Source organism: Saccharothrix australiensis, assembly GCF_003634935.1.
Classification (GTDB): domain Bacteria; phylum Actinomycetota; class Actinomycetes; order Mycobacteriales; family Pseudonocardiaceae; genus Actinosynnema; species Actinosynnema australiense.
Genome location: NZ_RBXO01000001.1, coordinates 2,234,675 through 2,292,345 on the forward strand (window position 1 = coordinate 2,234,675; position 57,671 = coordinate 2,292,345).

Sequence of the window (57,671 nt, forward strand, 5' to 3'; positions counted from 1 at the left end):
GAGCCTGCATGGAGATCACCGGCCAGGCGGAGTTCGCCGACCGCCTATTCGGCACGGCCGTCGCCGAACTCGATGCTGCGGGTGTTGCCCGCGTGCGGTCGTTTCTGCAGCGCAACGTGGTAATGAGCAACACCGGGCACCGCGACCTCATAAACTTCGACCCGAGGTCGACAGCGGTGGTCAAGGTTGTCCGCCATCTCTATGAGCCCGTGCCAACTCGATTGATCTCGGCTGGTGAGATCGCCCTGTGTCCAACCTGTCGACTCCCCGCCCTGTCCGCGGACCTCCCCGAACACGGCACCATCTGGTGTGAAGCCGAAGTCTGCCCGCGTGACAAGCCGGTGACGTCCAGCCCGAGAGCAGCAGATGTCCTACTGCTCCACCGGGCACTGCGGCTGTTCCTCGCACTTCCCGGTCTGGTGGAACGAAGTTGCCTCGAACGGCTGCGGGACGCGGGCACGCCGCTGTCGCCGCGTACCCCCGGCACCTATATCGGCCGTCTCGACGGAACCGATGGCATAGTCCGCTTCTACGACCGCACGTGCGCCACCCACTTGGCCGGGCAGGTGGTCAGAGACCAGGTCACCGTCGCGGTGCTCCCGGCCACCACCCTCGATTACGGGTTCCGTCGGGCCTTCGAGAACTTCCTCCCCGACGACACGGAGATCAGCTTGCTCTCGGACGAGGAACTCGTCCTCCGGAAGACCACGAAGGAAAAGGCTGATGCGAAGCGGTAGGACCACCCTCAAGCCCTTAATCGACGAACTGAAGGAAAAGGGCGGGCTCCGGCTCAAGGACGCCGAGCGCCTGTGCGAAGTCGAACTCGGGTTGTACCTGCTCTCGAAGATCGCACCCACCGAGCCGGCCGTCAGCGCCTGGACGTTGTTCAGCGGGTACCCATACGCGGCGACGCGCGGCCTGACCACCGTCCCGGGTGCGGCGGAGGCGGTGCGGTCGGGACGGTTCGCCCTGTGGACGCTGTCCAGGCGGAGCTCCTGGCTCGAAGCCATGCAGCACTACCGCAACCTGAACGCGAACGTACGAGCGTTCAGCATCCCCTCCAACGAGACAGCCGCAATAGTGCGGTGCACGGCAGGGATCGGCGACGACCGCTGGGACCTCTACGACGAGCTTCTCGGCAACGCACCGCCGTTCGAGGGCGAAGCACCAACTTTCGCCACCGAGGGTGTGCATCGCTTTCTGGTCGGCAGGAGCAATCGCAAGGTGGTTCTGCCGGACATGTCGGCGCTCGACCGGCCAGCTGGCCACGACCTGCACCGTAAGCAGGTCAACGGAGGGGAGCCGATCCAGATCCTTTGGGAGGATCTCGAAGCCACCGCCGCGACGATGGATGACCTCGAAGAGATCCGGATCGCTGACGAGTCCAAGCGTGGCAGATGGGTGCAACGCCTCGGCGAGGTGGAGTTGTTCCTATCCTCGGGGAAGAGCTTCCGTAAGAGGAGGCCGCGCCAGAAGTTCACGATCGACCGGCTTCAGCACCTGCTCGGCATAGTCGGTGCGGGGAAGAGCACGCTCCGCGACATCCTGACCATCCACCTGGTCAACCTGGGCATGTGCGTCACAGTGGTGGTCGGCGATGTCGCCGACGTGTTGAAGCTCGTCCGGCTGTACAAGCTCCACACTGACGGCTCGGCGGCTCCCGTCCTGGGTGCGAACGGGAAGGACCGCCACGCACGGCGGCTCCACCGCAGGTCGACCGGGCGGGGCAAGCAGAACCTGCTGGCGCACGACGATCAAGGATTCGAGTACCTGAGCACTTCGTGTGCACTCAACGCCTTGCTGGACGATGACGAAGAACCACTGGCGTTTAACCAGGCTCCCTGCACCCAGCTTCAGGCGAAGGGAAAGACCGACGAGGACGCTTCGCACACCACCTGGCTGCGAGGCAAGCGCGTGTGCCCCTTTTGGGCGAGGTGTCCTCGCCACCGGAGTTCCCACGAGCTCGTGGAGGCCGCCGCGTGGGTGGCCACGCCGGCGGGGCTCGTCGATGCCCGGGTTCCGTGGCCTCAGAACGGCGAACGAGTTCGCTACCTGGAATTGGCGTGCAGGCGCAGTGACCTGGTCATCGTGGACGAAGCAGACCGGGTGCAGATGAACCTCGACGCGCTCTTCGCTCCGGCCGCGCCGCTGATCGGAGTCGGGGACAGTCGGTCGCTTTGGGATGACCTGATGAAGCACAAGACCAATCAACTCCAAGAAGGCGAGCGCACACAGCTGTCCAACTCGGACGTCGAGAAATGGACAGCTGCCGTCAACACGATCACCACCGCCACTGATCGCCTCTATGCGATGCTCGTGAGCAGCGAGGAGCTGAGGGAGTGGGTGCGGGTCGGTTACTTCAGCTCGTGGACCTTGCAGCTCCGGCTGATCGAGGAGCGCTACCCCGCGATGGTCAGGGCCGAGGGGAACCCGGTCGACCGCCTCACCCGGCTGCTCGACGAACTGCGGGACAACCCGTTCGGTGACAGGCGACGCGCCGAGGTGCCACGGCTCATCGCACTGATCGCCGAACTGCTGCACACCCAGGACGAGACCTACACCCGCGAGAAGCTGCGGGACGAGACGGTGCGGATTTTCGACCTCTCCCCCGAGGTGGAACGCCGGCGGGGACTGGACGCGGCACGTGGTCAGCAGTTGGCGCGGAAGGGGAAGCAGAAGCGGCCGAAGCAACCGCCGGACGCCGAAACCTGGATGAAGCTGATGGTGGAGCGGTTCGAGTTCACGTTGCTGTTGTGCGCGCTGGAACCCAAGTTGGCGCTGATGAACGCGATGTGGCCACGAGTCGAGTCGGTGCTCAAGCTCGACTTCAATGAGATGTATCAACGGCCGCGCGACTACGGTCCGATGGTCCCGGAGTCGCCGATGGGCAATCTGCTCGGCTTTCAGTTCATCCCGCACGGTCACGCCAGCGAGGGGGTGCAGAGCGGCGAGCTGCGGTACTTCCGGTGTAGCGGGGTCGGACGGGAGCTGCTCCGACGCATACCGGAGATCCCGGAGGCTGACGGGCACCCGCCGACCAATCTGCTGTTGATGTCCGGCAGTAGCTGGGCGGGCACCTCCAGCCGGTACCACATCCAGGTACCGGTGGGAATGATCATCAAACCTCCGGCGGCGACGGTCAAGGCAGTCGCGCGTGGCACCCACATGCGCGTAGAACTGCTCAAGGACAACAACGGCGTGCCGCTCAAGGTGTCGGGAGCAGGCGTGCTGCAACGACCCGAGGTTCTCCGCCGGATGGCGGTGAAGCTCGGTGAGGAGGATCACGGCGGTAGCAGACTCGAGCGCGAGCTCCGCTCGCTGCCCGAGAATCGGCGGCGGATCCTGCTCCTGGTTGGTTCCTACGAGGAGGCCGCGCTCGTCGCGGACACCCTGCACACCCTGACCCCTCGCTGGCGGGGGCAGGTGGTCCGCCTCGTATCCGACGACTACGAGACGACCGACGACCCCGAGGGCGACGACAATCACGCGCCTATCCTGCGCCGGGGTGACGTCGACACCCTCTTCGAAACATCGGCTCAGGTCCTCGTGGCACCACTGCTCGCCGTCGAGCGTGGGCACAACATCCTAAACGAGGATCAGGTGGCGGCGATCGGCACAGTCTATTTCCTCGCCCGGCCGAATCCACGCCCTGACGACCTGATGCTCGCGGTGCACACCGTCAACGACTGGATCCTGCGATTCGTCGCGGAGCCGACCGGCTTCGCGGAGGTGCTGCGCAACGCGACCAATCTCGCCGAGGGTGCGGCCGAGGTCCGCGCGCTGGGTCGGAAGGAGTGGTACAAGGCGCTCGCCCGACCCCTGGCCTGGAGCCGCCTCGGTGCACGACTGGACCCGGTGACCTGGGACCTGCTCGTCCTTACCTGGCAAGTCATCGGACGCCTGGTACGCGGCGGGGTGCCCGCCAAGGTGGTGTTCGTCGATGCGGCGTTCGTCCCGATGCACGCCGAGGGGCGGACGGCGGAAGAGGCACGTGAGACGAGCCTCCTGGTCAACATCCACCACGTGCTCGACCAATACCTCCGTCCAGGTAGCACCAACCGCGCCGACGAGCGCTTCATCGTCAAAGCCCTCTACCAGCCGCTGTGGGCCGCGTTGAGCAAATGCCTCGACTCCCTCACCGACTAGGACAAACCATGTACAACCAGATCAGGATCTGCGCGTTCGAGCACGATCCCTCGCGTGACCCGTGGGTCGAGCGATTTCACGTGGCGAAGTTCGCCGAGCAGTGGCAGACCGAACTGACAGACCTGTACGCCCTCGGCTGGCGTAGCGCGGAGGCCATGGTCGGTCTGCCGGTCAGGCGTCTGAACCAGGTGTTGCGCGCCGTGGCCCCCGGGGTGCTGGCGACGGGTCGCGGCGCGGCGGCCGACCCGTCGGCACCCTGGATTTACACCGACGGCGAGGTGCCCGCCGAGGTCGTGCGGGCAGCGTTCCTGACCTGGGTGATGTCACTGCGACCCGAGCCCGAGCACCAAGCCGCACTGGACCGAGTGCTCGACTCGATCAGTGGTACCGCCATCCAGTGGCTGCCGGTGGAAGTGGACCTCACCTCGGTCGACCTGTCCGAGGGGGGAACCGCGCTACCACCGAGGAGGCTGTACTCCCTGCTTCCCGAACTGGTCGCAACGCGCTTGGCGCGGCGGTCGTTCCGCGCTCGGAAGTCGGACGGTGAAACCCGGTTCCGGGTGGTCAACCGCGATCAGGGAACCGAACTCGTGGCGTGGCCTCCGAGGTTCACCCCGTTCGACGGGGGTGGGCACTTCTTCTCGGCGGTCGTCAGGATCACCTGTCACACCGTCCCGTTCACCGCCCGTCTGCGGGTGCATGTGTCCATGGGGATCCGGCGGTGGGTCGCGGGAGACCGGTTGTTCCTGCCGCACCGACGATCCGCGACCGCACTCGTGGACACCCCGTTGCCCTGGGGCGACGGCGGGTCTGCAGCTCGGACCCGATTGTCGGTCAACAACATCCGCTACGACGCGCGGCAAGGGCGGGTGGTCTGGGGCCGCAACAGCCCCGTCGGGCTGCTCAGCGACCTCGATGTCATCGGCAGCTACCCGAAGGCCGAGGAGGTGATCTCCTCTCCGACGGCATGGCTGACAGGCAGGGAGGGGAAGGCGGTGGGCATCGTGTACAGCACGGCGTTGGAGACGACCCACGCCGTCGGCACGGGACTGATGCCCGACGAGCGCGCAGAACTCGACGAGTGGGTTGCCGAAGGGTTGAAGCCCCTGCTGCGGCGGGTGCCGGATCTGGTCCGGGTTCCTCGGGTGAGGAACAAGCCCGCGCTGCTGCCGGCGGCACCGAAGATTAAACCCGAGCAGCGGGAGAAATTCGACCGGCAGGTTGAAGCGGATCGACGGCGTGGATTGCGGGCCGCGTTGACCGGTGATCCGCTGCACGTGGATGTCGTGACGATCTTTCCCGAGTCGGCGGACCGGATCCTGCGCGAGTTTGCCCGCCAGCTCGGCTGCCCCGAGGAGCAGGTCACCACTGAGGTGAGGCAGCGGTGGTTCTTCGACGGGCTGGAAGTACGGCTCACCGTGTCGTCCCTCGGTGATCTCGCCCGCAAAGTCGATGTCCCGAAGCGCGGAACACCACAGCGCCCCGCAGCCGTGCGGGAAGCTCACCGGGCTCGACGGCTGGCGGCCGGCGCGGCCTTCCCTCGGCTCGACGCCCCCGCCATCGCCTTGGTCGAACTACCCGGTGGTGACCGCTTCACCGAGCCGGACTCCGATCCGAAGTCGACACTTCGGCTCGGGTTCGCTGACAGCGGGCGCCTCACGCAGTTCATCCGCCCCCTACCTGGTTCGGGTGATGACGTCGATCAGCGAGTGCGGTCGGCATGCCTCGACGCATTCCGGCAGCTTGGCGTCTTCACCTCCGCAGAGCCGCGTACGAGATCACCGCTACCGACCGGCTTGCAATACGTCGGTCTGTGGGTCGTCCGAGGAGCGCACGGCAGGCGACTCGTAGCGGTCCGGGTCCGACCCGGTGAAGAGGTACACCAGGTCACCGCATGGGACGACAGGGTCAAGGACTGGGTTCCCTACCGGCGGTTCCTGTTGGCCTCGTCGACCGCAGATGCGTCGTTCGGCACCAAGGGCCAGCGGAACGCGAATGATGATCGGCTGGACGTGGAGCGGCGGATCAGGTCCATCCTGTACCAGTCCCGGGACCGCCCCACGTTGCTGTTGGTCAACAGTGGAAACCTCCGCGAGTCCTGGCCGTCGTTGGCCAACGGCTCTCTTATGAGGGACCACCTGGGTTTCACCGGCATCCAGGACCAGCGAGTGGGAGCATACGGCGATGAACTCAGAGTGGTCCTAGTGCGTGACCGGAACAGCCGGGAGGAAGTGCCACAGTGGTATGCACCCACCCCCGAGGGAAAGCCCGCAGGCTTCGCTAGCGGACTGTGGTACCCCGGAGATGCGGCAGGCGACAACCGGGTCTTCGCAAGCACCGCGGACCTTCCCCGCAGCTTCCCGAAGACCCCGAGAGGGCTTCGGAAGCTCGGCGACGATGTGTCGTCGCAATACGGCGCGACCGTCTCGGCGTGGAACCCGCAGTACCTCGAGATCACTTCGCTGTGTGTTGCATCGGGTGATGCACGCTCGCCGGACAGCGCGGCGGAGTGGGCATCGGTCGCCCATCAACAGCGCTTCCACGACGAGTACGACCCGCTGGCCCAGCCCTTCCCCGTACACCTGGCCAAAAAAGCAGGAGAGTACTGCTTCTCTACCGGGTCGAACGAAGACGAGGCGGAATAGTCGAGCCTGGCGGGGGCGAGCTGCCACGAGGAACCAGCTCGCCCTCGCCAGTGGCTCAAGGCGGTGCTGGCTGGTGGAAGCAGGTGCGACCCTGCCTGATGGTGCTGGTGCGAATGCTGGCTCTGCGCCGGGACTGGTGGCCACGGCGGCGCCTGCGCCGGGGCGGTCGTGGTAAACCCCACACGGCACCCAGTGAGGAATTTTCGCCAGGCCGGGCCGGTACGGCGTGGTGCCGGGTCGATGCCGGCGTCGTGCAAGATCTGCCAGACTGTCGAGCGGGCGTGTGGCCGAGTCCGGCCACCTCGCCCTGGATTCGGCGGTGACCTCATCGTGGGTTGTCCTTGGCGAGTCGCAGCACGAGCGACTTGACCGCCGCTCGTGTCGGTGGGCGTCCGATGCGTCGACGCGCGGAGTAGTCCACTTGCGGGCCACGAGTCTGCGGTGTCAGGCGAGCAGGCTGCCCGGAGTGACCCGAAAAACCTCCTACCACCAGCGGTGATCCACCAACCCGGACAGGTCGGCGAACCAGAACCGATCGGCGGGCTCGTAGCGGACCGGACCCGCGAGCTGCCGGCGCAGGATCGCGTTCTATGCCGCAATACGAGCGTTCAGCGTCCTTGTCACCTCTCTATGCAGCACTGCTGACGGGATGATCAGCAGCTTCTCGGTCAGCTTGTACAGCAGGGACACGATCACCCGAACGTGCTCTCAAAACGCTGAAGCCCTCGCTCTACCAGCGATGATGACTTTTCGAGCGGCACAAGGTGGTCGGCTGTTCACAGCATGACGGGATAGGGCGATGCGCCGTCACCGATGCAGCCGACGACGTCGCCGGACTCGTTGATGGCGAACGCTTAGGGAGGCACGACAGCAGGCGAGGGGAGCTTGCACTTCGTTGTGCTCGTTCCGGTCGTTGTACTGGCAATAGCATTAACAGCGATCATAACTTCAACAGGCCGTCTACTGGCTCGTGACGGCCGAGTGAGCTGCGGTTACTCGCGCCACCCTGATGAGGCAGGCGTGGGCAGTACTGTAGCGACGTAGCGCGCACTGAAGTGCGCACTTGCTGTTAACGGCAGCTGCCTCCTACGGTCATAGCCATTGGCGAGATGCGGCAGGGGGTGGGCACATGGTCGGGCAGCAGGCTGCCGATGGTCAACTGGTGTCGCGGGCTGAGGTGGCTCGGCTCGCGGGTGTCCGGCGGCCGGCGGTGACGAATTGGGAGCGGCGGCACGCGGACTTCCCCCGCGCGGTCCGGTCCGGGGAGAACGAGTACTTCCGGCTCGCGGAGGTTGTCGCGTGGTTGGCGGGGCGGCCGGTGCCGTCCGGCGCGCTGGCTCAGGGCGAGGCGCTGGGGACGACGTATGGGGACCGGGTTCGGCGCAAGCTCGGCGCGGCACCGGTAGGGACGGGATCCGCGCCGTCGGTCCTCGTGGAGGAAGCGAGCCAGGAGGATGTCGTCAAACTCATCGGACCGCTGGCGGCCAGGGTTCGGGGTGCCGCGCCGATGGCGGATTACCTCAGCCTGATCTTCGCGTTGCTGTTGCTCCGCTCCAACGCGGCGACTCCGCCCCCGGCAGGCGTCGACACGGCGGATGCCGTCCGGCGGTGGCTTCGGTTCGTCGGTGACGCTGCCGACAAGGAATTGCGTCAACGCGGTCTGCAACCCGGGATGCTCCTGTCGGTGATGCAGTTGCAGCCGCGCCGTGACGACCTCGCGGAGGTCGTTCGGTTGTCCAGCCGGCTCGGACCTGCCGGCTTCCGGCGGCTGCTCGACCTGTACGAGGCGGATCGCCGCATCCCGCCGAGGGCGTCGTTCACTCCGCCGGGTGTCACCCGACTGATGGCCGAGCTGGTGCTGCTCGACGCGGACGGTCCGGTCGACGTCTACGACCCGTATGTACGCGGTGGTGAACTGCTCGCCGCGGTCGTCGAGGCGAGCAGTGGCCGAGGCGGTGAGGTGCGGCCGGTCCTATTCGGGCGAGGCCGGAATGAGGAGTCACTCCGACTCGCCGGGGTAAACCTGGCCGTCCACGGCACCTCGGCGCAGCTCACGACCAGCGCCGGGGCTCCATGGTGTGACCACCGTGGTCGCGAGCGGAAGGCGCACCTGATCCTGACCAATCCGCCGTTCAACGACGATGAGACCGGGGCGGAGTGCGAGGTCGGCTGGACTTACGGCGATCCGCCGGCCGGCAACGCCAACTTCGCCTGGTTGCAGCACATCCTCGATTCCCTCGACGAGGGCGGTCGGGCCGTGGTGCTGATGCCCAACAACGCCGCCGTGTCCGAGCGCGAGCGGGTGATCCGGAAGGAGATGGTGGGGCGCAGTGTCATCGAGTGCGTCATCGCCCTGCCGCCGCAGTTGTTCACGGGCACACCCATTGCCGCGGCCCTGTGGTTGCTGAGGACTCCGGCGGCCGAGCCGCGCGAGGTGTTGTTCCTCGACGCCGGGCAGCGCGGTGTGAAGAAGGCCGGTCGACGCACCCTCACCGAGCAGGACGTGACGGACCTGGTCCGCGCAGTGCGGGCGTGGCGGTCCGACTCGGTGGTCGAGGAGGGCGTAGCGGGGTCGGCCGGCCCGGACCGGATCGAGCTGAACGGCTACTCCGTGCACCCGTCGGACTACGTGAGCACCGGGTCGGCACGTGCTCGTGCCGGTATCTCCGACGTGCACGGAAAGCTGTCCCGGCTGTACCACCTCGCGCGCGACGCCGACTCCCGGTTGGGCGAGCTGAACCTCGACCGTCTCGTCACCGGCCTGTCGAACCGCAACCCGAAGCCGTGGAAACGGGTGCCGCTCACATCGTTGTGCCAGATCCAGGCTGGGCCGTCCTATTCCCGGCTGGGTGCGCAGACGCGCACGGCGCAGGGCACGGTTCCGTTGGTGCTGCCCAAGCACATTCGTGATCGGCGCATCGTGGCCGCCGGTGACGAACTGGTCGGCGAGGAAATCGCGGTGCGGCTGCCGAGGTTCCGCCTGGCGGCCGGGGACATCGTCTGCGTGCGGACCGGTTCGACCGGTGCTTCCGCCCTCGTGACCGAGGACCAGGCCGGCTGGCTGTGCACGACCAACCTCCTGCGGTTGCACGATCTGGACAGTGAGATCGACTCCCACTACCTGCTCGCATACCTGTCCTCGCCCGAAGTCGTCGAGTGGATCAGGAACCGCTCCAAGGCCGCCTCCGCGGTCACCTCCATCAACGTCGCCACCCTGGGGCAGTTGCCTGTCGTCGTGCCCCCGGAAGAGGAGCAACGCCGTATCGGCATCGCATTGACCGTTCTCGACGAGCAGATCGCCGCGTACCGAGAGCTCGCGGACACGACGCGTCGACTGCACACCACCTTGTCGGATCACCTGCTGTCAACGCCGAACTAGGAAGGGCTGTCGTGTCAAACCCCAACTCGCGCCAGGTGCGCAACCTCTGGGTGCTGGTGTCCGTGCTCTTCTCCCTCCTGGTGGGTCTGGTGACCGGCGTGGTGAAGAACGCGACCGGTGCCGGTGTCGCCGAAGCTGTGCTGACCGGCGGATCCGCGTTCGCCGGCTCGATGGTGCTGTGCCTGGGCGTCCTCGCGTTCCTGCACCAGTTCGAGCACTGACCGGCCAGGGTCGGGGAAGCTCTACCCTTGGCCGGAGCTCCGGTCTGTCGGTTGTCCGGGATGGCCTGGGTCAGCGTTGATGTCGTTTCCCATTGGCCTGACCTGTGAGTTAGCCGCTGCGGTGCTGGCTCTTGGTCAAATCGTGTCGATGGAGGAAACGTGGTGGCCACAGCACTTCTGGTGGCGGTGACGACTCGGTCCCATTATTCCCACACGGGCGTTCGACGCTGGCCCGTCATGGGAGGAAGGTGGGAGGAAATTGGGAGAAGTCAAGGTGAAACAACAGGATCGAGCTGCGCTCAAGTGCATCTAACCGCACTGTCGCGACCTGTCAATTCGATGTCTTCGCAGGTCGGTCCATGATCTGGTCCACCCTGGGGGTCAAGGGGTCGCAGGCTCAAATCCTGTCGTCCCGACGGCCAGGAGGGTCTTCGCAGGTCAGATACTGCGAAGACCCTCTTCTTGTGATTTTGGTGAGTTCTTCGAGGTCGAGCACGTCGCTCAGCGACACCTTGACTCGGAAGGACTGCCGCGATGCCCCTGCTGGACCTGGACAAGATCACCACCGGCCTGTCGAAGACCTGGGCCGGCTACCTGCGGGACTGGGGCCGGACCCCTGCGTTCGGCCAACCACCCGGAGACGACCCGCTACAACTACCTGCTCGCCGCCGCCCAGTTGGCGCGGTACCTGGCCGAGCATTCGTCCGACGCGGATGCCGACGACGCGGCCGACAACCCGTGCGAGGTGAGCAAGGGCCACGTCGAGGCGTTCCAGGCGTGGATGATCGACACGCGCTCGGCGGCCACCGCGCTGAACCAGCACAAGGGCCTGCACAGTTCTTCAAGTGGCTCATGGTCGACGAGGAGAACACCGACCGCTCGCCGATGGAACGGGTCAAGCAGCCCAAACCGACCAAGAAGCTCATCCCGATAATCCGCGACGACGACACCAAGAAGGTCCTGGCGCCTGCAAAGCAAGGACTTCGTCCAGCTGCACGACGAGGCGATCATCCGCCTCTACTACAACACCCGGCGCGCGGCTGTCCGAAGTCGGCAACCTGACCCTGGCCGACCTGGACATGAACACCGACTCGGCGCACTACCACGGCAAGGGCAACAAGGACCGCCGCGTCCGCTTCGGCCCCAGGACCGCCCGCGCCCTGAGTCGCTACCTGTGGGCCCGCACCAGGCACAAGGGAGCCGACCTGTCCGACCTGTGGCTGGCCGACCGCGGCGTCCGCCGCCTGGCCCCCAACGGCATCAAGATCATGCTCAAGCGACGCGGCCTGGCCGCCGGACTGACCGGCGTCCACGCCCAACGCTGGCGCCACAACTTCGCCCATGAATGGAAGAAGGCCGGCGGAGACACCGGCGACCTCATGCTCCTGCTCGGCTGGACCTCCGAGGACATGCCCCGCCACTACGGAGCCGGCGCGGCAGCCGAACGGGCTCACGAAACGCAACTTCGGATGGGGATCGGTGAACGCGTCTGATACCCGAGGTCGCCTCGCATGGGTGCGCAGGTTCGAATCCCCGGCGGGAGCACCAAAGGATGGGAACAGGGTTGACCTTGGGATTCGTACTGGCAGCTTGGTTGTGGAGGCGCGCTTCGCGCTGGCGCGGCCGGATGTGTCAGGAGGCGGCGGAGGGTAGGTGCTGACCCGCTCGGCAGGACCAGTCGTTACGGACATGCCTAGCTCCGCGTGCCGTGAACGTCCGCTTCTGCCGAGGAGCGGATGTCCCTTGCAGCACCTGGCCCCGCTGCCCAGAGACGAATCGAACAAGTCCATGTCCTGCGCAGTAGGGGTTCGGAGCCGACTGGCACGGGGCCTTACCGATATCCGTCACACGCGGACGGGCTTCGTCGGGCCGAATCCGTGAGCCGGTTGGCCAGTTCCGCGACGAGGTCACGGAGCTCGTCCGGTTGCTCGATGACGAACGGCAGGTCCAGCGACGCGAGCACGGCGGGCAGCCAGTCGAGCCGTTCCGCGCGCAGTTCGACATGGGACCAGTACTGGGTCTCCGCGTCTGCGCTGCTCGCGGACGGCGACTCCGTCACGACCGCGACGCTGGCGGGAAGCCGGGTGTGGATCTGCTCGGCTGTCCCCTGGACCCACAGGGTCACCTCATACCGGTATGGAGCCGTGGCGAGTCCGGACAGGACGCGCCGCGCCGGATCGAGTCCGGCGGGCGGCTCGAACGAGCCGGGCAGGGTCCTTGCTCCGGCGATGCGATCCAGCCGGAACGTCCGGTCCTCGCCGATCGTGGCGTCCATACCGGTCACGTACCACCTGCCCGAGTGGGCGACGAGCCCATACGGGTGCAGCGTGCGCTCGCTGTGTCGGCCGTCAGCGGCGGTGTACCGGATCGAGACAGGCCGGTGGTGGCTGACCGCGTCGGCGATCGAGAGCAGGACTGCGGTCTCGGGGGCGGTTGACTCGCCGGACGGAGCCGTGAAGGCGAGAGTGCCGAGCACGCTGTCGAGTCTGCGGCCGAGCCGCTCCGGCAGCACCCGCCGGATCTTGGCCGCCGCGGTCTCGCTCGCCGTGCCCGTGGCCGTCAGCAAGCCGACACGCTGGCCCGCGACCAGGCCGAGCAGCACGGCGAGCGCTTCCTCGTCGCTCAGCATGAGCGGAGGCATGCGGTAACCGGAGGCGAGCCGGTAGCCGCCGTAGCGGCCGCGCACCGACTCGACGGGCACGTCGAGGTTTATGAGGTGGTCGACGTAGCGCCGCACAGTGCGCTCGTCGACCTCGAGCCGATCGGCGAGCTCGGCCACGGTCCGGATGCCGCCCGACTGCAGGAGCTCCAGCAGGGTGAGCACGCGGGCAATGGGTCGAGACATGCCCGCAAGTCTCCCCTGGATACCGGGCGGGTTCTGTCCGGTATCCATCGTAGCGTGCGGTCGCAAGCACCGAACACCAGGAGAGAACCCCATGGACTTCGTCTCGATCCGCATCATCACCGGCGACGTCGCCCGTCTTGTCGACTTCTACGAGCGCGCCACCGCAGTGCGGGCGAGCTGGGCCAACGAGGACTTCGCCGAGCTCAGCACCGCCTCGGCCACCCTCGCGATCGCCAGCACCCGCACCGTCGCCCTGTTCGCGCCTGGCGCTGCCCACCCGGCCGCCAACCACAGCGTCATCCTCGAGTTCCTCGTCGACGACGTGGACAGCGTGCACCAGAACCTCACCGGCCTCGTAGAGGACTTCGTCAACGAACCCACCACGATGCCCTGGGGCAACCGCTCGCTGCTGTTGCGCGACCCCGACGGCAACCTTGTCAACTTCTTCACCCCCGTCACCCCAGCCGCCATCGAGAAGTTCGCCCGCTGACACCAGCACAGCCGCGGCAGGCAGCGAGGCGGTCGCGCGGAAGAGGCACCCGCCGGACGAATAGCAGAACTCGCGACGCCCTGTCAGGGACTGTAAAACGAGCGCTGTAACTCGGGTTGAGGTGGGTTGCTTGCGTCCGGTGGCCAGGCGGCCGTCGAAGGCGATGTCGAAGGCGTTGAGGGCGGTCTTCCAGCGCATGGTCCAGCGTTTGCGGCCGGTGCCGGTCGGGTCGAGGCTCATGATTGCCGGGTGGACGCGTGTGAGCGCGGCCTGGTCGTCGGGGAGGTGGCCGCGGGCCTTCACGGCGCGGCGGATGCGGGCGTTGACCGACTCGATGGCGTTGGTCGAGCAGATCACCCGCCGGATCTCGACGTCGAAGGCGAGGAAGGGCACGAACTCGGCCCAGGCGGTTGCCCCACAACCGGACGATGGCCGGGTAGCGGGCACCCCATTCCCGGGTGAACTCGGCGAACCGTTCCTTCATCGCGGCCTCGGTCGGCGCGGTGTAGACGGGCTTGAGGGCCTTGGCCACGACGCCCCAGTGCCGGCGGGCGGCGTAGCGGAAGCTGCCGTGCAGCAGGTCCACGACGCAGGTCCGGGGCACCGCGCGGGGCCGGACGGTGCCGATGGCGTCGGGCAGGCCGGTCAGCCCGTCGCAGACCACCATGGGCACATCCGCCACGCCGCGATTGCGCAGCTCGGTCAACACGTGCAGCCAGTACTTGGCGCCCTCGCCGCCGTCGCCGGCCCAGAGCCCGACGATGTCGCGATGCCCCTCGCAGGTCACGGCCATGGCCATGTGGATCGGCCGGTTGACGACCTGGCCGCCGCGGATCCCGACGTGCACGGCATCGATGAACATCACCGGATAGACCGGGTCCAGGGGCCGGTTCTGCCACTCGACCATGCCCTCGGCCACCTTGTCGGTGATGGTCGAGATGGTCTGCCGGGAGACCTCGGCACCGTGGACCTCGGCCAGGTGCGCGCTGATCCCGCCGATGGTCAGCCCTTGGCCGACAACGGGATGACCATCTCGTCAACGCTGGTCAGGCGCTTCCGCCGCTTGGCCACAATCCTCGGCTCGAACTCGGCGTTGCGGTCACGCGGCACGTCGATCTCCACCGACCCGACATCGGTGAGCACGGTCTTCGAGCGGGTGCCGTTGCGTAAGTTCCCCGTTCCGCGACCAGCAGGATCGTGCTTGTCGTAGCCCAGGCGGTCGACAATCCCGCCCTTCCAGGGCCGACTCCAACAGCCGCTTCGTCAGCTGCTGGAGCACCCCGCCCTCACCGGTCAACTTCAGCCCGCCCGGCCCGAGCCCGGCTGACCAACCGGTCGACCAACCGCTCGTCCAAGCCCTCCAGGGCGGTCTCGGGCATGGCGTCCTCAGCGTGCTCCACGCCGGACACCATCCCGGTCATCAGGTGCGCATCCTTGAACAGGGGTTACACCACTTGCTTTACAGGTGCCGTTCGACCTGAAGTGCGGGGCTGAGGTTCAGGTGTGGAATCGGGTGGTCTCGTCGAGTTCGGCGCGTGGCATCGTGATGGTGTTCGCTGGCGCGGAGGTGTCGGCGTAGCCGAAGGAGATGCCGAGCAGGATCTTCCGGTCCTGGATGCCCAGTTCGGCGCGGATGGTGTCGGCGTAGAAGCTCAGGAGTCCTTGCGGGCAGCTGGCTATGCCGTACGCGGTCATGGTCAGCAGCAGCGTCTGCGTGTAGATGCCCACGTCGGCGGCCATGCGCACCTCAGCGTTGGGTGCGGTGAACAGCAGCGCGACGTGCGGGGCACCGTAGAAACGCAGGCTTTCGGCGTTGTAGGCATCACGTGCGGCGTGGTCTTCGCGGTGGATTCCCAGGGCCGCGTAGAGCCGTTCGCCCGAATGCTGGCGTCGTTGCTGGTAGGTGCCGCGGTAGAGGTCTTCGCTGTAGGGGAAGTCCAGGGAGAGGTTCTTCCGGGCGTGGGCGGTCACGAGTGCCTGCGCGAGGCGGTCCCGGGCAGCGCCGCTGACCACCTCGACGTGCCAGGGCTGGGTGTTTGAGTTGGACGGCGCCGCACCGGCCAGGGAGAACACGGCCCGCAGTGTCTGCTCGGGCACGGGGTCGGGGCGAAATGCGCGGGTGGCCCGGCGTCCCCGGATCAAACGTTCGGCGTACTCGGGCATGCAGTGGGTGACCACGGTCTCACTTCCACAGATCATCGTTCCTAAGTAAACGGTGCCGTTTACCTCCTGGGAGGCTACCAGGGAGGACGCGACGGAGGTAAACGGAGGCGTATACTCAGGTCGTGGTCGAGCGGAACCCGACTCCCCGCCGTGGACGCGGGGCACGCCAGCGCATTCTGTCCTCGGCCACGGCACTGTTCGAGGCGCAGGGGATCAACGCCACCGGCATGGAAGAGGTGGCGTCGAGGGCCCCGGTCTCGAAGCGCACCCTCTACATCCACTTCCCCACCAAGGACGACCTCGTGGTGGCGTACCTGCGGCACCTCACGGAGGCCGGACTCACGATCGAGAGCGTGCTCGATCGGCGGGATCTCACTGCCCGGGAGCGGCTGCTCGCGTTGTTCACCGTGCCCGACAATGGCACCGGGCCCATCCGGGGCTGCCCGTTCGTCGATGCCGCTGCCGAGTTCCCCGACCCGGACAGCCCGGCACACGGTTACACGCGCCAGCAGAAGCAACGCTTCACCCAGCGCATCGTCGAGTTGGTGAACGAACTCGGCGCAGCACACCCCGACATCCTCGGTGAGCAACTCGCGATCCTCGCGGACGGAGCCGCCACCAGGGCAATGGTGCTCAACGATCCCGCATGCGGTCGCCACGCCCGAGCAGCTGCGGAAGCCTTGCTCGACGCCGCCACCGCCTGACCTCGCCCGGGGCAAGGTCAGAACAACATCCGGTTGCCTCAAGCACGCACATGCCGCGAGCCGTGCGCCGGTGGCCTGGACTCCCGGTCGTGTCGAGGGGCGGTCTGCCGAGGGTTCCGCAGGGCAGTGGGCACGCGGTGTCCCGTCGCGTGGGGCAGGATCGATCCAGAGCATGAGTGACCTGGACCGGCTTGCGCTGCTGTGGGAGGAGCACGTGCGTGCGCCCTCGCCGCACCTTCGTGGCGTGGACGTCGAGGGCGAGGACATGGTGCTGCTCGACGCGGACTCCGCCGGTTGCGTCTCCGGGTCGCTGTCGCGATCCACAACCGACGCCACGCGCCGAGGCGCTCACCGGTGAGGTGATCGCCTGGATCGATCCGCGCGGCACCACACCCCTGTACCCAGGAAGGACACTGGTGCGGTACACCGAGGTCGAGCAGAAGTACACGTTGCCCGACGCCGACGCCCTGAACGTCCGCCTGGTCGAGCTGGGGTCCACCGCCGGTGAGCCGTCCCGGCGGGTCGACGCCTACTACAACCACCCGGCCAAGGACTTGGGCCCGGAGCGAGTCGTGGGTGCGGGGTGGTTCGGAAGCTGGAGCGTAACGTTGTCAGCGGTGTTGGCCGGTCTGCCGGCGAACCTGACCGGCGACGGCTCGAACGCAACGATCCGTCCGCCTGCCGACGCGGCCTTCGCGATGCACGGCGACACCATGCGAACCCGCATGGGCAGGCTCGCGACCGCTGGCCGATGTCAGTGGCAGGCCGGGCAATGTCACTGTCAACGGACAGGTGAATGCAGCAGAACTTCCATCTGCTGTCGTCCATGCCGGATCGAGTAGGTCTTGCCGGTGGGCGAGCGAGCTCGCCCACCGGCAAGACCGGGTGGTCAACCCCGGGTTTCGACGATGAAGCCCGTGTTCTGGACCAGGTGCTCGCCGCATTCTCCGTAGACGAGCCAGGGGTTCGGGCGGGCGCCGATCCAGCCGCCGACCCGGTTGGAGCCGTCGGAGCAGTAGGTGATGGTGCGGATCTGCCCTGACGCGACGGAACAGCCACCTGCCCACCGGTGGGGGTTGGGCTTGTGGAACCCGTAGCAGTTGTAGCTCGCGGCCGCGGTCGGCGGCGTGGAGGACGACGCCTCGGCGGGGCCGGCGACGGCCGGTGCCGCGCCGACCAGCGCGGCACCCGCCGTGGCCGCCAAGGCGAGTACGAGTTTGCGGTAGTTCATGGGACTGCCCTTTCGTCATCGGTTGTTCCGGTCCGGCCGCGTGGCCGGCAGCGGTGGTCGGCGATCGGCTCGACCTGTTTCGGCTACCGGCAGCGACCTCGTTGCCACCGTGCACGTCCGAACGTGTGAACTTTCGGTGTTTTCCTCAAAACCGAAGGTCGGGGTGGCTATCACGGTGGTGGGGGTGCGGGGTGGCGGATGTGCGGGTGTTGGGCGAGTTGGCTGTGCACACGGACGGCCGTCGGCTGGATCTGGGGCCGGCCAGGCAGCGGTGCGTGTTGGCCGCCCTGGTGATGGACGTCAACCACGTGGTGCCGGTGGAACGCCTGATCGAACGGGTCTGGGGCGTGGATGCGCCGGCGCGGGCCCGGCCGACGCTGTTGACCTACCTCTCGCGGCTGCGGCAGACGCTGGCGGGCGTGGACGCCGTGGAACTCATCCGGCGGTCGGGTGGCTATCTGCTCACGGTCGAAGAGTCCGCGGTCGACCTGTATCGGTTCCGCGCCCTGTGCGACCGCGCCCGCGAAGCAGAGAGCGCTCAGGCAGTGCGGTTGCTGAACGAGGCGTTGGACCTGTGGCGAGGCGAACCCTTGTCCGGCCTGGCCGGAGATTGGGCGCTGGCCGAGCGTGACCGGCTGGCCCAGGAGCGGCTGGCCGCCCGGCACGACCTGGTCGACGCGAGGCTCCGGGACGGTCAGGGCGAGGAACTGGTGGTGGAGTTGGCCGCGCGGTCGGCGGAGCACCCGTTGGATGAACGGGTCGCGGCCCAGTACCTGCTGGCCCTGTACCGCGGGGGCCGGCAGGCCGACGCCCTGGCGCACTACCAGCGGGTTCGGGAACGACTGGTCGAGGAGCTGGGCACTGATCCCGGCCCCGCGTTGCAGGAGTTGCACCGACAGGTCCTGGCCGCCGCCCCGGCACTGCTCGCCGCGCCGGCGCGCACCGCGGCCAAGCGGGCGGTCGTGCCCCGACAACTCCCGGCCGCACCGGCATCGTTCGTCGGTCGCCGGGAGCAGTTGGACCGGCTCGATGCGGCCCTGCGCGCCACTTCCACGAGCACGGTGGTCATCTCCGCGATCGCCGGCGCGGGCGGTGTCGGCAAGACCTGGTTGGCCTTGGCGTGGGCGCACCACCACCTGGACCGGTTCCCCGACGGTCAGCTGTTCGTGGACCTGCACGGCTTCAGCCCCGCCGGGGAGCCGATGGCACCGGAGGCGGCGGTGCACCGGTTCCTCGACGCCCTGGGTGTGGAGCCCGGTCGGATCCCACCGGACCCGGACGCGCAGGCGGCGTTATACCGCAGCCTGGTCGCTGACAAGCGGGTCCTGGTCATGCTGGACAACGCGGCCACCGTCGAGCAGGTCGTGCCGCTGCTGCCGGGCAGCCCGTCGTGCACCGTGCTGGTCACCAGCCGCAACCGGCTCGCCGGCCTGCTCGTCCGCCACGCCGCGCGGCCCCTGCACTTGGACGTCCTGTCCGACGCCGAGTCCCGCGCCCTACTGGTGGCGTCACTGGGCGAGACCCGGATGGCGGACGAGGGACCGGCCGTGGCGGAACTGATCGGGTTGTGCGGCGGGTTCCCGCTGGCGCTGAGCATGATCGCCGCCCATGCCGCCGCCGACCCCCGCGTGCCACTGGCCGACACCGTCGCCGAACTGCGCGAGTTCGGCCTGGACGCGCTGGACTCCGCCGACCCGACCGCGAGCCTGCCCGTCGTGCTGTCCTGGTCCCTGCGCCGACTCACCGAACAACAACGCACCGCCTTCGCCCTGCTGGGCGTCGCCCCCGGTCCCGACACCACCCTGCCCGCGACCGCCGCCCTCACCGGCCTGCCACCGACCGTGACGCGCAAAGCGCTGTCGGCGCTGGAGGAGGCGTCGCTGCTGGAACGGCGGCCGGGTGGCCGGTACGCGATGCACGACCTGGTCCGCGCCTACGCCGCCACCACCGCCCACACCCTGCCCGAGCACGTGCGGCACGAGGCCCTGGTGCGGGTGACGGACTTCCACCTGCACACCGCCCACGCCGCCGACCGCCTCCTGAACCCCCACCGCCCACCCGCGCGGCCCGACACGCCCGCGCCCGGCGTCCACCCGCACCCGCTGTCCGACGCCGCGGCCGCGCTGGCCTGGCTGGAAGCCCAGCACGCCACCCTGCTCGCCACCCAACGCACCGCCGCCACCCTGGGCCGCCACCACGTCGTCTGGCACCTGGCCTGGGCACTGGACACCTTCCACTTCCGGCGGGGGCACCGGCGCGATGCGCTGGCCACGTGGCGGGCCGCGCTGGCAGCCGCCGAACACCTGTCCGACCTCACCGCCCGCAGCCGTGCCCACCGCCTCTTCGGCAATGCCTGCGCCCGTCTGGGTCGGTACGGGGAGGCCGCCGGGCACTTGGACCGCGCCCTCGCCCTGGCCCGGCAGCACCACGGCCCCATCGAACAGGCCCTCACCCACTACGCGCTCACGGCCGCCTGGGAACGGCAGGGGGACGACCGGAGGGCACTGGAGCACGCCCGCCACGCCCTCGACCTCTACCGCACCCTCGACCTGCCGGTGTGGGAAGCGGACGCCCTCAACGCGGTGGGCTGGCTCGCCGCGCGGCTGGGCGAGTTCGACACCGCCCGCGACCACTGCCTCGCCGCCCTCGCCCTGTTCCGCCGCCACCGCTACACCGACGGCGAGGCGACCACCCTGGACAGCCTCGGCTTCATCGCCCACCGCACCGGCGACCACCAGCAGGCCCTGGACCACTACCACCAGGCGCTCACCCTGTACCGCGCCCTCGGCAACACCTACCACGTCGCCAACACCCTCGATCGCCTCGGCCAGCCCCACGCCGCCCTCGCCCGGACCGGCCAGGCCCAGGCGGTGTGGCGGGAGGCGCTTGCGCTGTACCGCGACCAAGGCCGCGACGACGACGCCGACCGCGTCCAGAAGCGACTCGACGACCTCGCCCACACCAGTCCGAACGAAAGCCCTTGACCAGGCCGCCGAAGCAGCCCGACCACCAGGGGAGGAGGCGCGAGGGGGCAAAGCGGCTTGACGGCAGAAGAGGGACCTCGACGCGACGCATGACGACAGCGGAAGTCCGGACTCAAGCCGGGCACACAAAGCAAAGGGGCCACATTTTCGGGGAACAGCCTGGTGCCGGGGACGGCTGCCCACGCAACACCCGGCACGCAACCGTCCTCTGGGTCTGCTCCGCCGTGCGGAACGACCGACCGTCCGATCGCCCTCGGCCGGGCAGTGCCAGCCTCAGCCGGTGGTGCCGGCGTCAGCCTGCGTGAATCGGCCCGCCAGCGCTGTCGCACCGGCCAGGTACCGGTCCGCCTCGGCATCCCTGCCAAGCCCCGACAGGCGTCACCGAGGGCACTCAACGCGGTGTACTCGGCCCACTTGTCCCCGAGCCCGATAGCCGGTTCGAGGGCGGTGAGCAGGTGTTCGCGGGCGCTGGTGAAGCGGCCCTCGCGGTTGTCCAGCCGACCGAGCCCGATGCGCACGATGGTCTCGCAGGAGGTGCCAACCAGCGCTGGGCCTTCCCGCTCAAGACGACCTGAATGCCGTTGTCGACCAGGTACAGGACGGCGTCGACGATCACCCGGCGGCACCGTCGCCAGCTCGCCCCCGTGTTCCTGGACCGGATCGCGACAGTGACCTACAACACACGAACACGTTCGTGACGATCTAGTTCGTAACGAACATGTTCGTCTAACCTGAGGTGCGTGAACTGGGAACCAGAGTCTCCGGGAACGTCCGGCGAAACCGGCACTGACCCCAACGACGGAAGGAGTTCCGTCATGACCACCACCACGCCGACAACCGAAACCACACCGGTGCTCGTGGTCGGCGGCAGCCTCGTCGGCTTGTCCGCCGCAGTTTTCCTCGCCTGGCACGACGTGCCGCTCGTCGTGGTCGAAAAGCACCAGGGCAGTTCACCGCACCCACGGGCGATCGGCTACACCACCCGCACCCTGGAACTGTTCCGCCAGGTCGGCATCGAGGTCCCGAGGTCGGCACAGGGCAGCGGCACACCGCGGCGCGCCCGAGTGGAGTCCCTGGCGGGCAAGTGGATCGAGGAATACCCCTGGAGTCCCGGCGGTGGCCCGAAGCCACGGGTCACGTACTCCCCGGTCGGCGCCACCGCCATCGCGCAGGACGAACTGGAGCCAATCCTGCGGGACCGGGCCCGCGACCTGGGTGCCGACCTGCGGCTGGGCACCGAACTGATCAGGTTCACGCAGGACGACGACGGGGTGAGCGCGACCCTCCGCCGCCGCGGTGACGGTCACGAACACGGGATCCGCGCCCAGTACGTGATCGCCGCCGACGGCGCGACCAGCCCGATCCGCGAAGCCCTCGGTATCGGCCGAGAGGGCGAGGGCCTGTTGTCGGTGCAACGCTCGATCCTGTTCACCGCCCCGATCGACCACTACCTGGAGAAGGGCGTGGTGCAGTTCGAGATCGCACAACCCGACCTTCAAGTGTTCCTGACCACCTACTCCGACGGCCGGTGGGTGCTCATGCTCGGAGACGATGTCGACCGCACCGAAGACGAGCAGAAAACCCTGGTGCGCCAAGCGGTCGGGATTCCCGACCTGCCCGTCGAGTTGATCACCACCGGGCGCTTCGAACTCGCTGCGTTGATCGCGAAGCGATTCTCGGCCGGGCGGGTGTTCCTGGCCGGCGACGCCGCGCACCAGCTGCCACCCAACCGCGGCGGGTTCGGCGCCAACACCGGCATCGACGACGCCCACAACCTCGCCTGGAAACTGGCCGCGGTCCTGTCCGGGCAATCGGACCCGCGCCTGTTGGACACCTACGACGCCGAGCGGCGGCCGATCGCCGAACTGCGCCACGAGCAGATCTTCGCCCGCGCCGACTACAAGGGCTACCTGACCACCCCGCGCTCGGACGTCCCGGTCCTGGACGACAACGCCATCGAACTCGGGCAGCTCTACCGTTCCGACGCCGTGGCCGGGGCCGGGCCCGAATTGCCGCCGGCGCAACGCCCGGACGAGTGGGCCGGTCAGCCCGGCACCCGCGCCCCGCACCTGCCGATCACCACCACCGACGGCCGGGGAACATCGACCCTTGACCTGTTCGGGCGCGGCTGGGTGCTGCTGTCGCAAGACCCGCGGTGGGCGCCCGCCACCCAGCAGACCGCCGACCACCTGGGCCTCCCGGTGCGTTTCGTGCACGTCGGCGCCGAGGTGGACACGACCGACCCACACGCGTTCCCGACCGCCTTCGGAACCGGTCCCCAAGGCGCCACGCTGGTGCGCCCCGACGGCTACATCGCCTGGCGCACGACCGATGTCCCGGTCTCCCCGGCCGAGACCTTGACCGACGTGCTCGCCCGGGTGGCCGCAGCCGGGTGAGCACTTCCCGTCCCGTCACGCCACGTCCACGGCGCGTGCCGGATCGGATGCCACGGATGCGCGGCGTTGTGCGCGCACGAGCAGCACAGCCAGCACCCCGGCGGCCACGAACGCGCCGGTGCCGATCCCGATGTAGCCGAACACACCCGTGGCCGAGTTCGCCGCCGCGCCGCCGACGTCCACCCGGGTGGACCTGAGCACGGCCGCGCCGACGAAGTTCAGGATCACCGAGCCGATCGCGATCATCACCATGACCAGGCTGGACACCACCCCCTGCCGTTCGGCGGGCGCGAGCGTCGACGCCATGTTGAACCCGGACGTCACCAGCGCGCCGGCGGTGAGGCTCAACAGGAAGGAGCAGACGACGGCGAGCGGGAGCGTCGCCACCGCGGCGAACAGCCCCAGCGTCCCCGCCAGCCCGAGCACGACACCGGCCACCAGCGTCGCGGCGGGTCCGACGCGGGTCGCGAGTGCGCCGGCGAGGGCGCCGCCGAGCACGATCCCGATGGCCGGTATGCCGTACAGCATGCCCAGCGCTCCCTCGGCGGCGAGCCCGTACCCGAGTCCCTCGTCGGCCGACACGTCGGCGAGGAGGCTGAACAGTTGCAGCATGCTCTGGTACGCGCCGGTGCCGAGGACGACCACCCCGAGCGTGAGCACCAGCGGCCTGCTGAGCTTGGTGATGTCCACCACCGGGTCGGGCGTCCGGTGTGCCAGCCTGACCCAGCAGGCCAGCGCCACGGCGCCGGCCAGGAGGATCGGCAACGGGATGGCGCCGGTCCAGCCGAAATCTCCGCCGAGGCTGACGTAGGTGACCACCGCCGCGATACCGCCTCCGAGGAGGAGCGCGCCGGCGATGTCGACCCGGCCCGGGGTCCTGACCACCGATTCGGGGAGGAAGAACCGGACGAGGAGCGCCCCGGTCGCCGCGAAGACCGCCGACACGACGAACACGACCCGGTAGCCGTAGGCGTGCGACAGCGTCTCGAAGAGGAACGGGAACGCGATGCCGAACACCGCGTTGCCGGTGGTCACGATGCCGGTGACGATCATTCCGATGCGGGTCTCGCAGATGTCCCTGACGATCCCGACGGTCAGGAAGAGCGACGCCACCGCCGCGCCCTGGACCACCCGTCCGAGCACGAACACCCACAGGCCGGGCGCGATCATGCACACCAGGGCGCCCACACCGGCCAGGACCAACGTCCACACGAGCACCTTGCGCTTGCCGTGGATGTCGGCGGTCTTGCCGAGCAGCGGCGCCCACATCGCCCCGGCCAGCAACGCGCCGGCGTTGAGCCAGGCGGGCTGGTCGGTGCCGAAGTGGTCGAGCATCTGCGGGAGGACGATGAGCGGCGCCGTGATGACGGTGTCCACCATGACGTTGACCAGGATCAGGACGGCCGCCTGGCCGACGAGGCGCTTGTTCCACCGCGTGTGCATCAGTAGGGCCTGACCCGGGTGCCGGTCGACCGGAACGGGGCCAGGTGCTCGATGACATCCTTCTCCCGGTCCGCGGGGACGCGGGCGATGAGGTACCCGTCGGTCCTGATGAGGATCAGCTCACCGGGGTGGGGGTGGTAGACGCGCTGGAACTCGCCCTCGCCGTCCACAATGGCGCTGTCCGAAGTGGATCCTATGCGGTGTACGTGCATGTGGGTCGGTTTGGCGTTGTCGAAGATGACCGGGTCGGTGTCCTCGTACGCGATCAGCGACCAGTGTGGTCCGCGCATGAGGTCGAACAGGTCGCCGCTGAAGCCCTCCCCCCGCAAGCCGCCGACGTTCGGCGCGCGATCACCCGGTACGGGGCCGGACGCGGGTCCACCGGGGTGGACGAGCGGGCTCGTGCGGTAGTGGATGCCCAGTCCGCTGTTGAGCGCACCGTCGCCGATCCCGGCGAGCGCCGAGCCCAGCCCGTCCTCCGCGCCGCGACCGGCCTGCGCCAGGGTCCTGGTCATCTTCTCCGCGCTGGTCTCCAGCACCGTGCGGGCGACCGGGATGCGCTCGGCGCCATACGTGTCCAGCAGGTGGATCCGCGCGCCGTCGAGGACGCTGGCGAGCTTCCAGCCGAGGTTGTAGGCGTCCTGGATGCCGGTGTTCATGCCCTGGCCACCCGCCGGCGGGTGCACGTGGGCGGCGTCCCCGGCGAGCAGCACACGACCGTTGCGGTAGTTCTCCACCATGCGGACGTTCACCTGGTACACCGACAGCCAGGAGGCGCTTTCCAGCGCCACGGCGCCCTTGCCTGCCCGTGCGTCGAACAGTTGCTGGTAGAACTCCAGGGACGGGGTCCCCGCGTGCTCGCCGGGCGGGATCGGGCTCTGGAACTGCCACAGGTCGTCGCCCAGCGGGGTGAGGCCGAGCATGCCGTGCTCGGACGGCCAGATGTGGATGTGGCCGCGGTCGAGGCCCGGCGCCGTGACGTCCCCGAGGTACCAGCGCTGTTCCTCGTAGGTCCTGCCGACCAGCGGGAGCCCGGCCGGCTTGCGGGTGGTGCTCTTGCCGCCGTCGGCGCCCACGACGAACCTGGCGCGAACGCCGCGCTCGCCGTCCGGTGTACTCAGGGTGGCGGTGACACCGTCGTCGTCCTGCTCGATCCCGACCACTTCCGCGGCGAACTCGACGTGTCCGCCGAGCTCGCCGAGCCGTTGCCGCAGTGCCTGCTCGACATCGAACTGACCGAGCCACAGCACGTCCGGGTACGGGGTGTGGAACTGCTCGTCCGCCCGCACCGAGATCGGCGGCTTGTCGACCACCGCGCCGGACGGCTCGTGGAACCGCACGGGCAGCCCGGCGACACCGCGCCGCAGGACGTGCTCGACGGCGCCGAGGTCGTCGAGCACTTCGAGCGATCGGGGCTGGATGGCCTTGGCCCGCGTGGCGCGGCTCGGCGCCGGGTCCCGTTCCACGATCCGGTGCGCGACACCGCGACGAGCGAGGTCGCATGCCAGGGTCAGACCGGTCGGCCCGGCTCCGATGATGAGAACGCTGGTGTCGAACGCGTCAGTCATGGCGTCCTTCCTGGGTTTGTTGAGCGACAACGGGGAGCGTGTTCTTGCGGATGACGCCCTGCTGTGCGACGACGACGATGTTCTCCGGCTTCGACAGCACGCCGATGTCCCGCAGCGGGTCGTCCGCGCAGATGACCAGATCGGCGAGCATGCCGGGCCGCAGTGTGCCCAGCCGGTCGTCGACTCCCATCAGGCGCGCGCTGTTCGACGTCGCGGCGCGGATGGCATCCATCGGGCTCATGCCCAGCTCCACGAGACACGACAGCTCGGTGAGGTTCTCGCCGTGCGCGGAGATGCCCGCGTCGGTTCCCGCGGCGATGTTCACCTTCCGCTCGATGGCGGCGGCGATGTTGCGCCTGGTGCGGTCGCGCCAGCGCAGCTTCTTCTCGTAGCGCCACGGCGGTACGGTGGCCGGATCGGGCGGTTTGACCATTGTGGACAGTGTCGGGACGAGGAAGGTCCCGTGCGCGCCGAGGAGGTCGCACCCTTCGTCGTCGATGCCGAAGCCGTGCTCGACCGACCGGACGCCACCGCGGATCGCGGCGAGGACCCCGGCCCGGCCCTGGGCGTGCGCCGCGACCGGACGACCGCCGTGCCGTCGTGCCTCGTCGACGACCGCCGCGATCTCCTCGTCGAGCAGGTCCTCGTCGTCGGGGTCGTCGGTCGCGCTGCTGATGCCGCCGGTCGTGCAGATCTTGACGACGTCGGCGCCGGCACGCAGCACCCGCCGCGCCGCGATCCGAGCCTCGCGCACGTCGTCGGCGAGCAGGCAGAAGTCGAAGCCGAGGTCCATTCCGCCGGGTAGCGTGCTGTCCGCGTGCCCGCCGGTGTGGCTGATGATGCCGACCGCGACCTGGAGTCGCGGACCCGCCAGCAGTCCGGTGGCGACGGCGTGGCGGAACCCCGCGGGCAGCGCGCCCAGGTCGCGTGCCGAGGTGACGCCGGACTCCAGGGTCCGCCGCAGCCGTTCGGTCGTCTGCAGCATGCGGACGACCGGGTCCGTCATCAGCGCCTCCTCGACGATGGAACGGTCGGACGGCATGCCGAGGTGGACGTGGCAGTCGAAGAACCCCGGGAGCAGGGTGCCGCCGCGGCCGTCGATCGTCCGGACACCCGGTGGGGCCGCGGGTGCGTGGCCCGCGGGTCCGGCGTAGACGATCCGGCCGTCGACGTCCGCCTCGAGCACGGCGTCGGGCACCGCTGCCGAGCCGGCACCATCGACCAGCGTGACGTTGTGCACGCGCAGGGCCGCCTTGCGCTCGATCTCCATGCCACCGAAACTATGGTTATCCTGCGAATGGGCCCGGATATCGCATGTTTCCTTCGGCAGTGGAGCCTTCGGTGCAGGAAACCTACGACGAACTCGACGTCGCCATCGTGGACGCCGTGCGGTCCGCGCCGCGCGCGAGCTGGCGGGAGCTGGCGCCGGTCCTCGGCATCGACCCGGCGACCGTCAGCCGACGGTGGTCGCGCATGCGCACCACGGGGGACGCCTGGGTCACCGCGCACCCGGCGGGCCGGGCGACCCCCTCGTGCGCCCTGGTGGAGGTCGACTGCACGCCGGGGCGCAGGGCCGACGTGGCGGAGGTCCTCGCCGCGGACGTGGAAGCCGCCACCGTCAAGTTGACCTCCGGCGCGCGGGACATCCTGGTCCTGGCACAGGCGCCGGACCTCGACGCGCTCTCCGCCTACCTGCTCGACCGCGTGGAACACGTCCCGGGTGTCCGAGGCGTGCGCAGCCATCCCGCGACCCGAGCGGCCCTGGAAGCCAGCCGGTGGCGGGAGGGCGCGCTCGACCTCGAGCAGCGCCGCCGCCTGCACGCCCGTGCCGGGAACCGCCGGGAGCGGGACGCGAACCTGACGACCGCCGACCGCGACATCATCCGTGCGCTCAACATCGATGGACGGATGTCGTTCGAGCGGCTCGCCGAACACGTGGGCCTGGGCCCCGTCGTCGTCCGGCGCAGGCTGACCCGCCTGGAGGACGCCGGGCTCGTCACCTTCCGGTGCGACGCCTCCCGTCGCCTGTCGGGACAGGCCGTCGCCGTCGTCTACTTCGGCTCGATCGACGTCCGCGACATCGAGCACGTCGAGGCCCGGATCCCCGCCCTGCCGGGTATCCGCGCGTGCAGCCTCGTCGCGGGGCCGTACAACGTCGTCATCGACGCCTGGCTCAGGTCGACGGCGGAAGCACACGACCTGGAGCGGAAGATGAGCCACGCGCTGCCCGGCCTGCGCGTGCAGGACCGCTCGGTGGTCCTGCGAACGGTCAAACTGCTGGGCCGCATCCTCGACGCGGAGGGAAGATCGGTGCGTTCCGTGCCACTACTGGCCGAAGGTCACTCCGCATCCGCGGGCAACGGGACGTCATAGGCGTTGAGCACCAGGGAAATACCGGTGTACTGGGCGATCAGGAAAACCAGCTCCGCCGTGCCCGCCGCACCGAGGCAGCCGACCGCGGCGCGGTAGAGCGCACCCGGCAGCGGGCCACCGGTGTAGAGGCACGCCGCCACGTCGTGGGCGATCTCCTGTTCCGGCGTCAGACCGGAAGGCCGTTGCCCCGCGACCAAACCCGCGACGACCGCGCTCGACAGCCCGATCGCCGACGCGACCCTGCTGTGGGAGTACAGCTCGTAAGCCGCGCCGTACCGTGCACCCGTGGCGAGGATCGCGACCTCGCGCACCCGAGCGGGAAGCACGGACTCGCCCGCCACCGTGGTGAACCACTCCAGCAACGGGCGCGCGAGCCGGGGAAAGCGCAGCAGCGCGGGAAAAGGGCCGACCAGCGCACCGTCCTCGTCCGTCGACGTGAACGGAACCCGCTGTCCGTCCATGATCCGCCGAGCTTGCTCGTCGAGCGGTCGCTGCTCGTCCGAGAGGTCGCCGGGCTTGATCGGGGGCATTCGCACGGTTGCTCCTGTCGAGGTCCGCTGTTGGCGACCAGCCTGCGACAAGGTCGTCCCGGAACTCGTCGATTGCACGTTTCCTGTCGCGAGGCGCTTGCACGCGCACGGCTCGAAGACGTGCGGCAGGTGTTCCGGCGCGATTCCGTCGCCGTCGTCGCGTACCGCGATCCTCACGTGCCGGTCCTGGGAGCCGGCTCGTGACCGGTGCGCCGGGCCGGGTGTGCTGCACCGCGTTCGCCGACGCCGTGCTCCGGTCGCTCGTGCGGCAGGTCCTTGTGGCGGTGGGACTCAGTCGTCGATCGACGGCCCTGGTCCGGTCACGGCGTACCGGGCGGCGATGGTGCGGACGGCCTCGTCGACCACCTGAGCGACGCGTTCGGCGCTCACCTCCCAGCCCGGCACCAGGAGTGTCGGCCAGAAGACGTAGTTGGAGATCATCCCCAGGAACTGGGTGGCTGCGAGGTCCACGTCCTCGATCCGCACCGTTCCCGCCTCGTGCTCAGCCAGGAGGTAGCTGCGCACGGACTGGAAGTAGGGCATCTTCCCGTGCGAGAACTGCGCGTGGGCCAGCTCGGGGAACCGCGGCAGCTCGGCGATGACGATCCGGAACAGGTCGGTCATCTGGGCGCGGCCCAGCAGCTCGGCGTAACGGCGACCGATGATGCCGAGCCCGTCGACGACGTTGCCCGCCGGCGGGGGATCCTCCTCGTCGGCGGTCGACCAGGACTCGGTCACGATGGCGTCGAACAGGGCGGCTTTGCTCGGGAACTGCTTGAACAGGGTGGCCCGCGAAACGCCCGAGCGCTCCGCGATCCGCGCCAGCGACGTCCGGTCGTAGCCCAACTCCAGGAACAGCGCGGTCGCGGCCGCCACGATCAGCGCGCGCTTCTCCTGGGCGACGCGCTGGTGGTACGTCGGTACGACCCTGCTCATGGACCGAGTATATGAGGTGAGTGGCTTGACTCACCACTGCCGCCCCCCTAGTGTCGAGGCAGTGGTGAGTCACTTGGCTCACCATCGGCCGGCCGTTCATCGCCTACGAGCCCGGTCGGTCACCCACGTACCGAGGGAACATCCGATGAACCGCTTCGACAACCAGACCGTGCTCGTGACCGGTGGGACCGGCGGCCAGGGATCGAGCCACGTACGCGCCTTCCACGCGGAGGGAGCGAACGTGGTGATCGGCGACATCGACACCGAAGGCGGCGCCGCTCTCGCCGACGAGCTCGGCACCCGCGCTCGCTTCACCCGCCTCGACGTCACCGACGAGAGCTCGTGGTCCGCCGCTGTGCTGGCCGCCGAGAGCGCCTTCGGCGCCCTGGACGTGCTCGTCAACAACGCGGGCGTCCAGAACCCGCCGGCGCTGATCGAGCAGACGGACCAGGCCACGTGGTCGCGCATCCTCGGCATCAACCTCACAGGGACCTTCCTCGGCATCAAGGTCGCCACCCCCGCTCTGCGCCGCGCGGCAGGGGGAGCCATCGTCAACATCGCCTCGACGATGGGCCTGGGCGGCACGGCGCACTACGCGCCGTACGTCGCCAGCAAGTGGGCCGTGCGAGGTCTCACCCGCACGGCGGCGCTCGAACTCGGCCGGGACCACATCCGCGTGAACACCATCCACCCCGGCGTGATCGCGACCCCCTTCATCCACGAACCAGCAGCCGGCGCCACCGCGGCAATCGCCGACTTCTACTCACCCGAGCCGTTCGCCATCCCCCGACTTGGAGAGCCGACCGACGTCACCCGGCTTCTCCTGTTCCTCACGTCATCGGACGCGTCGTTCATCACGGGGTCGGAGTACGTCATCGACGGTGGGCTCCTCCTCGGCCCCGCCCTTCAGGCCGAGACCGCGTGAGCAGTCCGGACGCCGATCGGGTCGAAAGACTCCGCACGGGACGAGTCTTCGTCCCACCTGCCCAACCACATCCGACGAGCCGTCGACTCCACCCCCGCCGCGGGGTCGCCGTTCCTCGTCGCGGAGCCAGTCCCGCCGGGAGTCTATTGCTCCAGATGGGACAGGAGGCCGTCCAATGCCTCCATGAGGGCTGCGGCGTTGGCCGGGTCGAACCACGTGGTGCGGATACGCTCGTTGTTCCCTTTGGGTGTCTCGTGATCGGCAGCGAGCTGGTGCAGAGGGCGGCTCTCGTCGTTCAGTGAGCGGCCGACGTTCTGGAACAGGCCGCGCACGTACCGATCGGCGGCGTCGGGGGCGATGCCGTGGTCGGTGGCCCACGAGGTGATCGTGGCGAGGTAGGCGTAGTGGGCGGTGAGGGTTCCGGTGAGTGCGGAGAAGACGTTGAAGGCGTTCTCGTCCGCGACCGGGAGCGCACCGCCCAGTTGTTCGAAGAGAGCGTCCACCGCCGGGTGCGAAGGGCAGGTCACGGTGACGGAGCGGCGCTCGCGCACCGCGGGCAGCGGGATGGCGCGGATGATGGGTGCGCCGGTGGCGAGGGTCCGACGCAAGTCGTCGATGGCGACGCCGGCCATCAGGTTGACCACAGGGCGGCGCGGAGGAACGCGAGGATCTCGGCTTGGGCGGCTTCGGCCTGTGGCTCCACGCCGGGCAGGGTGAGGAACGCGTGCTTCGCGCCCGGGTATTCGGAGAGCCGCACAGGGGGCCCTGCCTCGCTCAGCCGCTCGGCGTAGCGGCGGCCGTGGTCGGCGACCGCGTGCCGGGTGGGCACCACCACGAGTGCCGGGGGGAGCCCGCTCAGGTCGTCGGCGTACAGCGGCGAGACGGCGCCGGCATCGGCTCCCGGCGGGACGGCGAGCCGCTGGAAGAGCCGCAGCAGCGGCAGGGCCCGGCTCGGGCGGTACGCGTATTCGGTCATGGAGGGGTACTCGAACATCGTCCCGGTCACGTCGACCGCGGGGTTGACCAGCACCTGGGCCTTGAGTTCCAGGTTGGCCTCCCTGTCCCGGATGGCCGTCAGCGCGCTGATCAGCGCGCCGCAGCTCTCACCGAACACGGCCGCGTGCGCCGGGTCGACGCCCCACTGCGCGGCGTGCCGCACCACGTGCCGGAGCACGTCCCAGCCGTCGTCGGCGGCGTTCGCCAGCGGGCTGCCGGGGGCGAGGAGGCGGTGCTCGACCGAGACGACGAGGGCGGGCAGCCGCGCGGCGAGGCGGCTGTTCGTCCAGTCGCACTGCACCGCCGTGCCCACGAAGCCGCCCCCGTGGACGTGGACCACCAGTGGCAGGTCGCTTCGGGCCGCGGCTTCGCCGCCTCCCGTCACCGCCGGCCGGTAGACCCGGACCGGTAGGGCCGGGCAGTGCGATCTCCTGCCAATCGATCGTGGCGCCGGGGTCCGGCTCCCCGAGGATCGCCCGCGCCGCGCTGGAGGCCCGGAAGCGGTTCTCCGCCTCGCGGTAGGCCAGTAGTTCCTCGGTCGTCACCACCGAGTAGTCGGGCTCGGGCGGTCGCGCCGCTGCCGCAGGCCCGCGTCGGGACTCATGTCCCCCCCGGACCTGGCGGGTGGAGGCAGCGCTGGGACTCCGGTCCAGCGAGGACCTTCACCCGGTGAGCAGGCGTCGACACGTGGTGAAGTGCTCCGGTCACTTGATGCCCGAGGAAACGGGTGCTCCCCGCCCACAGCGTGGACGGGGAGCCCGTGGTCACATCGCTTGTCAGGCGACGTGGTGGACGCCGGACCAGGTCGGGTAACGCCAGTGCGCTCCCGTGTAGTAGTCGGTCTTCGTGTGGCCGATCACGTTGCCGTAGACCTGCAACTCGCCCCCTGTCGTGATGGCGGTCAAGTCCGCGAACCCGTCACCGGTGATGTCACTGAGACTGATGTCGTAGACGGTGTTCCATCCACTGACCACCTGCCAGGAAACATCCCAGAATGGAGTGCTTTCGCGCCCTGGCAGGAGGATTCCGTTGCCGTAGACTTGCAGCGACCCGTCGGTGCGGATCGCGGCGAGGTCGGCGTAGCCGTCGCCGGTCACGTCACCCAATGCGATGTCGATGACGTCCGTGCCCCAGCCCGATTCGTAGACCTTCAACGGGCCGGAGAACGGGGACTGGCCGTCGCCGACCTGCTTGGTGTTGAGGAAGACCTCCAACTTGCCGCTCGACGTCACCGCGGCCAGGTCCGCGAACCCGTCCTGGTTGATGTCGCCCGCGGCGATCTTCCGGTAGCCCGACCAGTTGTCGTACTGCCGCCACACGCCGGTGAACGGCGATTGGTCCGCGTTGATCAGTGACCCGTTGCCGTAGATCTGCAACTTGCCGGTGTTGGTCAGCACCAGGAAGTCCGCGAACCGGTCACCGGTCACATCGGCCGTCGTGATCGACACCGCGTCCTGGTTCCAGTTCGTGTTGTCCGTCTGCCACATCACCCCGTGGAACGGAACACCGTTGTTGCCCGGCACGAGAATCCCGTTGCCGAACACCGCCAACCGACCCTCGGCCGTCACCGTCGTCAGGTCGGCGTAACCGTCACCGGTGATGTCACCCTCCGACCGGTCACGGGGTGCCGGAGGCGTCCCGAGCCGGTTGACGGCGGCCTGCGCGCGGTCCAGGTACTGCTTGTACTTGCCGGTCTTGTACGTCACCCATGCCTGGAAAGTGCTGTTGCGGCCCAGGTAGATGGCGTACGCGGCGTTGGCGTTGCACTGCGCGTCGTACGTGCAGGCGTTGGAGAACTGGGTGTGGATGGAGTTGATCTGCCACAGGCCGCGGTCGATCGTCCCGTTCGTGTTGTGCCCGGTGGCCGCCGGGTTGCACCCGGACTCGGCCAGGGCGATCGCGACGGCCGTGACGAGGTTCCCCGTCCTGGTGAACCCGGCGTTATCGCCGACGGTGGCGCACAGGTCGGCCGGGGCGTCGAGCGGCGCGGCCACGGCGGGCGCGGCGGCGACCGGTAGCGCGAGGCCGATCGCGGCCACGATCCCGAGTGCCTGGTATCCCCACTTCATCGCTTCTCGGCTCCCTTCCGGATCAGGCGACGTGGTGGACGCCGGACCAGGTCGGGTAACGCCAGTGCGCTCCCGTGTAGTAGTCGGTCTTCGTGTGGCCGATCACGTTGCCGTAGACCTGCAACTCGCCCCCTGTCGTGATGGCGGTCAGGTCCGCGAACCCGTCACCGGTGATGTCACTGAGACTGATGTCGTAGACGGTGTTCCATCCACTGACCACCTGCCAGGAAACATCCCAGAATGGAGTGTTTTCGCGTCCTGGCAGGAGGATTCCGTTGCCGTAGACTTGCAGTGACCCGTCGGTGCGGATCGCGGCGAGGTCGGCGTAGCCGTCGCCGGTCACGTCACCCAATGCGATGTCGATGACGTCCGTGCCCCAGCCCGATTCGTAGACCTTCAACGGGCCGGAGAACGGGGACTGGCCGTCGCCGACCTGCTTGGTGTTGAGGAAGACCTCCAACTTGCCGCTCGACGTCACCGCGGCCAGGTCCGCGAACCCGTCCTGGTTGATGTCGCCCGCGGCGATCTTCCGGTAACCCGACCAGTTGTCGTACTGCCGCCACACCCCCGTGAACGGGGACTGGTCGGGGTTCAGCAGGAAACCATTGCCGTAGATCTGCAACTTGCCGGTGTTGGTCAGCACCAGGAAGTCCGCGAACCGGTCACCGGTCACGTCGGCCGTCGTGATCGACACCGCGTCCTGGTTCCAGTTCGTGTTGTCCGTCTGCCACATCACCCCGTGGAACGGAACACCGTTGTTACCCGGCACCAGGATCCCGTTGCCGAACACCGCCAACCGACCCTCGGCCGTCACCGTCGTCAGGTCGGCGTAACCGTCACCGGTGATGTCACCCTCGGAGCGGTCGATCGGCTTGAGCGGACTCCACCAGCTCGTCTTCTGGAGCGCGCCGCTCCAACTGAAGCTCAGGTGCACGTGATCGGTGTGCGCGCTCGCACCGTTGTAGGGCTTCCAGCTCAACGTGCTGGTCGACCAGATCTGGCGGTTCCAGATGATGTACATGATGCCCATGCGGCGGAGCAGCGCGTGCTGGTTGCCGTACTGGTCGGTCGCCAGCAGCCAGTTGACCAGGTCGTCGCCCTGCGCGCGCTGGCCGGCGTCGAACGCGTTGAACGGGTAGTCCAGCGCGCGTCCTTCCTTGTGCTCGCTGTTGCCGGGTTTGCCGCACTCCCGGCTGATGCCCGAGCTGGGGCGGCCGTAGGTGGACACGAGCAGGTTCTTGATGTCGACGACCCCGGGCTTGGGCGTCGGGTCGCAGGTGCGCTGCGGGTCGTTCGCGGCGTACGCGTCGATCTGCGGCCCGAAGCTCGGCGCGGGTGGTGCGGCGTGAGCCGCCGGTGCGACCGTGGCGCTGACGGCCGCGATCACGGCGACCCCCACGACGGCGCGCGCCATCGCTTTCCATCTGGACATACTTCCCCCAGTTGTCACTGAAGTAGAACTCGAACCCTCGTTCGATCACTTCATTAGTCCGTCGCAGCGTAACCACGGATGGCGAAGACAGTCAACAAGGTGACTTCGTGGCGCAGTACAGCCACTTCAGTGACTCACAGGCGGTCGAACGCGCTGCTCACGCGCGCCAGCCAGGCCGCGTCGGCGTCCAGGTCCGCTCCCGAGGTCAACGCGGGGGCGGCCCCGGACCCGAGCGGGGCACCGGCGCGCTTGCGCCCGATCGCGTCCGCGATGGCACGGGCTTCCGCGCCCGCGTCGCCACTCGACTCCGGCGCGCGCAGGAACGGGTGCAACGGGCCGATCAGCGCGTCCCGGATGCCGATGACGCGCTGCTGGTAGCGCACCTGGAACCGGAACGGGCGGTCACCGGTCACGACCTCCGGGCACGCCTCGCGCAGCGCGCGCTCCAGCGGAGCCATCCGCCGGTAGCGCCGCAACCGCGCCCGGCGACGAGCCACGCGCGGCCCCCACGACGGCAGCGTGATACCGACCATCAGCAGGAAGGTCGCCGGGATCAGCAGCACGGCCTGGATGCCGTAGGAACCGCTCTCCTGCCACGGGAGCCGCCCGCCCGCGTTCACCGTCACCTGGTAGGCGATCTTGTGCACGACCTGGAGCAGCGCGACCGCCGCGCCGACGGCCATCATCGTGACGCCGGCGCGCAGGTACTTCCCGGTGATCGCGGGCCGGTGCCACCACATCTGCACGATGTCGATCAGCACCAGGCACGTGTAGCTCTGCCACGCCAGCACGTAGAGCGTGACGCCGAAGTCGGCGTGGCCTTCCGGCGCCAGGATGGGCAGACCCAGTCGCAGCGGCCCCGCCGCGTAGCACGCGCCCAGCAGCACGAGCGCCCCGATCAGCAGCCGCCGCCGCAGCCGCACCCCGCGCTCGGGTCGCGCGGTGGCGACGCGGACCATGAACACCTCGGCGCAGTGCGCCATGAGCATGGCGAAGAAGTGCTGGACCAGTTGGGGCATCAGGGGAAGTTCACCCAGCACCCGGTGCACGGGCCAGTAGACCTGCGGCGATCCGAGCAGGAAGACCACCGTCAACGACAGCAGGCCGAGGAAGATCGCCCGCACGGTGGCGTCCCCGGGGTGACGGCGCACCGACCGCAGCCGGTACGCGCACGCGAGCCCGGAAGCGGCGATCAACCCGAACTGGATCCAGTTGGCCGGCGTCACCGCCTCAGTCCTCCAACGCTCGCCCGAGCCGGTCGGTCATCCCGTCACCACCGCCGCGCGGCCGGACCACGCGATCCGCCCGCGCCCGCACCTCGTGGGCGAACCACTCGGCCTCCGCCTCCTGCCCGCTCGTGTAGGCGTCGTGCCGTCGAGCCAGCATCCGCCCCACCACCGCCGGGTCGAGATCGGGGAACAACGCGGACAACACCTCGCCCGCCGGCCCGCCGCTGCCGTGCTCGCACAGGATGTGGCCGAGCTCGTGCAGGATCACATGTTCCCGGTGCGGCACGGAGGTGTTCTGCTCGTACCAGATGTAGTCGAGGGCGTCAGCGGCCATCCACAGCCCGGACACGCCGAGCGCCGCGAGGTTCGCGGGCACCAGCTCGATCGGCCGCCCCCTGGCCCGCCCGGCCCGGCGGCACAGCTCGGCCAGGTCGAAGGTGTCCGGGAAGTCCAGCCGGGCCACCACCCGACGGCAGCGACGACGCACCCGCCACGTGGACCACCACCTCAAGCGTCGTCCGCTTCCAGGCCCTCCAGCTTGCGAAGCTGCTCGGTCATCGCCTGCACCGCCTCCAGGCTGCCCTGCGACAGCCCGACCATGCGGGCGGCGACCTGGGCGATGCCCGCGTCGCGCAGCATGGCGGCGAGCGCGATCTGGGCGGTGACCTGGTCGGCGGTCTGCTCGTCGAAGAAGAACGCCTCGGGCACGCCGAAGAACCGCGCGAGGCGTTCGAGGGTGTCCTTGGTGGGGTTCTGGTTCTTGCCGGACCGCAACGCCGACAGCAGCCCGGTCGACAGCCCGGTCTGCTCGGCGATCTCGGGGTGCGTGTACGGCTTGCGCCCACGCGGGTGCACGTTGCGGATCAGGTAGTCGACCTTCTCCGGCAACGTCCGGGGCACCGGTCCCGGCTGCCCGTCCATGCTCCCTCCTCCCACCGCGAAGAGCGTACCCACCTGCGTTTTCGGCGAGAGTATCAACGCGCCCGATCCGCGCCGATTCCACCGTGGACCGCGCCGCGGCAGCGGCGCGGTCCCGTCGGTCAGGGTGAGCGGGGCGGTGCCGAGGTGGAGTTCGGCGCGGCGACGCTCGACGATCCGGGCGAGGAAGCCTCGCGTGTCACCCGACCACGGGACCGGCGGCGGTGAGCGGTGCGCTGAGGGATGGATGCTGAGGGATGAATCAGGCAGGGGTCAGGGGAAACCCTGATGGCAGGCGGTCCGACCGCGGGCACGCTGGAGGCGTCAAGGGATATCCGCAGTTCGAGGAGAGTCATGAGCGAATCCAAGCCCGAGTCCTCCCGCGCCGCCGTCGATGCCGTGGTCGACGCCGTTCGCGGACTGGTCAACGAGGGCATCAACCGCCGTGTTGTGGTGCGTGACAGCAAGGACGACGTGGTGCTGGAGGTGCCGGTGGCTCTCGGGGTGGTCGCGGCGCTGGCCGCTCCGGTGGCCACGACGATCGGTGCCGGTGTTGCGCTGGTCGGCAGGTGCGGGATCAAGCTGGAGAACCGCCAACGGCCCGGTAGCCGGCCCGCGACGACGGTCGACACCGGACAGGTGTAGCCGGCAGCCGCGGGTTACGTCTGTAGGGACGTGAATGCGGGCGGGGGCCGCATGCTGCTCGACATGGTCGTAGCGATTCCGGCAGGTACAGCTCGCGGTCGATCAGCATGCGACCTTCTACCGCAGATCCATCGGCACTATGACCCGACGACGTGCAGGTCGACGGCCGACAGCACTACGCGCACAACGACACCGTTCTCCCAGGCCGTCTCGCAGACGGTCGCCGAGGACGGACGGCTACGACTGCGTGGGTATGAGGTGTACCGGTTCGGCGGGCACGAACCGACCCACCCCGATGCGGGCTTGCGCCAGGTGGAGCCGACACCTCCCTGGCGGGAGCACAGCGCTACCGGCGGTTGTCGTACGCAGCGCGGGCGGCGTCGATGTGGGGCAGGTGCGTGATGCTCCATTCGAGCAGCGGCGCGGTGGCCTCGCCCAAGGTCCGGCCCATCGTGGTCAGCTCGTAGCTGACGTGCGGCGGCATGACGTCGCGGACCGTGCGCGTCAGGATCCCGTCGCGCTCAAGGTCGCGCAACGTCACCGTGAGCATGCGCTGGCTGATCCCGTCGATGGACCGCTTCAGCTCGGTGAAGCGCCGCGGGCCGTCCTTGAGCATGCGCACGATCAGCAGCGCCCACTTGTCCCCGACGATCCCCAGGACTTCGCGGGCCTGGCACGGGTCCTGCATGGTTACCTCCAGGGAACCGGGGCACCGGAAAGTGCCGTATTGCCCGGCGCGCGCCGGGTGGATCACGATGTGACCGGTTACCGAAGGATACCGAGGCACAAGGGGGAACCACCCGACCATGGCCACATTTCTGCTGGTACACGGCGCCTGGCACAGCGGGCGGAGCTGGGACCGCGTGGTTCCGCTGCTGGAATCGGCCGGGCACCGGGTGTTCGCGCCGTCGCTGACCGGTTACGGCGACAAGGCGCACCTGCTGAGCCCCGCGGTCGGGCTCGGCGCGCACGTCGACGACATCACCGGACTGCTCGACGACGAAGGTCTCGACAACGTCGTGCTCGTCGGGCACAGCTACGCCGGGATGGTCATCTCAGGGGTCGCCCACCGGGTCCCGGAACGGATCGCGCACCTGGTGTTCCTCGACGCGATGGTTCCCGAGGACGGTGAAACCGCGGTCGACGTCCTCCCCGTCACCAAGCAGCTCATCGACCACGCCGTGGACGGCTGGCGGGTGCCGCCGATGCCGGAGCAGCCACCACCGCTCGGCCTGTTCGGGGTCACCGATCCCGACGACATCGCCTGGTTGCGCTCGATGCTGTCGGACCAGCCGGTGCGGTGCCTGCTGGAGCCGGTCCGACTGGACAACCCGGCCGCGCGCACGATCCCGCGCACGCACATCCACTGCGTCGCGGACCGGCCGGCGGGCATCACCCGACGCCCCGTCCCGACCGGCGAACTGGTGCGAGAACTGCCCACCGGCCACGACTGCATGATCACCATGCCCGCCGAACTGGTCGAGCTGCTGATCGAGACAGCCTGGCGCCCGAGTCGTTGATTCGTGGCCACCTCGGGCCCGCAGCGCCGGAAGACGGCTCAAGGCAGGCCGGCGAGGTTCGCCGACAATCCGAGGCGGTTGCCACCCGCGACACATTTCCTCAAAACGTCACAGCGCGCGTTGCCGAGGTCTGTGCAACCGATGCGCGGTCGGCGTTACAGGTTGTGACGTACGGCATAGCCGGTTGGATTACCGTGCGCTGTCATCGATGATCTTCAGCTGCGGGGTGCCCCGGCACCTCGCGCGCGCTTCGTGCTCGAGCTGGATGAACGCACGTCACAGGCCCTACAGGGGGAAGCTTTGCGCAAACGATCCGGTATGCGGATTTTCGGCGTCGCGGCCGTTCTGGGAATGGTCGCGGGAGGCGCCGCACTCGTACTCGACAATACACCGTCCGCCGCTGCCGCCGCTGAGGAGACCCAGTCGAGCTTGGTGGAGACGTTCGACCACCCCGGTGCGGCGGCCATTGAGGAACGGCGTCATATTCGCCTGAAGAAGGGCGATGGGAACATCATGTTGGTCGAGTGCCGGGCGAACGCCAATCAGATCCGGGTGGAGAGCACCGCGTTCCTGCCGCCGGAGAACGTCTTCTGCTTCCAGGTCGTCGGTGACAAGGGCTCGCTGACCATGGAGATTCCCGAGGCGTTCCTGGTGTTCGGCAACGACTACCGCTCGGTGGCCTCGTGGACCACCGACAGCGGCGAGGTGCGGCAGACGGTCGTGGATCGGAAGGACAAGCCCTTCCCCATCGGGGAAGGTGTCACCGGGAAGCCCGGAGTGCTCATCGAGCTCACGGCCAGCCGCTGACCACCCACCGACCTGTGGTGGACCGGGCAGCGGGTCGTCCTCGTCCGCGTGCGGTCCCTTCGGACGCGGGCTATCGGCAGCACGGGTACCTGACGCCGGCCGAGGCTCCACTTGCCGAGGCGGTCGTCCTTGATGGCGTCCGAGTGAGAGTCTGGGGTGAGGCTGTGAAGAAGGTCGGGGTGCGGCTGCTTTGCGCGGCCGTTCTCACCGTGGTGACAGCGGGCTTGGCGGGTGTTCCCGCGGCGATCGCCGACGAGGGACCGCAACGCACGGATCGTGAGCGGGTCGTCGAGCTGATGCGGGTCGGTGGCCCCGTCGTGGCGCGCACGGCCGAGGCCGCGCTGCTGTCGTCGGACGCGGCCGTGCGCGAGTACTTGAGAACCGGTGCGAAGACCGCGTCGGAGTTCGACGACCGCATACGGGCGACGCGGATCATCGCGATCGGTGGGCGCAAGCTGCGGGAGGCGGCGGGCGCGGCGCTCGCGGGCACGCCGGAGCAACTGCGCGCCTTCCTGGTCGGCGGTTGGCAGGCGCCGTCCGCGCTGGATCAGCGGGTACGTGTCACGCAGATCATGAGCGCGGGCGGGTCGGTGGTGCGCCGCGAGGCGCAGCGGGCGCTGCTCGGCACGGACGACGACAGGGAGACCTTCCTGCTCTCGGGCCAGTTCGCGGCCCGCGAGGTGGACAACCGGCTCAAGGTCACGCAGATCATGAACGCGGGCGGTCCGGAGGTCCGGCGCACCGCCGAGGTCGCGCTCGCCGGTACCGGCGAGGACGTGCTGGACTACCTCGAAGTCGGCCGGCACGTGGCGCGCGAGCGCGACCAGGAGACGCTGACCATCGTCCAACTCGTCGACTTGGCCAAGGAAGCGGGCGCCACGGCCGCGGTCGAGACCGAGCGGGCGAAAGAAGCGTCCGAGCAGGCCGTGCAGGCGTCCGCGCTCGCCAAGGAGGCCGCGGAACGCGCCGCGCGGGAGACGGCCGCCGCCAAGGACGACGCCGAGCGCGCGTCCGCGGCGGCAGGGCGGGCGGCGGACGCAGCCGCCGGTGCCGCGAAGGCCGCGGAGGTGGCCATCGGTGCGGCGTCGGCGGCGAACAACGCGGCTCGCGTCGCGGCCAACGCGGCTGCCCGTGCCGCCAGTGCCGCGGTGCTGGCGGGCAATGCCGCGGCCGCCGCGTACCAGGCGGCGTCCGACGCGGCGACCAACCAGCAGGACGCCCAGCAGGCGCGTGAGGCGGCGGAACGCGCGCGGGACGTGGCCAGGGCGGCGAAGCTGGCCTCTGACGCGGCGCAGGCCGCAGGTGACGCGGCGGGCGCTTCCGGCAACGCCGCCAACGCCGCCGCCGCGGCCGCGACCAACGCCGATCGAGCCGCTGCCGCCGCCGCGGAAGCGGGCAACCAGGCCGGCATCGCGGACAGCGAGGCCGACCGTGCCAGGCAAGCCGCGGCTCGGGCGCACAACTACGCCCAGATCGCGACCCGTGCGGCGAGCGACGCGAACGGGTTGGCGAGCCGGGCCGCACAGGCCGCGTACGAGGCGCGGGACGCGGCCCGATCGGCGGCCGCGCACGCGGAGAACGCCGCTGCGGCCGCCGAGGAAGCCGCGGACCACGCCGGCGAGGCCGCCGACGCGGCGCGTCGGGCAACCGACGCCGCGAACAACGCGACCACCGCGGCGAACACCGCGACGTCGGCGGCGCTCAAGGCCAAGGACGTCGAGGCCGCGGCCCGCGAGGCGGACCGCGTGCGCTTGGCCACGACGACCGCCGTGCTGAAGACCGAGGCGGTCGAGGCGAGGGCGGAGCACGACGCGCAGCCGGTCGAACCCGCGTGGGACGACCCCGAGGACACCCGGATCACCGCGCGGACCCGTCAGCTGATCGCCGAGGCGACGGCCCCGGACGCGGTCCGGGAGGTGCGGGTCGCCAAGGGTCGCCAAGCCGCCGCCCAGCTCACCCGCACCGGCGGCGCCTGGACCAGGGAGGCCGCCTTCAACGCGTTGGGCGGCACCGAGGAAGAGGTGTTCGAGTGGCTCTCCCGGCAGAGGGCCGCCGCCGCTGAGCACGACGACCGCACGCGGGTCGAGCAGCTGCGCAACACCTCGGACAAACCGGCGCTGCGCACCGCGGCCGAGGCCGCGGCGCGGGGTGACGGCGCGGCGGTCCGCGAGTTCCTGCGGACGCAGCACTACGAGGGCAAGTACGTCGACGACCGGGTCAAGATCGCGCAGATCATGAACACCGGGGGCTCCGCGACACGTGCCGCGGCGCAGAAGGCGTTGGAGGGGACCGAACACGACCAACACGTGTTCCTCCGCACCGGGCAGTTCGCCGCGCGCCAGCAGGACGAGCGCGTCGCGGCGGCCCAGTCGCTGGACACGTCCCCGGACACCCTCACCGAGGTCGGCGCGGCGGCGGAGGTCGCACTGGCCGGTCCACCGTCCTCCGTCACGCGGTTCCTCCAGGTCGGCCTGGTCCAGGCGCAGCGGCGTGACCAGGACGCCGCGACGCACGCGGCACGTGTGAAGGGCTACGTGGCCGACGCGGCCCAGATCGCCGCGACCGCCCAGTCACAGGCGGCGGAGGCCCAGCGGGTGGCCGCGGTGGCCCGCCAGGCCGCGGCGGAGGCCGAGCACCACGCCCGGCAGGCGAAGGAATCCGCCGACCTGGCGGCGGGGTACGCGCGTGAGGCGAACCAGTCCGCCGAGGACGCTCAGCGGTCGGCGGAGCAGGCGGCCGCGTCGGCCAAGGCGGCCCGCGACGCCGAGGCGTCCGCCGCCGCGGCCGCACGGCAGGCGGCCGGTTCCGCGGCGTCGGCCACGGCGTCGGCCCACCAGGCGCGCGGCTACGCCGATGACGCGGCGGCCCTCGCCCGCGCCGCGCGGGCGTTGGCGGACATGGCGGGCCTCGACGCCAAGGCCGCGGCTGCGGCGGCGTCCGAGGCGTGGCAGGCATCGATCGACCTCCAGCGCCGTGAGAACGAGGACATCCGCCCGGGTGAGAACGCCCCGGCGATCGACGTGAGGGAGTACGGCAACTCCACGATCCTGATCAAGGGTCACGACGGCACCTGCTTCCTCAACGGCATCCAGCTCCCGCGCAACCTCGGCGGCTCGTGCGAACAGCTCGCGGAAGCTTTCGACGCGATGCTCGGCGACAACGCCATGTTCATCCAGTTCGAGGAGCTCAGGGGGCAGGACGACGCGCCCGCCCGACTCCTGAAGCTGTACTGCGGCAGCCGCGGCAACCTGTGCGGCCCGGACCTCACGAACATGCTGAAGGACTACAAGAAGGCCAGGATGATCCTGCCGGAGATGGGCGGCCCCGTCGGCGTTCCGGGCAGGATCGGTGGCGCGGCGGGCAGGGTGCCGAAGATCGCGGAACTCGCCAGGGGCAGCAGCCTGGTCAAGGTCGGTGACTTCCTCGACGACCTGAAAGCCTTCCAGCACTACGCCAAGCACGTCCAGGGCGTCATCCTGAAGAACGGGAAGTCGACGGTCAAGGCGGGCGGTCCGGACATGCCCGAGTTCGGCTCGTTCGCCGAGTACCGCACAGCGGCACGTGCGATGTTGGGTGGCGGTAAGCCCGAGCACGTCCTGGAGGGCGTGCGCAAGACCGACTGGTCCACCTGGCGGCTCGACCCCAACACCGGCATCATCGGGAGCAGGAGCAAGGACGGCGTGATCACGACTTTCTTCCGACCGACCGACCCCGCGGGTAAGGTCCCGCAGAAGGACTACGCCTACCAGTACTTCGTCAACGAGATCAACCGGACGAAATGACCACGTCGAACAGCCTGCTGGAGCAGTGGGAGCAGTTCGTGCAGCTCGTCGAGGAGTCCTACGACGACAACATCGACGAGTACCACTTCGACCTGCGCGTGCGGGACGCGTTGGAGACCGCGGTGTCCTCCGACACCGAACCCGAGTGGGTGATGGAGAAGCTGTCGTCACTGGACGAGCGGTTCCGCGCGTTGCTGCGGCCGGAACCGGTGCGTGACGACGTGCCGTGGTGGCGAGGTCGCGTTCCGCGCTACGCGGGAGAGGAACTCGCTGCCGCGTTCCGGCAGTGGTACGGGGTCGAGGTCGAGGTGCGCTGACGCCGGCCGGCAGCGGTTCGCCCCCGGGGGAGGAATCCCACCGGGGGCGAACCGCTTCCGTGCCGACGGGCGGCTGGACCGCTCGATCCTGCCGGGTTGGAGTCGCGGGTGGGAGCTGTGTGTCGACCGCCACCGACTCGTCGACGTGTCAGGAGAAGTGGGGGCCTTTCGACAGGAGGCGGTCCATGCACCGCTCCGCCAAGGCGGTGATGGTCCACGAGGGGTTGCAGCAGCCCGTGGAGCCGGGGATCAGCGCGGAGTCGACGACGTGGAGGCCGGGGTGGTCGTGCACGCGCCCGGCCTGGTCGCAGACCGGCCCGATGACGGCGCCGCCGAGTGGGTGGAGGGTCAGCGGGTAGGTGGCGGTGAGGTCGGCCGCGACACCGCCGCCGGCGTCGGTCAACCTGGCGACGGCAGCCCGGACAGCTCGTCCGGCGCCGCGGTCGGCGGCCCTCGGCCACGTCAGCCGGACCCTGCCGGTCCCGGATTCGTACCGGAACGCGCCGCGACCGTCGGACAGGCCCATGCAGCCCAGCAGCGCGCTCCTGGTTTCGACCCCGAAGGGCAGCGGGACGTGCTGCACGGTGACCGGCGTCGGGGACGACTCCCAGTCGTGCGCTCCCACGCACGCGGGTCCGCCCTGGTGGGGCAGGGTCGAGTAGGGCAGCAAGGCGCGCAGGTGGATACGGTCCCCGTTGTCGCCCCAGTGCTCGCCGACCTCATCGGGCAGATCGGGAAGTGCCCGCGTCGCCTTCGCGCGCACCAGCAGCTCGGATGTGCCGACCGAGCCGGCGGCCAGGAACACCGCGTCGGTGGTCACCTCGACGTGCTCCAGGACGGTGCCGTCGGTGGCGATCCGGTCGCACGTGAGGGTGTAGCGGCGGCCGGTGCCGCCGGTGAGCTCCCGGACGACGTGGAGGGGAGCGACCTCGCACAACCCCGTGGCTTCCGCGGCGGCCAGATAGGTCTTGTCCACGGAGTGCCGAGCGTCGTTGTTCACCCCGCAGTGGACCTCGCCCCGGGTGGACCAGGGTGGCAGCCCTCCGGAGAGTTCCCTGCGCACGACGTCCCAGTCCACCGGCTGCGGGATCCGGAAGGTCCGCAAGCCCGCTTCGCGCGCGTCGGCCAGGAACCTCCGGCTCGACGTGTACCGCTCGTGGCGCAGGACGTCGTCGGGGATGGGGGAGAGCCGCAGGGCGGCCGCCGCCCGCGGGTAGTAGGTCAGGTCCATCTCCTCGAAGTCGACGCCGGAGGGCATGACCCGGCCGAACAACTCCTCGCTGGGACGGATGGACGCCCCGCCGTAGTGCAGCGAGCCCCCGCCGACGCCTGCTCCGCACAGGACGCGTATCCCGCGTCCGACGACCTTCTCCACCAGACCTGCGTATCGCGGCAGCAGTACCGGCCGCGTGCCGTGCGTCGGGGGCGTGCGCGCCGACCAGCGCATCCGGCGGTCCGGCCGCCACAGCCGGGGGAACGGGTCGCCCGCCGGTCCACCGCGCCAACGCCGACCGCGTTCCAGCACGAGGGTGGCCACGCCGGCCTCGGCGAGGCGCAGGGCGGCGACCGCTCCGCCGAACCCGCTGCCCACGACGACCGCCTGGCGGTGTTCCTGCCGGACGGGTGTCCTGCCTGCCGGGCGCGCCATCACAGCTCCTCGAGTCGTCGGGGGCACCGGTCCGCACCGGCGGCCGCACGGTCGCACCGATGGGTCCATCCCGTCACACTCGCGGGCCTCCGGCAACAGTGCCCAACGTCCCGGACACCGCGACGGGGGCCTGCTCCGCCCGGAGTGCCCCGAAGGTCCCGGGGCGAAGTGCCGGTGGCCGCAGGCGGGGGTGTTCCCGACAATCGGGTGGATGTCCACGGGGGTCCCGAATCGAGGTCCCATGCCGACACCTCCCGCCGATCCGCCGTCCTGGGTCGCCGAACCCCGGATGAGCGAGATGGAGACGATGTTCTGGCGCGGTGAGACCGATCCCCGCATCCGCGTCACCGTTCTCGCGGTCGAGGTGCTGGACCGCGCGCCGGACTGGGAGCGCCTGGTGCGTCGACACGAGCTGACCAGCCGACTGGTGCCGAGACTGCGCCAACGGGTCGTCGAACCGCCGTTGCGGCTGGGTCGGCCCTGGTGGCGGGACGACCCGCTCTTCGACCTGGCGCACCACCTGCGCCGGGTTCGCTTGCCGGCGCCGGGCGCGACGCGGCAGCTCCTCGACCTGGCCGGGACCGCGGCTTCGGCGCCGTTCGACCGCACGCGACCGCTGTGGGAAGCGATCCTCGTGGAAGGGCTCGACGGGGACCGCGCCGCGTACGTGCTCAAGCTGCACCACAGCCTGTGCGACGGCATCGGCGCGGCCCAGCTCGCGGCGGTGCTGCACGAAGCGGCGACGCCCGACCACCCCGTCGGTCCCATCCGGCACCCCGAACCGCCCGCCGCCGACGGCGCGGTGTCGGAGAGGGCCCGCGCCGCGAAGCTGCTCTCCGCGGTCCTCGGGGCCCCGCGTTCCGCGCACGCCGTGCTCAAGGCCACCGTGCTGCCCGCCGCCGCACCGTCCCCCCTGCTGAGCGGGCGGAGCAGGACCCGGTCCCTCAGCACCATGACCCTGCCGACAGCGGACCTGCGCGCGGTGGGCAGAGCGGTCGGCGGCTCGATGAACGACGCCTACCTCGCGCTCCTGCTCGGCGCGTTCGGCCGCTACCACGAGCACTTCGGCGTCCGGCGCGCGGAGTTGCCGGTCCTCATGCCGATCAGCACCCGCACCGCGAGGTCCGCGCTCGGCGGCAACCAGTTCGCGAGCCACCGCCTGGCCGGCCCGATGTGCGGTGCGGGTTTCGCCGAACGCGTCCGGCTCGTGCGCGCGGCGGTCGCGGCGGTGCGCGGCGGCACGGCGCTGGGCGCGTTGGGGGTGCTGGCCCGTTGTGCCACGCCGCTGCCCGCGCCGGTCATCGCGGCGGCCGAGAAGATGCTGTTCCGGGGCAACGACCTGATCGCGTCGAACTTCCCCGGCACGCCCGAGCGCGTCCGGCTGGCCGGCGCCCTGGTCGAGGCGGTGTACCCGTTCGCGCCCGTGGTGCTCGGAGCGGCGAACGCGGTGCTGGTCTCCTATGCCGCCAACTGCCACATCGGGGTGAACCTCGATCCGGCGGCGATCAGGGAACCCCTGCTGCTCATGGAGTTCCTCCACCGGGAGTGGGAGGAGGCGCGGGAGCGGTTCGGCCGCGCGGGGTCGTCACGGGGTGCAGGCCCGCAGGGGTGACGGGGCCCAGCGGACACCGCCCAGCTCGACCAGCACCGCACCGTCGTCGTCGCACACCAGGACGTCCGCGGGGCCGCCCTGCGGGGTGCCGGTCACCAGTCCCCACATCGAGGAGGTCCAGCGGCCGACGACGGTGGTCCGCTCGACGGTGAGCACGGCGTCGGCCGCGTGGCGACCGGTCGCCGCCCCCAGCACCCCGTCCAACAGGTCCGGGGGGAACCCGAAGTCCACCTCGCCGGGTGCCGGGCCGGTCAACCGCAGCAGCACGGAGTTCCCGTGCCGCTCCGCGACGCGCACACCGGGGGACCGCGGGTCGGCGGCTGGTCCGCGTGGTCGCGCCGCGCCGCCACCGGTGCGCTGCACCCGGTGGCGCAACAGGGCGGGGAGATCGCCGGCCTCGCGCCGCCGCGACACGCGCGCGGTCCCCTCCGCCAGGCGGGCCCGTGCCGCCGGCCGATCGGCTCCGGGCGCTTCGGTGATGTGGAACCGCCAGCGGCCGGGCGGTCCCGCCACCCCGGCGGCCTCCAGCGCCGAGCCGTGCCGGAACGCCGGGTCGAGGACCACGCTCAGGTCCTCGACGGTGGCCGGGGCCGAGCCGCACAGGCGGTGGGCCACCGCCGCCGCCAGTTCGACCAGCCCTCCCGCCGTCGGAGCACCGGAGGTGCCCCGGTCCCCGGCGCCTCCACGGGGGGTGGCGGTGGTGCGCCACCGCACCCCGCGTTCCTCGGTGGCGTGGTCGGGCAGCAGCGGGTGGGCACGTTCGGCTGGTGCGCCCGTGGTCGGCGCCCAGTACCGCCGCCGGCGCCAGGGATAGGGCGGAAGGCTCACCTGCCGGCCGGCGGGCAGGATCCGCTCCCACCGCAGGGCGTGCCCGGCTTCGTAGAGGTCCGCCGCGGCGGCCACGAGGGACTCCCACACCGAGCCGGCACACCCGGCGGCGGGCGGGTCGCCCAGGAAGACCCCGGCCGGGGTGAGGTGCAGCACGAGGTCGTCGGACGCGGCGGCTCCCGGCGCGTCGACCCTGGTGACCGGGGGGAGCCGCGGTTCGGCCGCTCGGTCCGCGTCGACACCGTCGCCGGGCCGGCGCGCCGCCACGCTGCCGGGCGGGGTCGTCAGCCGCACGCCCCAGTCGCGCCACAGGGCGATCAGCCCCGCCGGCAGCGGCCTCGACGCGAGGTCCGGGGCGGTGGGGTGGAGCGGGCCGGCTGCTCGTCGCGGCGATGCCGCGCACTCCCGGACGGCGTCGCGGAACGCGTTGCTGCGTCGGGACAACTCCTCCACCACCGCGTGGTCGGTCGGCTCATCGCGGAGGACGAGCACCACACCCGGCGGGCTGCCCACCGGGGTGGCGCGCAGCGGCCGGGGTTCCCGCCGCAGGGCCTCCACCATGCCCGCGCGGTCGTGGGCCCGGAACGCGCGCCGGTAGGGGTGGTGCGCCCGGCGGACCGCCGCGGTGTGGCAGACGTCGGCGAGCGGCACCTCGGGCGAGGTCTCCAGGAACTCGGCGTGGGCCGCGGCGGCGGCGTCGAGGCTGTCCGGGTGCCGCGCCGAGAGCACCAGTGCGAAAGGACCCACGTCCGGTGCGCCACCCGGCACCGGGTGGTCGGCGGAACCCAGCACGGCGTGGACGTTGGTGCCGGTGACGCTGAAGGAGTTGACACCGGCGACCAGGCCGTCCCGGTCGGGCAGGGGCGTCGACCTCGTCACCACCGAGCAGCGCGACCCGTCCCACCGCAGCGCCGGCGTCGGCGTGGTGTGGTGCAGCGTCGCGGGGAGCAGCCGGTGGTGGAGCGCCAAGGCGGCCTTGAGCAGTCCGGTGAGCCCCGCGACCGGCTCCTGGTGGCCGAAGTTGCCCCGGACCGAGCTGAGCAGGACCGGGCGGCCCGGCGGCCGTCCGGGACCGAGCACCGACGCCAGCGCGGCGATCTCCACCGGGTCCCCGGCCGGGGTGCCGACACCGTGGGTCTCGACGAACGACACCCTGGCGGGCTCGACACCCGCGTCCCGGTAGGCCAGGCGCAGGACTTCCTCCTGCGTGGCCGCCGCCGGGGCGAGCATCGTCGGGCTCGCGCGGCCGTCGTTCGTGACGGCGCTGCCGAGCACGACCGCGTACACCCGGTCACCGTCCCGCCGCGCGGCGGACAGCGGCTTCAGCACGACGACCGCGCACCCCTCGCCCCGCACGAACCCGTCCGCCCCGGCGTCGGCGAACGCGCTGCGCCCCTTGGCGGACAGCACGCCGGCCCGGCCGTAGGCGATGGTCTCCTCCGGGGACAGGACGAGGTGGACCGCTCCCGCCACCGCCAGTCGGCATTCGCCGTCGCGCAGGCTCCGGCACGCCAGGTGCACGGCGGCCAACCCGCCCGAGCAGTTGGTGTCGACGGTCATGCTCGGGCCGCGCAGGTCGAACTGGAAGGACACCTGCCCGCTCAGGCCGGCGCTGCCGGCGGCCCCGATCACCGAGAACATGTCCAGCAGACCGTCCCGCGCCAGCAGGTGCCAGTAGTGCGACGCGGCCTTCGCCATGAACACGCCCGTCCGGCGCGTCGCCGTGCCGCCGGTGACGACACCGGCGTCCTCGAAAGCCTCCCACGTCGTCTCCAGCACCAACCGCTGCTGGGGGTCCATGTGCGCGGCCTGCCGGCGGCCGATGCCGAAGAAGTCGGCGTCGAACGACGAGACGTCCTCGATCGACGCCATGCGCGGGGCGGGTCGGTGCCGGCTGCCCTCGTCGGTGCCGGCGAGCGCTCGGAGGCCGTACCGGTCCGCGCCGATCGGGCCCACGACGTCGACCCCGTCGCACAGGGCCCGCCAGAGGGCCAGGGGTCCCCGGACGCGCGGGAAGCGGCACCCCGCGCCGACCACGGCGATCGGCTCGTCGTTCCCACGCGTCATGGCCGGCCCTCGCCTCGATCGAGTCAGGACATCGTCCGCGCGACCCGGCGGACGCCGCCAGTGCCGTACGTCCCGGGACCTTCGTCTCGGAGGCACGGGCGGCACCGACCGGGGACCATGGGGCCGGCCCTGACCGGTCGCGTCCTCGGCGGGAGGTGGAGCACGTGGTCGAAGACCTGCTCGCCAGGGTCGGGGCGACCGCGAACCGGTGGCGCCGCTGCGCCGGGTGCCGCAGGTGGTGGCCGCGTCGCGCACTCCCGCCCGCGTGGACCTGCCCGGCGTGCGCGGCACCGTTCCGGATGCCGGCCGCGGACCGGATCGCCTCCCTCGTGGACCCGGGCACCTTCCGCGAGTTCGGAGCGACGCTGACGCCGGGCGACCCGCTCGGTTTCCGCGACCGCGCACCGTACCCCCAGCGCTGCGCCCGGGCCCGCGCGCGGACCGGCCTGCGGGAGTCGGCGGTGTCCGGCACCGCCGACATCGCGGGCCGTCGGGTCGTCGTGGTCGTGTTCGACTTCGACTTCCTCGGGGGGTCCTTGGGGGTGGTGGCGGGTGAGAAGCTCGCCAGGGCCGCGGAAATCGCGTCACGCGAGCACGTGCCGCTGGTGACCGTGTCGGCTTCGGGCGGCGGGCGCATGCAGGAGGGCCCTTTCGCCCTGTTCCAGGGAGCCAAGACCGCGGCGGCGATCAGCGCTCTCCGGGACGCGGGCATCCCCTACATCAGCGTGCTCACCGACCCGGTGATCGGCGGTGTCCAGGTGTCCTTCGCCAGCGCCGGTGACGTCGTGGTGGCGGAGGAGGGCACCCGGGCGGGCTTCGCCGGCCGCCGGGTGGTCGAGCAGACCACCGGGCGCGCCCTGCCCGCCGACTTCCAGACCGACGCCTTCCTGCTGCGGCACGGGCACGTGGACATGGTTGCGCCGCGCCGGGAACTGCCGGGGTGCGTGGCCCGCCTGGTGGCGTACGCGGTGCCGGCACGGCGCGCGCAGGGCCGGGAGACCGGCGATCCGGTGCACCGCGCGGCGGCGCGCACACCACAGGACGACGCCGACCCCTGGGACGCGGTCGTCGCGGTGCGGGCGGCGCACCGCCCGCGACTGGCGCACTACCTGGCGGCGGTCTTCACCGACGCGGTCGAGCTGCACGGCGACCGCAGGCGCGGCGACGACGCGACCGTCTTCACCGGGTTCGCGCGGCTGGACGGGTACCCGGTGGTCGTCATCGGGCACAACAGGATCACCGAGGGCCCATCGCGCAACAGCGGGATGGCGAGCCCGGCCGGCTACCGCAAGGCGGCGCGCGTGATGCGCCTGGCGGCGCGGTGGTCCATCCCCGTGGTGACGCTCGTCGACACGCCCGGCGCGCACCCCGAGGCCGACGCCGAGGCCGACAACCAGTCCGCCGCCATCGCCGAGACCATGCTCACCGCCGCGCGCCTGCCCACTCCCGTGCTGTGCGTCGTCATCGGCGAAGGCGGTAGCGGCGGCGCCCTGGCGTTGTCCATCGGTGACCGGCTGCTCATGCAGCACAACGCCACGTTCTCCATCATCAGCCCCGAGGGGTGCGCGGCGATCCTGTTCGCCGACAGCGCCAAGGCGCCGGAAGCCGCTCGCGCGCTGCACCTGCGCGCCACCGACCTGCACCGGCACGGGCTGGTCGACGACGTCGTGCGGGAGCCGCCCGGCGGCGCGCACGCCGACCCGCCGCGCGCGGCGGACCTGCTGGCCGACGCCCTGCGCAGGCACCTGGCCGAACTCCGGGGGCTGGACGGCCGGCGGCTCGTGGCGCGCCGGAGCCGCCGGCTGCGGGCCCTGGGCGGCGACTGGTGCCTGCCCGGCGCCACCACCCTCCTACCGGACGAGGACGACCGTGGATGACCGACTCGCGAACGGGCCGAGCACACCGCACGACGACGCCTCGGCGGCCGTCGAAGCCGTCCGGAGGGTGCTGGCACTGCTCGGGGCCGCCCGGGCGGGACAGGTCCGGGTCCGCAACGGCCGGTTCGAGCTCGACGTCACGCTGCACCCCGGTTCGGCGGGTGTCCACGGCGACGTCGAACCCGCCGAACCCGGACCCTCCGAACCACAACCCTCCGAACCCCGACCCGCCGGCGCGGGCCCGGCCGAGGTCCGGATCACCGCGCCCGCGATCGGCGTCTTCCACCGGCGGTCCGCGCCCGGTGAACCGCCGCTGGTGCAGGTCGGTGACCAGGTCGAGGCCGGGCGCGAACTCGGCCTGATCGAGGCGATGAAGGCGTTCATCCCCGTCGTGGCGGACCGGCCGGGCACGGTCGGCGCGATCCACGTCGAGGATGCCGAAGTGGTCGAGTACGGGCAGGTCCTGATCGACCTGGTGCCCGACCCGGTCGGCGTACCGGAGCCCCGGGTGGGTGCCCCGTGATCGACACCTTGCTCGTCGGCAACCGCGGTGAGGTCGCCGTGCGGATCGTCAGGGCGTGTCGGCTGCTCGGCATCCGCAGCGTCGTGGCCCACTCGGCCGCGGACCGCGACACCCTGCCGGTACGCCTCGCGGACGACCGCGTCTGCCTCGGGCCCGCCCGAGCCGGGCACAGCTACCTGTCCATCCCGGCGCTGCTCTACGCCTGCGCCCGCGTCGACGCCGACGCCGTGCACCCCGGCTACGGCTTCCTCGCCGAGGACCCGGACTTCGCCGCCGCCTGCCGAGACAGCGGCATCGCCTGGGTCGGCCCGAGCCCCGAGCACGTCGCCCTGCTCGGGGACAAGATCGCCACGCGCGACGAGATGGCGCGGGCGGGGCTGCCCGTGGCACCGGGCTCGCGGACGCACGTGACGGACCTGGCCGACGCGACCCGCCAAGCGCGGGACATCGGCTACCCGATCGCGCTCAAGGCCGCGTCGGGCGGCGGTGGCCGCGGCGTCCTGCGCGTGGACGGCGACGACCACCTCGCCGAGTGCTTCGGCAGGGCCGGTGCCTCCGCACGAGCCCTGTTCCAGGACGGCCGCCTCTACGTGGAGAAGTGGGTCGAGCACGCGCGGCACGTCGAGGTCCAGGTCCTCGGCGACCGCCACGGCAACGCCATCAGCCTCGGGGAACGCGACTGCTCGGTGCAGCGGCGCAACCGGAAGCTCATCGAGGAGTCACCCGCGCCCGGCCTCGCGGTGGCGGTGCGCGAGGCGTTGGGCGACCTGGCGGTCCGCGCGGCGCGGCACCTCGGCCTGCGCAACCTCGCCACGGTCGAGTTCCTCGTCGACGACCGCGGCGAGTTCTTCTGCACCGAGATCAACCCGAGGTTGCAGGTCGAACACCCGGTGACCGAGTCGGTCACCGGGCAGGACCTGGTGGCCTGGATGATCCGCGAGGCGATGGGCGAGCCGGTGCCGTGCAGCCGGGACGACGTGTGGTCGCGCGGGCACGCCGTGGAGGCCCGGATCACCGCCGAGGACCCCGAGCGCGACTGGGCGCCCGGCTGCGGGACGGTGCACGACCTCGTCGTACCCGGCGGTCCGGGCATCCGCGTCGACACCTGGCTCACCCCCGGCACCGCCGTGTCACCCCACTACGACCCGCTCCTGGCCAAGGTCGTCTCGTGGGGACCCGACCGGGACACGGCCCGCCGCCGGTTGGTCCACGCGCTGGAGGAGTTCACCTGCGTCGGCGTCACCCACAACGCGGAGGCGCTGATCGCGATCCTGCGGCACGACGAGTTCTCCGGCGGGGAGCACCGGGCGGGGGTGGTCGACCGGGCACGCCCGCGCCGCACCGCGAGCGACGAGGGGGCACCCTGATGGCCGCGCCCGACACCACGGCGCCGCAGGGACGGGTCCACACCGCTCACATCGCAGGCCGCGACCTCGTCCTCCAGCAGGTCGTCCAACCCGTCGTGGCCTCCCTCTCGGCGGACCGGTCCGTCCACCGACCGCCGATCCTCGGCCGTTGCGCCCTCGCCGGCCCGGACGAGGTGCGCGCCGCCACCGCCGCGGCCGTGGCGGCGGCACCGCTGTGGGCCGACGTGCCACCGGCGGACAGGTTCGCGCTGGGGCCGGTCTTCTGCCGGCGGTTGGCGGACGCGGCCGGGGAGTTCACGGCCCTGCTCGTGGCCGAGGGCTGCCCGCGGCGCATCGCCGACTGGCTCCTCGACAGCATGTCGGGGATGTTCGACGCCGAGTCGTGCCGCTGGTACCTCGGCCTGGTGCGGCGCGAGTGGCGTGACGGCGACCGGCGGTTGGTGCTCCAGCACCACCCCGACGGGGTGCTCGCGATCAACCCGCCCGGCAACGCGGCCGCGTTCAGCGCCGCGACCGCGGCACTGCACGGGCTCATGGCAGGCAACGCCGTCGTCGTCCGCGTGCCCCGGCGCTTCCCGTCGAGCACGACGTTCCTGCTGCGCCACGTGCTCGTGCCGTGCCTGGAGGAGGCGCACGCGCCACCCGGAACGCTGAACTTCTTCTGCAGCGCACCGGATTCCGTGCTGCGGCACTGGCTCGACGACCCCGGCGTCGACGACATCCTGTACTACGGCAACAGCGAGCGCGGTCTGGGCTTCCAGCGCGCGTGCTCGGACCGGGGGAAGAAGGCCGTCCTCGAACTGTCGGGCAACGACACGGTGGTCGTGTGGAAGGACGCCTCGATCCCCGGCGCGGTGGAGTCCCTGGTGGCGGCTTTCCACGGATCCGGTCAGATGTGCATCGCCCCGAACCGCGCCGTGATCCACCCCTCGGTGGCCGACGACCTCATCGCGGCGCTGCGCGTGCGGGTCGCCGGGATCAGGCCCGGCAGGCCGGAGGACGACACGACGCTGCTCACCCCCGTGCCCGGTGACGCGCACGTCGCCGTGCTGCGGGAAGCACTGGCCGCCGGGGCGGTCCTGGTGTGCGGTGGCAGGCGGCTGACCCTCGCCGGCACACCGCACCCCGCCGGGCCGTTCCTGGAGCCCACCCTGCTCCGGGTCGACGGCCTGGGCACCGCGGCCGGCCTGAGCGCGGTCCGCGAGGAGACGTTCTTCCCCCTGCTGACGCTGGTCGTACCGCACCCGGAGGCCGACGACGGACGCCTGCTCTCGGACGTGATCGGCTTCCTCAACCGCAACCGCTACGGCCTCCGCAACTCCCTGTGGACCGGTGATCCCGCTGTAGCCGAGCGGTTCGTGGCCGGTGTGCGCAACGGCGCCATGCTCAAGGTGAACCAACCGCACCTCGACTTCGTCCACCTGCTGCCCAGCCACGGGGGGACGGGGCGGTCGGGTGGCGTCCACGGTGAAGCGACCTACGTGTTCCTCAAGACCAGCCACCTCCAGTCGGCGGTTCTGGGCCCGTGACCCCGGCGCGGTCAGAACCGCAGGCCGCCGTCGACCCGCAGGACCTGGCCGGTGATGCCGGCCGCCCGGTCCGACACCAGGAACCCCACCACGGCGGCCACCTCCTCGGGGGTGCCGAACCGGCCCATCGGGATGAGCGGCTTCCACCTGTCCTCGTAGGGAAGGGCGGTGCTGGTGCCGATGAAGCCCGGCGCCACGGCGTTCACCCGGACGCCGAACCGCCGCAGCTCCTTGGCCAGCGAGAGGGTGAAGCCGGTGAGCGCGGCCTTGGAGGAGGCGTAGTTGACCTGTCCGGCGTTGCCGTCCAGGCCCACCACCGACGACAGCGTGACGACCGCGCCACCGCGCCGACCCATCAGGTCCGGCACCACCTCGCGCGTCACCCGGAACGTCCCGGTGAGGTTGACGTCCAGCACCCGGTGCCACGCCTCGTCGCCCATCCGGGCCAGCCACCCGTCCCGCATGACGCCCGCGTTGTTGACCAGGACCGAGACGGGGCCCAGGGTGTCGCGCACCCGCTCGACGAACCGCCGTACCGAAGCGGTGTCGGTCACGTCGCATCGCGCGCCCAGCACGGAAGCGCCGGAGGGTTCCGCCTCGGCCACCGCCCGCCCCGCCGACTCGTCGTCGGACTCGTAGCAGAAGGCGACGTCGTGGCCGTCGCGCGCCAGGGCGGTCACCACCGCACGCCCGATACCGCGGGAACCACCGGTCACCACGGCCACCCGACGGCTCACGGCGAAACCGGGCCAGCGACGTCCCTGGCCGTCGACGGCACGGAGATGTAGCCGTGCCGGAGGGCGACGAGCACCGCCGTCGTCCGGTCGGTGACGGACAGCTTGGTGAACAACGAACTCAGGTAGTTCTTCACCGTTTTCTCCGACAGCCCCAGGCATCGGGAGATCCGGCGGTTCGACTGCCCCAGGCCCAGCAGTTGCAGGACCTGCCGTTCACGCGGGGTCAGGTCGTCGGCGCGCTTCCCGGGTGTCGGTTCCACCGCCGCGCGGATCCGGCCGGCGGGGTGCCGCTGCGCCGGGATGCCCGGCGAACCGTCGCGCCCGCTCCGCTGGGCCCGCCCCGCGGTCGCCGCCAACTCCGCTCCGGCCCGGTGCTGGGTCGCCATCCACTGGACCTTGGCGAGGGTCTCGTGGAGCGCCGCCTCCATGCGGCTGGACACCGCTTGCAGGAGCCGAGGGGGCATGGGCTCGGCGTGCTGGCCGAAGTGCAACCACCTCAGGCACGACGCGAGTTCGTCCCTGCTCCACCCGTGCAGGTCTGCCCGGCATTCGAGGTCGTGCACCACGTCCGCCGTGGTCAAACCGTTGATGTCCAGCCACCGCTGGAAGACGTGTGAGGTGTGGCCGGCGAGCTGCTCGGGTTCCGAAGCGGGATTCAAGTCGCCCATGGAACGAGCCCCCCACGTCGATGGTTGCTCTTCGTAGTTGCCAGGTTGCAGAATGTAGCACATGTCGATCCATCGGCACAGTGGGTCAAAAGGCCGAAAGCGCTGTCTCGACGTGCTGTTC

General features: G+C 70.4%; 45 protein-coding genes and 1 pseudogene (1 of these 46 cut by a window edge). 25 read left to right on the plus strand and 21 right to left on the minus strand.

All coding sequences use genetic code 11. The features are described 5' to 3' along the window. The 7 genes from C8E97_RS10625 to C8E97_RS35890 form a co-directional block, all read left to right on the plus strand. Nucleotides 1-737, plus strand: the 3' portion of a protein-coding gene (locus tag C8E97_RS10625) for a pPIWI_RE_Y domain-containing protein (RefSeq protein ID WP_170211737.1). 304 nt of this gene lie to the left of the window's left edge; only the last 737 of its 1,041 coding nucleotides appear in the window; its start codon lies beyond the left edge, outside the window; it ends in the stop codon at nucleotides 735-737. Then, nucleotides 724-4,146 (plus strand): pPIWI_RE_Z domain-containing protein, encoded by a 3,423-nt coding sequence (locus tag C8E97_RS10630; protein WP_121003959.1) that lies wholly within the window; start codon nucleotides 724-726, stop codon nucleotides 4,144-4,146. Before C8E97_RS10625 ends, C8E97_RS10630 begins: the two co-directional genes overlap by 14 nt. A gap of 8 nt (nucleotides 4,147-4,154) precedes the next feature. After that, nucleotides 4,155-6,791, plus strand: coding sequence for a pPIWI_RE module domain-containing protein (locus C8E97_RS10635; RefSeq protein WP_170211739.1), 2,637 nt, complete (start codon nucleotides 4,155-4,157; stop codon nucleotides 6,789-6,791). 1,129 nt (nucleotides 6,792-7,920) lie between these two features. Beyond that, on the plus strand, nucleotides 7,921-10,170 hold the full coding sequence (locus tag C8E97_RS10645) for a type I restriction-modification system subunit M/S (protein WP_121003965.1): 2,250 nt from the start codon (nucleotides 7,921-7,923) through the stop codon (nucleotides 10,168-10,170). 11 nt (nucleotides 10,171-10,181) lie between these two features. Beyond that, on the plus strand, nucleotides 10,182-10,391 hold the full coding sequence (locus C8E97_RS10650) for a hypothetical protein (RefSeq protein ID WP_211346963.1): 210 nt from the start codon (nucleotides 10,182-10,184) through the stop codon (nucleotides 10,389-10,391). Between the two features lie 777 nt (nucleotides 10,392-11,168). After that, nucleotides 11,169-11,453: a hypothetical protein gene (locus C8E97_RS35885; RefSeq protein WP_246019461.1), complete on the plus strand. Its 285-nt coding sequence runs from the start codon at nucleotides 11,169-11,171 to the stop codon at nucleotides 11,451-11,453. 17 nt (nucleotides 11,454-11,470) lie between these two features. Continuing rightward, nucleotides 11,471-11,884 (plus strand): tyrosine-type recombinase/integrase, encoded by a 414-nt coding sequence (locus C8E97_RS35890; protein ID WP_246018795.1) that lies wholly within the window; start codon nucleotides 11,471-11,473, stop codon nucleotides 11,882-11,884. Nucleotides 11,885-12,222: 338 nt separating this feature from the next. Here the strand turns inward: C8E97_RS35890 and C8E97_RS10660 are convergent, their stop codons facing one another. After that, nucleotides 12,223-13,215, minus strand: a complete 993-nt coding sequence (locus C8E97_RS10660) for a helix-turn-helix transcriptional regulator (protein ID WP_484336681.1) — start codon at nucleotides 13,213-13,215, stop codon at nucleotides 12,223-12,225. Between the two features lie 112 nt (nucleotides 13,216-13,327). On the opposite strand from C8E97_RS10660, the gene C8E97_RS10665 reads away from it, so the two are divergent. Further along, nucleotides 13,328-13,726 carry a VOC family protein gene (locus C8E97_RS10665; protein WP_121003974.1) on the plus strand — a complete coding sequence of 133 codons (399 nt, stop codon included), beginning with the start codon at nucleotides 13,328-13,330 and terminating at the stop codon, nucleotides 13,724-13,726. Between the two features lie 144 nt (nucleotides 13,727-13,870). Here the strand turns inward: C8E97_RS10665 and C8E97_RS10670 are convergent. Next, nucleotides 13,871-15,147, minus strand: a pseudogene (locus C8E97_RS10670) (IS256 family transposase); the annotation flags it as partial. A gap of 76 nt (nucleotides 15,148-15,223) precedes the next feature. Continuing rightward, nucleotides 15,224-15,889, minus strand: a complete 666-nt coding sequence (locus C8E97_RS10675; RefSeq protein WP_211346964.1) for a nitroreductase — start codon at nucleotides 15,887-15,889, stop codon at nucleotides 15,224-15,226. A gap of 122 nt (nucleotides 15,890-16,011) precedes the next feature. Here C8E97_RS10675 and C8E97_RS10680 point away from each other — a divergent pair, with 122 nt between their 5' ends. From C8E97_RS10680 to C8E97_RS10690, 3 genes are all read left to right on the plus strand, one after another. After that, the gene (locus C8E97_RS10680) at nucleotides 16,012-16,593 is read left to right on the plus strand and encodes a TetR/AcrR family transcriptional regulator (RefSeq protein WP_121003980.1); all 582 of its coding nucleotides are present in this window, start codon (nucleotides 16,012-16,014) and stop codon (nucleotides 16,591-16,593) included. 172 nt (nucleotides 16,594-16,765) lie between these two features. Then, nucleotides 16,766-16,951 (plus strand): hypothetical protein, encoded by a 186-nt coding sequence (locus C8E97_RS10685; protein ID WP_121003983.1) that lies wholly within the window; start codon nucleotides 16,766-16,768, stop codon nucleotides 16,949-16,951. Nucleotide 16,952: 1 nt separating this feature from the next. Beyond that, entirely contained in the window at nucleotides 16,953-17,435 is a 483-nt protein-coding gene (locus C8E97_RS10690) for a CYTH domain-containing protein (protein ID WP_147455050.1), read from the plus strand. A 47-nt stretch (nucleotides 17,436-17,482) separates the two neighbouring features. On the opposite strand, the gene C8E97_RS10695 is transcribed toward C8E97_RS10690, so the two are convergent. Next, nucleotides 17,483-17,824: a hypothetical protein gene (locus C8E97_RS10695; protein ID WP_121003989.1), complete on the minus strand. Its 342-nt coding sequence runs from the start codon at nucleotides 17,822-17,824 to the stop codon at nucleotides 17,483-17,485. A gap of 206 nt (nucleotides 17,825-18,030) precedes the next feature. On the opposite strand from C8E97_RS10695, the gene C8E97_RS10700 reads away from it, so the two are divergent. Together C8E97_RS10700 and C8E97_RS10705 are read left to right on the plus strand one after the other, a co-directional pair. After that, nucleotides 18,031-20,808 (plus strand): AfsR/SARP family transcriptional regulator, encoded by a 2,778-nt coding sequence (locus tag C8E97_RS10700; RefSeq protein ID WP_342776275.1) that lies wholly within the window; start codon nucleotides 18,031-18,033, stop codon nucleotides 20,806-20,808. An 815-nt stretch (nucleotides 20,809-21,623) separates the two neighbouring features. Continuing rightward, the gene (locus tag C8E97_RS10705) at nucleotides 21,624-23,204 is read left to right on the plus strand and encodes an FAD-dependent monooxygenase (RefSeq protein ID WP_121003994.1); all 1,581 of its coding nucleotides are present in this window, start codon (nucleotides 21,624-21,626) and stop codon (nucleotides 23,202-23,204) included. A 15-nt stretch (nucleotides 23,205-23,219) separates the two neighbouring features. Here C8E97_RS10705 and C8E97_RS10710 read toward each other — a convergent pair whose 3' ends face one another. From C8E97_RS10710 to C8E97_RS10720, 3 genes are read right to left on the minus strand one after another with little or no spacing between them, the layout of a single operon-like run. After that, nucleotides 23,220-24,647 carry an MFS transporter gene (locus tag C8E97_RS10710; protein WP_211346965.1) on the minus strand — a complete coding sequence of 476 codons (1,428 nt, stop codon included), beginning with the start codon at nucleotides 24,645-24,647 and terminating at the stop codon, nucleotides 23,220-23,222. Further along, nucleotides 24,647-26,215, minus strand: coding sequence for an FAD-dependent monooxygenase (locus C8E97_RS10715; protein WP_121003997.1), 1,569 nt, complete (start codon nucleotides 26,213-26,215; stop codon nucleotides 24,647-24,649). Before C8E97_RS10715 ends, C8E97_RS10710 begins: the two co-directional genes overlap by 1 nt. Continuing rightward, on the minus strand, nucleotides 26,208-27,485 hold the full coding sequence (locus C8E97_RS10720) for a metal-dependent hydrolase family protein (protein WP_121004000.1): 1,278 nt from the start codon (nucleotides 27,483-27,485) through the stop codon (nucleotides 26,208-26,210). The genes C8E97_RS10715 and C8E97_RS10720 overlap by 8 nt, the downstream gene beginning before the upstream one ends. A 71-nt stretch (nucleotides 27,486-27,556) precedes the next feature. On the opposite strand from C8E97_RS10720, the gene C8E97_RS10725 reads away from it, so the two are divergent. Continuing rightward, nucleotides 27,557-28,588 (plus strand): Lrp/AsnC family transcriptional regulator, encoded by a 1,032-nt coding sequence (locus C8E97_RS10725; RefSeq protein WP_170211741.1) that lies wholly within the window; start codon nucleotides 27,557-27,559, stop codon nucleotides 28,586-28,588. Here the strand turns inward: C8E97_RS10725 and C8E97_RS35895 are convergent. Further along, nucleotides 28,555-29,295: a carboxymuconolactone decarboxylase family protein gene (locus C8E97_RS35895; RefSeq protein WP_147455051.1), complete on the minus strand. Its 741-nt coding sequence runs from the start codon at nucleotides 29,293-29,295 to the stop codon at nucleotides 28,555-28,557. The two genes, C8E97_RS10725 and C8E97_RS35895, sit on opposite strands and share 34 nt — an antisense overlap. A gap of 114 nt (nucleotides 29,296-29,409) precedes the next feature. Beyond that, entirely contained in the window at nucleotides 29,410-30,054 is a 645-nt protein-coding gene (locus tag C8E97_RS10735; RefSeq protein ID WP_121004009.1) for a TetR/AcrR family transcriptional regulator, read from the minus strand. A gap of 145 nt (nucleotides 30,055-30,199) precedes the next feature. Here C8E97_RS10735 and C8E97_RS10740 point away from each other — a divergent pair, with 145 nt between their 5' ends. Continuing rightward, nucleotides 30,200-30,979 (plus strand): glucose 1-dehydrogenase, encoded by a 780-nt coding sequence (locus C8E97_RS10740; RefSeq protein ID WP_121004012.1) that lies wholly within the window; start codon nucleotides 30,200-30,202, stop codon nucleotides 30,977-30,979. A gap of 143 nt (nucleotides 30,980-31,122) precedes the next feature. Here C8E97_RS10740 and C8E97_RS10750 read toward each other — a convergent pair whose 3' ends face one another. From C8E97_RS10750 to C8E97_RS10780, 7 genes are all read right to left on the minus strand, one after another. After that, nucleotides 31,123-31,623 (minus strand): hypothetical protein, encoded by a 501-nt coding sequence (locus C8E97_RS10750; RefSeq protein WP_211346966.1) that lies wholly within the window; start codon nucleotides 31,621-31,623, stop codon nucleotides 31,123-31,125. Then, complete coding sequence (locus tag C8E97_RS10755) at nucleotides 31,611-32,360, minus strand: alpha/beta hydrolase (RefSeq protein WP_246018799.1); 750 nt, start codon at nucleotides 32,358-32,360, stop codon at nucleotides 31,611-31,613. The genes C8E97_RS10750 and C8E97_RS10755 overlap by 13 nt, the downstream gene beginning before the upstream one ends. 391 nt (nucleotides 32,361-32,751) lie before the next feature. Continuing rightward, on the minus strand, nucleotides 32,752-34,044 hold the full coding sequence (locus tag C8E97_RS10760; RefSeq protein WP_121004015.1) for an FG-GAP-like repeat-containing protein: 1,293 nt from the start codon (nucleotides 34,042-34,044) through the stop codon (nucleotides 32,752-32,754). 22 nt (nucleotides 34,045-34,066) lie between these two features. After that, nucleotides 34,067-35,476 (minus strand): FG-GAP repeat domain-containing protein, encoded by a 1,410-nt coding sequence (locus tag C8E97_RS10765; RefSeq protein ID WP_147455052.1) that lies wholly within the window; start codon nucleotides 35,474-35,476, stop codon nucleotides 34,067-34,069. 134 nt (nucleotides 35,477-35,610) lie between these two features. Next, nucleotides 35,611-36,702: an MAB_1171c family putative transporter gene (locus tag C8E97_RS34405; RefSeq protein WP_170211743.1), complete on the minus strand. Its 1,092-nt coding sequence runs from the start codon at nucleotides 36,700-36,702 to the stop codon at nucleotides 35,611-35,613. A 4-nt stretch (nucleotides 36,703-36,706) separates the two neighbouring features. After that, complete coding sequence (locus C8E97_RS10775) at nucleotides 36,707-37,168, minus strand: hypothetical protein (protein ID WP_147455053.1); 462 nt, start codon at nucleotides 37,166-37,168, stop codon at nucleotides 36,707-36,709. 44 nt (nucleotides 37,169-37,212) lie between these two features. Beyond that, entirely contained in the window at nucleotides 37,213-37,626 is a 414-nt protein-coding gene (locus C8E97_RS10780; protein WP_121004024.1) for a helix-turn-helix domain-containing protein, read from the minus strand. A 351-nt stretch (nucleotides 37,627-37,977) separates the two neighbouring features. Here C8E97_RS10780 and C8E97_RS10785 point away from each other — a divergent pair, with 351 nt between their 5' ends. Beyond that, on the plus strand, nucleotides 37,978-38,268 hold the full coding sequence (locus C8E97_RS10785) for a DUF4342 domain-containing protein (RefSeq protein WP_121004027.1): 291 nt from the start codon (nucleotides 37,978-37,980) through the stop codon (nucleotides 38,266-38,268). Between the two features lie 346 nt (nucleotides 38,269-38,614). Here the strand turns inward: C8E97_RS10785 and C8E97_RS10790 are convergent, their stop codons facing one another. Further along, entirely contained in the window at nucleotides 38,615-38,956 is a 342-nt protein-coding gene (locus tag C8E97_RS10790) for a winged helix-turn-helix transcriptional regulator (protein WP_121004029.1), read from the minus strand. 118 nt (nucleotides 38,957-39,074) lie between these two features. Here C8E97_RS10790 and C8E97_RS10795 point away from each other — a divergent pair, with 118 nt between their 5' ends. The 4 genes from C8E97_RS10795 (at nucleotide 39,075) to C8E97_RS10810 (ending at nucleotide 44,694) form a co-directional block, all read left to right on the plus strand. Beyond that, nucleotides 39,075-39,788 carry an alpha/beta fold hydrolase gene (locus tag C8E97_RS10795; protein ID WP_121004032.1) on the plus strand — a complete coding sequence of 238 codons (714 nt, stop codon included), beginning with the start codon at nucleotides 39,075-39,077 and terminating at the stop codon, nucleotides 39,786-39,788. A gap of 252 nt (nucleotides 39,789-40,040) precedes the next feature. Beyond that, nucleotides 40,041-40,595 (plus strand): hypothetical protein, encoded by a 555-nt coding sequence (locus C8E97_RS10800; protein WP_147455054.1) that lies wholly within the window; start codon nucleotides 40,041-40,043, stop codon nucleotides 40,593-40,595. Nucleotides 40,596-40,759: 164 nt separating this feature from the next. After that, a complete protein-coding gene (locus C8E97_RS10805; protein WP_121004038.1) occupies nucleotides 40,760-44,377 on the plus strand; it encodes an ALF repeat-containing protein in 3,618 nt (1,205 codons plus the stop codon). Further along, on the plus strand, nucleotides 44,374-44,694 hold the full coding sequence (locus C8E97_RS10810; protein ID WP_121004041.1) for a hypothetical protein: 321 nt from the start codon (nucleotides 44,374-44,376) through the stop codon (nucleotides 44,692-44,694). The genes C8E97_RS10805 and C8E97_RS10810 overlap by 4 nt, the downstream gene beginning before the upstream one ends. A gap of 148 nt (nucleotides 44,695-44,842) precedes the next feature. Here the strand turns inward: C8E97_RS10810 and C8E97_RS10815 are convergent, their stop codons facing one another. Beyond that, entirely contained in the window at nucleotides 44,843-46,342 is a 1,500-nt protein-coding gene (locus tag C8E97_RS10815; protein ID WP_170211745.1) for a GMC oxidoreductase, read from the minus strand. A gap of 241 nt (nucleotides 46,343-46,583) precedes the next feature. Between C8E97_RS10815 and C8E97_RS10820 the strand changes: the two genes are divergently transcribed. Then, nucleotides 46,584-47,954, plus strand: a complete 1,371-nt coding sequence (locus C8E97_RS10820; RefSeq protein ID WP_170211746.1) for a wax ester/triacylglycerol synthase domain-containing protein — start codon at nucleotides 46,584-46,586, stop codon at nucleotides 47,952-47,954. Here C8E97_RS10820 and C8E97_RS10825 read toward each other — a convergent pair. Beyond that, on the minus strand, nucleotides 47,928-50,849 hold the full coding sequence (locus C8E97_RS10825; protein ID WP_121004047.1) for a beta-ketoacyl synthase N-terminal-like domain-containing protein: 2,922 nt from the start codon (nucleotides 50,847-50,849) through the stop codon (nucleotides 47,928-47,930). The two genes, C8E97_RS10820 and C8E97_RS10825, sit on opposite strands and share 27 nt — an antisense overlap. 299 nt (nucleotides 50,850-51,148) lie before the next feature. Here C8E97_RS10825 and C8E97_RS10830 point away from each other — a divergent pair, with 299 nt between their 5' ends. Genes C8E97_RS10830 through C8E97_RS10845 form a run of 4 tightly spaced genes read left to right on the plus strand, consistent with a single transcriptional unit; the run spans nucleotide 51,149 to nucleotide 56,145 of the window. Continuing rightward, entirely contained in the window at nucleotides 51,149-52,726 is a 1,578-nt protein-coding gene (locus C8E97_RS10830; RefSeq protein ID WP_147455055.1) for an acetyl-CoA carboxylase carboxyltransferase subunit alpha/beta, read from the plus strand. After that, on the plus strand, nucleotides 52,719-53,249 hold the full coding sequence (locus tag C8E97_RS10835) for an acetyl-CoA carboxylase biotin carboxyl carrier protein (RefSeq protein ID WP_121004053.1): 531 nt from the start codon (nucleotides 52,719-52,721) through the stop codon (nucleotides 53,247-53,249). Before C8E97_RS10830 ends, C8E97_RS10835 begins: the two co-directional genes overlap by 8 nt. Continuing rightward, nucleotides 53,246-54,616, plus strand: coding sequence for an acetyl-CoA carboxylase biotin carboxylase subunit (locus C8E97_RS10840; RefSeq protein WP_121004056.1), 1,371 nt, complete (start codon nucleotides 53,246-53,248; stop codon nucleotides 54,614-54,616). Before C8E97_RS10835 ends, C8E97_RS10840 begins: the two co-directional genes overlap by 4 nt. Then, the gene (locus tag C8E97_RS10845) at nucleotides 54,616-56,145 is read left to right on the plus strand and encodes an aldehyde dehydrogenase family protein (RefSeq protein WP_121004059.1); all 1,530 of its coding nucleotides are present in this window, start codon (nucleotides 54,616-54,618) and stop codon (nucleotides 56,143-56,145) included. The genes C8E97_RS10840 and C8E97_RS10845 overlap by 1 nt, the downstream gene beginning before the upstream one ends. Before the next feature lie 11 nt (nucleotides 56,146-56,156). Here the strand turns inward: C8E97_RS10845 and fabG are convergent, their stop codons facing one another. Beyond that, a complete protein-coding gene (gene fabG / locus C8E97_RS10850) occupies nucleotides 56,157-56,882 on the minus strand; it encodes a 3-oxoacyl-ACP reductase FabG (protein ID WP_246018801.1) in 726 nt (241 codons plus the stop codon). After that, nucleotides 56,879-57,541 carry a helix-turn-helix transcriptional regulator gene (locus C8E97_RS35900; protein ID WP_246018803.1) on the minus strand — a complete coding sequence of 221 codons (663 nt, stop codon included), beginning with the start codon at nucleotides 57,539-57,541 and terminating at the stop codon, nucleotides 56,879-56,881. Before C8E97_RS35900 ends, fabG begins: the two co-directional genes overlap by 4 nt. Nucleotides 57,542-57,671: the final 130 nt, after the last annotated feature.

Coding starts and splice junctions, on each gene's coding strand:
- C8E97_RS10795 (WP_121004032.1), top strand. CDS start 39,075: ATGGCCACATTTCTGCTGGTACACGGCGCCTGGCACAGCGGGCGGAGC.
- C8E97_RS10705 (WP_121003994.1), top strand. CDS start 21,624: ATGACCACCACCACGCCGACAACCGAAACCACACCGGTGCTCGTGGTC.
- C8E97_RS10635 (WP_170211739.1), top strand. CDS start 4,155: ATGTACAACCAGATCAGGATCTGCGCGTTCGAGCACGATCCCTCGCGT.
- C8E97_RS10830 (WP_147455055.1), top strand. CDS start 51,149: ATGCCGGCCGCGGACCGGATCGCCTCCCTCGTGGACCCGGGCACCTTC.
- C8E97_RS10645 (WP_121003965.1), top strand. CDS start 7,921: ATGGTCGGGCAGCAGGCTGCCGATGGTCAACTGGTGTCGCGGGCTGAG.
- C8E97_RS10665 (WP_121003974.1), top strand. CDS start 13,328: ATGGACTTCGTCTCGATCCGCATCATCACCGGCGACGTCGCCCGTCTT.
- C8E97_RS10845 (WP_121004059.1), top strand. CDS start 54,616: ATGGCCGCGCCCGACACCACGGCGCCGCAGGGACGGGTCCACACCGCT.
- C8E97_RS10720 (WP_121004000.1), bottom strand. CDS start 27,485: ATGGAGATCGAGCGCAAGGCGGCCCTGCGCGTGCACAACGTCACGCTG.
- C8E97_RS10710 (WP_211346965.1), bottom strand. CDS start 24,647: ATGCACACGCGGTGGAACAAGCGCCTCGTCGGCCAGGCGGCCGTCCTG.
- C8E97_RS10630 (WP_121003959.1), top strand. CDS start 724: ATGCGAAGCGGTAGGACCACCCTCAAGCCCTTAATCGACGAACTGAAG.
- C8E97_RS10740 (WP_121004012.1), top strand. CDS start 30,200: ATGAACCGCTTCGACAACCAGACCGTGCTCGTGACCGGTGGGACCGGC.
- C8E97_RS10765 (WP_147455052.1), bottom strand. CDS start 35,476: ATGTCCAGATGGAAAGCGATGGCGCGCGCCGTCGTGGGGGTCGCCGTG.
- C8E97_RS10685 (WP_121003983.1), top strand. CDS start 16,766: ATGAGTGACCTGGACCGGCTTGCGCTGCTGTGGGAGGAGCACGTGCGT.
- C8E97_RS10695 (WP_121003989.1), bottom strand. CDS start 17,824: ATGAACTACCGCAAACTCGTACTCGCCTTGGCGGCCACGGCGGGTGCC.
- C8E97_RS10815 (WP_170211745.1), bottom strand. CDS start 46,342: ATGGCGCGCCCGGCAGGCAGGACACCCGTCCGGCAGGAACACCGCCAG.
- C8E97_RS10735 (WP_121004009.1), bottom strand. CDS start 30,054: ATGAGCAGGGTCGTACCGACGTACCACCAGCGCGTCGCCCAGGAGAAG.
- C8E97_RS10780 (WP_121004024.1), bottom strand. CDS start 37,626: ATGGACGGGCAGCCGGGACCGGTGCCCCGGACGTTGCCGGAGAAGGTC.
- C8E97_RS10825 (WP_121004047.1), bottom strand. CDS start 50,849: ATGACGCGTGGGAACGACGAGCCGATCGCCGTGGTCGGCGCGGGGTGC.
- C8E97_RS10785 (WP_121004027.1), top strand. CDS start 37,978: ATGAGCGAATCCAAGCCCGAGTCCTCCCGCGCCGCCGTCGATGCCGTG.
- C8E97_RS10675 (WP_211346964.1), bottom strand. CDS start 15,889: ATGCCCGAGTACGCCGAACGTTTGATCCGGGGACGCCGGGCCACCCGC.
- C8E97_RS35890 (WP_246018795.1), top strand. CDS start 11,471: ATGAACACCGACTCGGCGCACTACCACGGCAAGGGCAACAAGGACCGC.
- C8E97_RS10820 (WP_170211746.1), top strand. CDS start 46,584: ATGCCGACACCTCCCGCCGATCCGCCGTCCTGGGTCGCCGAACCCCGG.
- C8E97_RS10810 (WP_121004041.1), top strand. CDS start 44,374: ATGACCACGTCGAACAGCCTGCTGGAGCAGTGGGAGCAGTTCGTGCAG.
- C8E97_RS10790 (WP_121004029.1), bottom strand. CDS start 38,956: ATGCAGGACCCGTGCCAGGCCCGCGAAGTCCTGGGGATCGTCGGGGAC.
- C8E97_RS10715 (WP_121003997.1), bottom strand. CDS start 26,215: ATGACTGACGCGTTCGACACCAGCGTTCTCATCATCGGAGCCGGGCCG.
- C8E97_RS10760 (WP_121004015.1), bottom strand. CDS start 34,044: ATGAAGTGGGGATACCAGGCACTCGGGATCGTGGCCGCGATCGGCCTC.